Source organism: Massilia aurea, assembly GCF_024753205.1.
Classification (GTDB): Bacteria; Pseudomonadota; Gammaproteobacteria; order Burkholderiales; family Burkholderiaceae_D; genus Telluria; species Telluria aurea.
In genome coordinates this window covers 57,672-110,249 of record NZ_JANUGZ010000008.1, presented here as the reverse complement: position 1 = coordinate 110,249, position 52,578 = coordinate 57,672, and the positions used below count along the sequence as shown (strand labels likewise).

The 52,578-nt window shown below is 54.2% G+C and carries 53 protein-coding genes and 9 pseudogenes (1 of these 62 cut by a window edge); 31 read left to right on the top strand and 31 right to left on the bottom strand.

Annotated elements, in window-relative coordinates:
• Nucleotides 1-11 precede the first annotated feature (11 nt).
• From NX775_RS24235 to NX775_RS23530, 4 genes and pseudogenes are all read left to right on the top strand, one after another.
• Nucleotides 12-194: pseudogene (locus NX775_RS24235) on the top strand (phosphopantetheine-binding protein); the annotation flags it as partial.
• A gap of 84 nt (nt 195-278) precedes the next feature.
• Nucleotides 279-5,084: a non-ribosomal peptide synthetase gene (locus tag NX775_RS23540; protein WP_258838192.1), complete on the top strand. Its 4,806-nt coding sequence runs from the start codon at nt 279-281 to the stop codon at nt 5,082-5,084.
• Between the two features lie 23 nt (nt 5,085-5,107).
• A complete protein-coding gene (locus NX775_RS23535; RefSeq protein ID WP_258838191.1) occupies nt 5,108-6,088 on the top strand; it encodes a TauD/TfdA family dioxygenase in 981 nt (326 codons plus the stop codon).
• A gap of 264 nt (nt 6,089-6,352) precedes the next feature.
• Nucleotides 6,353-7,135: pseudogene (locus NX775_RS23530) on the top strand (IS5 family transposase).
• 65 nt (nt 7,136-7,200) lie between these two features.
• On the opposite strand, the gene NX775_RS23525 reads toward NX775_RS23530, so the two are convergent.
• On the bottom strand, nt 7,201-8,457 hold the full coding sequence (locus NX775_RS23525; protein ID WP_258838190.1) for an aminotransferase-like domain-containing protein: 1,257 nt from the start codon (nt 8,455-8,457) through the stop codon (nt 7,201-7,203).
• A 55-nt stretch (nt 8,458-8,512) separates the two neighbouring features.
• Nucleotides 8,513-9,022 carry a VOC family protein gene (locus NX775_RS23520; RefSeq protein WP_258838189.1) on the bottom strand — a complete coding sequence of 170 codons (510 nt, stop codon included), beginning with the start codon at nt 9,020-9,022 and terminating at the stop codon, nt 8,513-8,515.
• A gap of 510 nt (nt 9,023-9,532) precedes the next feature.
• Here NX775_RS23520 and NX775_RS23515 point away from each other — a divergent pair.
• A pseudogene (locus NX775_RS23515) lies at nt 9,533-10,230 on the top strand (IS6 family transposase).
• 128 nt (nt 10,231-10,358) lie between these two features.
• Here NX775_RS23515 and NX775_RS23510 read toward each other — a convergent pair.
• The 3 genes and pseudogenes from NX775_RS23510 to NX775_RS23500 form a co-directional block, all read right to left on the bottom strand.
• Nucleotides 10,359-10,512, bottom strand: a pseudogene (locus NX775_RS23510) (IS6 family transposase); the annotation flags it as partial.
• A gap of 468 nt (nt 10,513-10,980) precedes the next feature.
• A complete protein-coding gene (locus tag NX775_RS23505; protein ID WP_258838188.1) occupies nt 10,981-11,409 on the bottom strand; it encodes a type II toxin-antitoxin system VapC family toxin in 429 nt (142 codons plus the stop codon).
• Nucleotides 11,406-11,660: a type II toxin-antitoxin system Phd/YefM family antitoxin gene (locus NX775_RS23500; RefSeq protein WP_258838187.1), complete on the bottom strand. Its 255-nt coding sequence runs from the start codon at nt 11,658-11,660 to the stop codon at nt 11,406-11,408. The genes NX775_RS23505 and NX775_RS23500 overlap by 4 nt, the downstream gene beginning before the upstream one ends.
• Before the next feature lie 526 nt (nt 11,661-12,186).
• Here NX775_RS23500 and NX775_RS23495 point away from each other — a divergent pair.
• From NX775_RS23495 to NX775_RS23485, 3 genes are all read left to right on the top strand, one after another.
• A complete protein-coding gene (locus tag NX775_RS23495; protein WP_258838186.1) occupies nt 12,187-12,513 on the top strand; it encodes an H-NS histone family protein in 327 nt (108 codons plus the stop codon).
• Nucleotides 12,514-13,153: 640 nt separating this feature from the next.
• A complete protein-coding gene (locus tag NX775_RS23490) occupies nt 13,154-13,342 on the top strand; it encodes a transposase (RefSeq protein ID WP_258838185.1) in 189 nt (62 codons plus the stop codon).
• Nucleotides 13,329-13,610 carry a DDE-type integrase/transposase/recombinase gene (locus NX775_RS23485; protein ID WP_307732417.1) on the top strand — a complete coding sequence of 94 codons (282 nt, stop codon included), beginning with the start codon at nt 13,329-13,331 and terminating at the stop codon, nt 13,608-13,610. The genes NX775_RS23490 and NX775_RS23485 overlap by 14 nt, the downstream gene beginning before the upstream one ends.
• Before the next feature lie 308 nt (nt 13,611-13,918).
• On the opposite strand, the pseudogene NX775_RS23480 reads toward NX775_RS23485, so the two are convergent.
• From NX775_RS23480 to NX775_RS24260, 4 genes and pseudogenes are all read right to left on the bottom strand, one after another.
• Nucleotides 13,919-14,248, bottom strand: a pseudogene (locus NX775_RS23480) (transposase); the annotation flags it as partial.
• Nucleotides 14,249-14,374: 126 nt separating this feature from the next.
• Nucleotides 14,375-15,577, bottom strand: coding sequence for a hypothetical protein (locus NX775_RS23475; protein ID WP_258838183.1), 1,203 nt, complete (start codon nt 15,575-15,577; stop codon nt 14,375-14,377).
• A gap of 757 nt (nt 15,578-16,334) precedes the next feature.
• Nucleotides 16,335-16,535 carry a hypothetical protein gene (locus tag NX775_RS24265; RefSeq protein WP_258838182.1) on the bottom strand — a complete coding sequence of 67 codons (201 nt, stop codon included), beginning with the start codon at nt 16,533-16,535 and terminating at the stop codon, nt 16,335-16,337.
• A 60-nt stretch (nt 16,536-16,595) separates the two neighbouring features.
• Nucleotides 16,596-16,762 (bottom strand): annotated as a pseudogene (locus NX775_RS24260) (IS6 family transposase); the annotation flags it as partial.
• A gap of 220 nt (nt 16,763-16,982) precedes the next feature.
• Here NX775_RS24260 and NX775_RS23460 point away from each other — a divergent pair.
• A complete protein-coding gene (locus NX775_RS23460) occupies nt 16,983-17,156 on the top strand; it encodes a hypothetical protein (protein ID WP_258838181.1) in 174 nt (57 codons plus the stop codon).
• A gap of 169 nt (nt 17,157-17,325) precedes the next feature.
• On the top strand, nt 17,326-17,553 hold the full coding sequence (locus tag NX775_RS23455; protein WP_258838180.1) for a hypothetical protein: 228 nt from the start codon (nt 17,326-17,328) through the stop codon (nt 17,551-17,553).
• 386 nt (nt 17,554-17,939) lie between these two features.
• Here the strand turns inward: NX775_RS23455 and NX775_RS23450 are convergent, their stop codons facing one another.
• Nucleotides 17,940-18,680, bottom strand: a complete 741-nt coding sequence (locus NX775_RS23450) for a hypothetical protein (protein WP_258838179.1) — start codon at nt 18,678-18,680, stop codon at nt 17,940-17,942.
• Between the two features lie 141 nt (nt 18,681-18,821).
• Here NX775_RS23450 and NX775_RS23445 point away from each other — a divergent pair.
• From NX775_RS23445 to NX775_RS23430, 4 genes and pseudogenes are all read left to right on the top strand, one after another.
• Nucleotides 18,822-19,999 (top strand): annotated as a pseudogene (locus tag NX775_RS23445) (IS3 family transposase).
• 70 nt (nt 20,000-20,069) lie between these two features.
• Entirely contained in the window at nt 20,070-20,273 is a 204-nt protein-coding gene (locus NX775_RS23440) for a hypothetical protein (RefSeq protein ID WP_258838178.1), read from the top strand.
• 257 nt (nt 20,274-20,530) lie between these two features.
• Nucleotides 20,531-20,701: a hypothetical protein gene (locus tag NX775_RS23435; protein WP_258838177.1), complete on the top strand. Its 171-nt coding sequence runs from the start codon at nt 20,531-20,533 to the stop codon at nt 20,699-20,701.
• Nucleotides 20,702-20,912: 211 nt separating this feature from the next.
• Nucleotides 20,913-21,494, top strand: a complete 582-nt coding sequence (locus tag NX775_RS23430) for a ParB/RepB/Spo0J family partition protein (RefSeq protein WP_258838176.1) — start codon at nt 20,913-20,915, stop codon at nt 21,492-21,494.
• Nucleotides 21,495-21,590: 96 nt separating this feature from the next.
• On the opposite strand, the gene NX775_RS24225 is transcribed toward NX775_RS23430, so the two are convergent.
• From NX775_RS24225 to NX775_RS23420, 3 genes and pseudogenes are all read right to left on the bottom strand, one after another.
• Nucleotides 21,591-21,815, bottom strand: a complete 225-nt coding sequence (locus NX775_RS24225; protein WP_370660618.1) for a YcbK family protein — start codon at nt 21,813-21,815, stop codon at nt 21,591-21,593.
• Nucleotides 21,816-21,856: 41 nt separating this feature from the next.
• Complete coding sequence (locus NX775_RS23425) at nt 21,857-22,363, bottom strand: thioredoxin fold domain-containing protein (protein ID WP_258838175.1); 507 nt, start codon at nt 22,361-22,363, stop codon at nt 21,857-21,859.
• Between the two features lie 472 nt (nt 22,364-22,835).
• Nucleotides 22,836-24,116: pseudogene (locus NX775_RS23420) on the bottom strand (DUF1173 family protein).
• Between NX775_RS23420 and NX775_RS23415 the strand changes: the two are divergent.
• Complete coding sequence (locus NX775_RS23415) at nt 24,043-24,777, top strand: TraR/DksA C4-type zinc finger protein (protein ID WP_343829621.1); 735 nt, start codon at nt 24,043-24,045, stop codon at nt 24,775-24,777. The pseudogene NX775_RS23420 and the gene NX775_RS23415 sit on opposite strands and share 74 nt — an antisense overlap.
• Before the next feature lie 170 nt (nt 24,778-24,947).
• Here the strand turns inward: NX775_RS23415 and NX775_RS23410 are convergent, their stop codons facing one another.
• Nucleotides 24,948-26,174: an integrase domain-containing protein gene (locus tag NX775_RS23410; protein WP_258838174.1), complete on the bottom strand. Its 1,227-nt coding sequence runs from the start codon at nt 26,172-26,174 to the stop codon at nt 24,948-24,950.
• 1,039 nt (nt 26,175-27,213) lie between these two features.
• Between NX775_RS23410 and NX775_RS23405 the strand changes: the two genes are divergently transcribed.
• The 4 genes from NX775_RS23405 to NX775_RS23390 all read left to right on the top strand — a co-directional run bounded on the left by NX775_RS23405 (nt 27,214) and on the right by NX775_RS23390 (nt 29,417).
• Entirely contained in the window at nt 27,214-27,582 is a 369-nt protein-coding gene (locus NX775_RS23405) for a DNA ligase-like domain-containing protein (RefSeq protein ID WP_258838173.1), read from the top strand.
• 9 nt (nt 27,583-27,591) lie between these two features.
• Nucleotides 27,592-28,311 (top strand): nucleotide-binding protein, encoded by a 720-nt coding sequence (locus NX775_RS23400; RefSeq protein ID WP_258838172.1) that lies wholly within the window; start codon nt 27,592-27,594, stop codon nt 28,309-28,311.
• A 2-nt stretch (nt 28,312-28,313) separates the two neighbouring features.
• A complete protein-coding gene (locus NX775_RS23395; RefSeq protein WP_258838171.1) occupies nt 28,314-28,925 on the top strand; it encodes a hypothetical protein in 612 nt (203 codons plus the stop codon).
• Nucleotides 28,926-29,000: 75 nt separating this feature from the next.
• Entirely contained in the window at nt 29,001-29,417 is a 417-nt protein-coding gene (locus NX775_RS23390) for a hypothetical protein (protein ID WP_258838170.1), read from the top strand.
• A gap of 63 nt (nt 29,418-29,480) precedes the next feature.
• Here NX775_RS23390 and NX775_RS23385 read toward each other — a convergent pair whose 3' ends face one another.
• The 3 genes from NX775_RS23385 to NX775_RS23375 all read right to left on the bottom strand — a co-directional run bounded on the left by NX775_RS23385 (nt 29,481) and on the right by NX775_RS23375 (nt 30,978).
• Nucleotides 29,481-29,807 carry a lytic transglycosylase domain-containing protein gene (locus NX775_RS23385; RefSeq protein ID WP_370660617.1) on the bottom strand — a complete coding sequence of 109 codons (327 nt, stop codon included), beginning with the start codon at nt 29,805-29,807 and terminating at the stop codon, nt 29,481-29,483.
• Nucleotides 29,753-30,673 (bottom strand): DsbC family protein, encoded by a 921-nt coding sequence (locus tag NX775_RS23380; RefSeq protein WP_441295290.1) that lies wholly within the window; start codon nt 30,671-30,673, stop codon nt 29,753-29,755. The genes NX775_RS23385 and NX775_RS23380 overlap by 55 nt, the downstream gene beginning before the upstream one ends.
• 101 nt (nt 30,674-30,774) lie before the next feature.
• Entirely contained in the window at nt 30,775-30,978 is a 204-nt protein-coding gene (locus NX775_RS23375; RefSeq protein ID WP_258838168.1) for a hypothetical protein, read from the bottom strand.
• Nucleotides 30,979-31,233: 255 nt separating this feature from the next.
• On the opposite strand from NX775_RS23375, the gene NX775_RS23370 reads away from it, so the two are divergent.
• Nucleotides 31,234-32,289 carry a CAP domain-containing protein gene (locus NX775_RS23370; protein ID WP_258838167.1) on the top strand — a complete coding sequence of 352 codons (1,056 nt, stop codon included), beginning with the start codon at nt 31,234-31,236 and terminating at the stop codon, nt 32,287-32,289.
• An 88-nt stretch (nt 32,290-32,377) separates the two neighbouring features.
• Here the strand turns inward: NX775_RS23370 and NX775_RS23365 are convergent.
• The 4 genes and pseudogenes from NX775_RS23365 to NX775_RS23350 all read right to left on the bottom strand — a co-directional run.
• Nucleotides 32,378-32,770: pseudogene (locus tag NX775_RS23365) on the bottom strand (IS5 family transposase); the annotation flags it as partial.
• On the bottom strand, nt 32,676-32,897 hold the full coding sequence (locus NX775_RS23360; RefSeq protein WP_258838194.1) for a hypothetical protein: 222 nt from the start codon (nt 32,895-32,897) through the stop codon (nt 32,676-32,678). The gene NX775_RS23360 and the pseudogene NX775_RS23365, both read right to left, overlap by 95 nt.
• A 38-nt stretch (nt 32,898-32,935) precedes the next feature.
• Nucleotides 32,936-33,259, bottom strand: a complete 324-nt coding sequence (locus NX775_RS23355) for a hypothetical protein (RefSeq protein ID WP_258838166.1) — start codon at nt 33,257-33,259, stop codon at nt 32,936-32,938.
• 57 nt (nt 33,260-33,316) lie between these two features.
• The gene (locus NX775_RS23350) at nt 33,317-34,009 is read right to left on the bottom strand and encodes a hypothetical protein (protein WP_258838165.1); all 693 of its coding nucleotides are present in this window, start codon (nt 34,007-34,009) and stop codon (nt 33,317-33,319) included.
• Nucleotides 34,010-34,160: 151 nt separating this feature from the next.
• On the opposite strand from NX775_RS23350, the gene NX775_RS23345 reads away from it, so the two are divergent.
• The gene (locus NX775_RS23345; protein ID WP_258838164.1) at nt 34,161-34,415 is read left to right on the top strand and encodes a hypothetical protein; all 255 of its coding nucleotides are present in this window, start codon (nt 34,161-34,163) and stop codon (nt 34,413-34,415) included.
• Here NX775_RS23345 and NX775_RS23340 read toward each other — a convergent pair whose 3' ends face one another.
• Both NX775_RS23340 and NX775_RS23335 read right to left on the bottom strand, forming a co-directional pair.
• Nucleotides 34,416-34,685 carry a hypothetical protein gene (locus NX775_RS23340; RefSeq protein ID WP_258838163.1) on the bottom strand — a complete coding sequence of 90 codons (270 nt, stop codon included), beginning with the start codon at nt 34,683-34,685 and terminating at the stop codon, nt 34,416-34,418.
• Nucleotides 34,686-35,157: 472 nt separating this feature from the next.
• Nucleotides 35,158-37,032: a DUF7380 domain-containing protein gene (locus tag NX775_RS23335; protein ID WP_258838162.1), complete on the bottom strand. Its 1,875-nt coding sequence runs from the start codon at nt 37,030-37,032 to the stop codon at nt 35,158-35,160.
• Nucleotides 37,033-37,562: 530 nt separating this feature from the next.
• On the opposite strand from NX775_RS23335, the gene NX775_RS23330 reads away from it, so the two are divergent.
• The 6 genes from NX775_RS23330 to NX775_RS23305 all read left to right on the top strand — a co-directional run bounded on the left by NX775_RS23330 (nt 37,563) and on the right by NX775_RS23305 (nt 43,485).
• On the top strand, nt 37,563-38,567 hold the full coding sequence (locus NX775_RS23330; RefSeq protein ID WP_258838161.1) for a tyrosine-type recombinase/integrase: 1,005 nt from the start codon (nt 37,563-37,565) through the stop codon (nt 38,565-38,567).
• On the top strand, nt 38,564-39,433 hold the full coding sequence (locus NX775_RS23325) for a hypothetical protein (RefSeq protein ID WP_258838160.1): 870 nt from the start codon (nt 38,564-38,566) through the stop codon (nt 39,431-39,433). The genes NX775_RS23330 and NX775_RS23325 overlap by 4 nt, the downstream gene beginning before the upstream one ends.
• Nucleotides 39,434-39,733: 300 nt before the next feature.
• Nucleotides 39,734-40,810 (top strand): ParA family protein, encoded by a 1,077-nt coding sequence (locus tag NX775_RS23320; protein WP_258838159.1) that lies wholly within the window; start codon nt 39,734-39,736, stop codon nt 40,808-40,810.
• A complete protein-coding gene (locus NX775_RS23315; protein ID WP_258838158.1) occupies nt 40,807-41,838 on the top strand; it encodes a ParB/RepB/Spo0J family partition protein in 1,032 nt (343 codons plus the stop codon). Before NX775_RS23320 ends, NX775_RS23315 begins: the two co-directional genes overlap by 4 nt.
• A 5-nt stretch (nt 41,839-41,843) precedes the next feature.
• Nucleotides 41,844-42,197 (top strand): hypothetical protein, encoded by a 354-nt coding sequence (locus tag NX775_RS23310; RefSeq protein ID WP_258838157.1) that lies wholly within the window; start codon nt 41,844-41,846, stop codon nt 42,195-42,197.
• Between the two features lie 355 nt (nt 42,198-42,552).
• Nucleotides 42,553-43,485 carry a hypothetical protein gene (locus tag NX775_RS23305; RefSeq protein WP_258838156.1) on the top strand — a complete coding sequence of 311 codons (933 nt, stop codon included), beginning with the start codon at nt 42,553-42,555 and terminating at the stop codon, nt 43,483-43,485.
• A 397-nt stretch (nt 43,486-43,882) separates the two neighbouring features.
• On the opposite strand, the gene NX775_RS23300 is transcribed toward NX775_RS23305, so the two are convergent.
• From NX775_RS23300 to NX775_RS23265, 8 genes are all read right to left on the bottom strand, one after another.
• Complete coding sequence (locus NX775_RS23300) at nt 43,883-44,326, bottom strand: hypothetical protein (RefSeq protein WP_258838155.1); 444 nt, start codon at nt 44,324-44,326, stop codon at nt 43,883-43,885.
• Nucleotides 44,327-44,338: 12 nt separating this feature from the next.
• Complete coding sequence (parM, locus tag NX775_RS23295) at nt 44,339-45,493, bottom strand: ParM/StbA family protein (RefSeq protein WP_258838154.1); 1,155 nt, start codon at nt 45,491-45,493, stop codon at nt 44,339-44,341.
• 374 nt (nt 45,494-45,867) lie between these two features.
• Nucleotides 45,868-46,503, bottom strand: coding sequence for an ATP-dependent DNA ligase (locus NX775_RS23290; protein ID WP_258838153.1), 636 nt, complete (start codon nt 46,501-46,503; stop codon nt 45,868-45,870).
• Nucleotides 46,484-47,023, bottom strand: coding sequence for a hypothetical protein (locus tag NX775_RS23285; RefSeq protein ID WP_258838152.1), 540 nt, complete (start codon nt 47,021-47,023; stop codon nt 46,484-46,486). The genes NX775_RS23290 and NX775_RS23285 overlap by 20 nt, the downstream gene beginning before the upstream one ends.
• A 155-nt stretch (nt 47,024-47,178) precedes the next feature.
• Entirely contained in the window at nt 47,179-47,469 is a 291-nt protein-coding gene (locus tag NX775_RS23280) for a hypothetical protein (protein ID WP_258838151.1), read from the bottom strand.
• A gap of 152 nt (nt 47,470-47,621) precedes the next feature.
• Nucleotides 47,622-47,969 carry a hypothetical protein gene (locus NX775_RS23275; RefSeq protein ID WP_258838150.1) on the bottom strand — a complete coding sequence of 116 codons (348 nt, stop codon included), beginning with the start codon at nt 47,967-47,969 and terminating at the stop codon, nt 47,622-47,624.
• Nucleotides 47,969-48,127 carry a hypothetical protein gene (locus NX775_RS23270; RefSeq protein ID WP_258838149.1) on the bottom strand — a complete coding sequence of 53 codons (159 nt, stop codon included), beginning with the start codon at nt 48,125-48,127 and terminating at the stop codon, nt 47,969-47,971. The genes NX775_RS23275 and NX775_RS23270 overlap by 1 nt, the downstream gene beginning before the upstream one ends.
• A 140-nt stretch (nt 48,128-48,267) precedes the next feature.
• Nucleotides 48,268-48,831: a hypothetical protein gene (locus NX775_RS23265; RefSeq protein ID WP_258838148.1), complete on the bottom strand. Its 564-nt coding sequence runs from the start codon at nt 48,829-48,831 to the stop codon at nt 48,268-48,270.
• A gap of 329 nt (nt 48,832-49,160) precedes the next feature.
• Here NX775_RS23265 and NX775_RS23260 point away from each other — a divergent pair, with 329 nt between their 5' ends.
• The 4 genes from NX775_RS23260 to NX775_RS23245 form a co-directional block, all read left to right on the top strand.
• On the top strand, nt 49,161-49,727 hold the full coding sequence (locus NX775_RS23260; protein WP_258838147.1) for a plasmid fertility inhibition factor family protein: 567 nt from the start codon (nt 49,161-49,163) through the stop codon (nt 49,725-49,727).
• A gap of 120 nt (nt 49,728-49,847) precedes the next feature.
• Nucleotides 49,848-51,770, top strand: coding sequence for a hypothetical protein (locus NX775_RS23255; protein ID WP_258838146.1), 1,923 nt, complete (start codon nt 49,848-49,850; stop codon nt 51,768-51,770).
• Nucleotides 51,771-52,291: 521 nt separating this feature from the next.
• Complete coding sequence (locus tag NX775_RS23250) at nt 52,292-52,474, top strand: hypothetical protein (protein ID WP_258838145.1); 183 nt, start codon at nt 52,292-52,294, stop codon at nt 52,472-52,474.
• A protein-coding gene (locus NX775_RS23245; RefSeq protein ID WP_258838144.1) for an HNH endonuclease crosses the window boundary here: on the top strand, nt 52,471-52,578 show its 5' portion. The gene runs 930 nt beyond the window's last position; the window shows 108 of its 1,038 coding nt (coding positions 1-108); the start codon lies at nt 52,471-52,473; the stop codon falls past the right edge of the window. The genes NX775_RS23250 and NX775_RS23245 overlap by 4 nt, the downstream gene beginning before the upstream one ends.

The following is a 52,578-nucleotide window of genomic DNA, read 5'->3' as shown; positions in this document are numbered from 1 at the left end:
TGCCGCAGGGAGTGGCCGAGACTGCCATTGCCGCGATCTGGCAGGAACTGCTGGGTCTGAAACGCGTCGGCCGCAACGACCACTTCTTTGAACTCGGTGGACACTCGCTGCTAGCCGTGCAAGTAGTTTCACGGGTGCGTCAGGCCCTGGGCATTGAGATCGCTCTTCGCGACCTGTTCGCCCACCCTGTCCTAAGTGACCTCGTCCTTGCAGCTGAATGGGTGGGCCGTGCTGCGCTCCCGCCTTTACTGCCTGCTAGCCGTAGCACTGAACTTCCCTTGTCGCTGACCCAGCAGCGTCTCTGGGTCCTTGACCAGCTCGACCACAATGCCGCGTCGGCTTACCATATGCCAGCCGCGTTGCGTCTTCAGGGATGCCTGCAAGTGGACGCCCTAAGCGCTGCACTTGACCGTATCGTTGCGCGCCATGAAATCCTCCGGACCTGCTTCGCCGATTGCCAGGGCCATCCCTATCAACAGATTGGCCCGACACACAGCGGTTTCAACTTATGTGTCGAAGACTTGCGCCACCTATATGGACACGAGCAGGAATCGGCGGTTTCCCGACGCGTCATTGACGAGGCGTCTGCACCATTTAATTTATCCACTGGCCCGCTAATTCGCGGTCGCCTATTGTGCCTGAGGGACGACGAGCATGTGCTGCTTGTGACTCAACATCACATTGTCTCGGACGGCTGGTCAGTCGGTTTGCTGATCCAAGAGACTTCCACTCTTTACACTGCTTTCAGCCAAGGGTTGGCCGATCCCCTCCCCCCTCTCGCGATCCAGTATGCAGACTATGCCGTCTGGCAGCGCCAATGGTTACAAGGTAAACTCCTCTGTGAACAGAGCCAATTCTGGCGCAGCCATTTGTCTGGAGCACCGGCCCTGCTTGAGCTACCAACGGACCGTCCTCGCCCACCAGTGCAATCCTATGCCGGTGGCAGTGTCCCCCTGCGTTTATCCTCTGCCATGGTCGAAGGCTTGAGAGGACTGGCACAGCGCCATGGTGCAACGATGTTCGTAACCTTGCTCGCAGGGTGGGCCGCCCTGCTTGCCCGCCTGTCTGGCCAAGACGACATCGTGGTGGGCACGCCAGCAGCCAATCGCAAGCATCGAGAGCTGGAATCACTTATCGGCTGTTTTGTCAATACACTCGCACTACGTGTTCGAGTCGATGCTATGACCAGCGGGGATATCTTGATTGAGCAAGTCAAGGCCACGTCACTGCAAGCATACTCCCACCAAGACCTGCCGTTCGAGGAAGTGGTCGAAGCGGTCAATCCGCCGCGCAGCCTGAGCCACAGCCCACTCTTCCAATCAATGCTAACACTGAACAGCGGACCAACTCGTCAGTTGAACTTACCCGGATTGCAGTTGTCGCTACTCCCCATAAGTGAGCGCAGTGTTCACTTTGACCTGTCGTTACGATTAAATGAGCACGACGATGTGATCGCAGGTGGCCTTGAGTATTCGAGTGAGCTGTTCGATCACACAACCGCCGAGCGTTTCGCAAATTATTTCCAAAATTTGCTGGCGGCAATGGTTACCGACCCCTCCCAGCCAGTGGCGCAACTCACAATTCTCAGTGCGGCGGAACAACAGCAATTGTTAGTCGATTTCAACGGCCCAACTGTAGATTACCGGCGTGAGTGCCTGATTCATCAGCCTTTCGAGGAACAGGCCGCTCGGCAGCCGGAGTCACCCGCTCTCGTCTACCGTAATCAGCGCTTGACCTATGGTGAACTAAACTTGCGGGCAAATCAATTGGCTCACTACCTCATTGCGCAAGGAGTCGTGCCAGAGACGCGGGTTGCTATCTGCCTCGAGCGTGGACTGGACATGATCGTCGGCCTGTTAGCGATCCTCAAGGCTGGCGGCGCCTACGTTCCCCTCGATCCGACCTACCCGCGTGCTCGCCTCACATACATGCTCCACGACAGCGCGCCAGCGGTTGTGCTAACCCAATCTTCACTGCTGGAGATAGTTGAGGGCGGTGAATCACACGTTCTTGTCCTCGATGATTCCACGAGCGCCGACCTCCTTGCTTCCCAGCCCCGGTGTAACCCTGATCCACACCACATGGCGCTTGCCCCGACGAACTTGGCCTACGTGATCTACACCTCAGGCTCTACCGGACGCCCTAAGGGAGTTATGGTGGAGCATCGCTCGGCGGTTAACTTCTGGTTGGTCCTGTCTACCACCATATACACCAACATGCCTCCCAACGCGAATGTCGCGCTTAACTCCCCCTTCTCATTTGACATGTCTCTCAAGGGAATATTGCAGTTGCTATCGGGACACTGCCTGACGATTGTGCCCGAGAGCGTGCGCGCCAGTGGGCTCGAGTTCAAGCATTTCCTTCAAACGTATGAAATCGACGCCTTCGAGTGTACCCCAACCCAATTTGAGGTACTAGAACGCGCTGGAATCATGACAGATACGTCCCACCATCCAAAGTTGGTGCTGCTCGGTGGTGAGGCCGTTAGCCTCCCACTCTGGAGAAAAATAGCAAATGCTCCTACCACCCGCTTTTTCAATATGTACGGTCCGACCGAATGCACGGTTGATGCCACTATTGGATTAATCGACAATACTTCTGAGCGCCCTCATATTGGGACTACGATTTCCAATGCTCATGTTTATCTTCTCGATCCATACGGTCAGCCTGTGCCATTTGGGGTAGCAGGCGAAATTCACATTGGTGGCGTCGGCGTTGCGCGTGGTTATCTCAACCGTCCGGAATTAACAGCAGAGCGTTTTCTGCCCGATCCATTTGCTCGTATACCTGGAGCACGCATGTACAAGACTGGGGACCTAGGCCGTTGGCTGTCTAATGGAAACCTCGAGTACCATGGGCGCAACGATACGCAGGTGAAGATCCGCGGCTTCCGAATCGAACTGCAGGAGATAGAAGCCAAACTGACCAATTGCGACAACATACAGGAAGCCGTGGTTATGGTTCGCGAGGATAATCCAGGTGATACCCGCTTGGTTGCTTACTTGCTGCCCAAAAATGGCACCTCGCCGTCAGTTACTTCGCTACGTGCCGCGCTCGCTGAAACACTGCCCAACTACATGGTGCCCTCCGCCTTTGTCACAATATATGCTTTCCCACTTAACCCAAATGGCAAGCTCGACCGAAAGGCGCTGCCCCCACCCGACTTATCGGCAGTGGCATGCCGGGATTATGAGGCGCCTCAGGGGCTTACCGAAACGATAATTGCCGCGCTCTGGGAAACGCTTTTGGGCATAGACCGTGTCGGCCGCAATGACCATTTCTTCGAGCTTGGTGGACACTCGCTGCTCGCGGTTCATTTGATTTCGCGCGCAAGCCAAGCCGGCCTTTCACTCACGCTCGGCGATCTCATCACCAACCCTGTGTTGTCCAAACTATCGGCGGCAATCAACGACAAAACTAAGCGCGTATCAACGCGCTTAGTCCCGGTGCGCACTAGCGGCACCCACAAGCCTTTGTTCCTGGTCCATGCGGCAGGGGGGACTGTCACTTATGTAAGCGAGCTCGGCCAATTGCTTGATATGGACATGCCAGTGTATGGACTGAGGGCAGCCGGACTAGAAGAAGGTGAGGTTCCACGCACGTCGGTCGAGGCCATGGCGGACGATTATCTGGCAGAAATGCGCCAAGTCCAGCCGGTAGGTCCGTATTTCCTTGGCGGTTATTCATTCGGAGGCTTAGTTGCGTACGAAATCGCTAACCGACTAATTGCTGCTGGCGAAAGCGTGGCGTTTCTCGGTTTAATCGACACTGCCCTACCGGTTCCACTGCATTATGACGAGGAAAAAGGAATTGACGAGTTCTTCAGTATGCTACGCTACTTCGGCAGGCAGAATCCTGAGACACTTGGGCAACTCAGGAAAATGGCAGAAACAAGAGATATTGAACGAATGCTCGACTATTGTTATGAAACTGGCTTGCTTCCTCGTGAAATCGAGAGGTCAACGATACGCCGTCGCTTAGCCACCCTAACGGCAAACCATATTGCCAAGGCAAAATATTGGGCGCCGAAAATCAATACTCATCTAACTCTGTTCAGCGCAGAGGGGGAATCGCGCCAGGACTGCTCTATCGGATGGAGGAAATTCTATAGTGACAATTTGTCGATTCATACGGTGCCAGGTAACCATGCTTCAATGATGGATTGGCCGAATATCGAGCATTTGGGTAACGCCTTGGGAAGGTCTCTTCAAACGGCATTGAACAATGAAGTCTCACATCCCGAGGCTGCATATCGCCCGGCCGTCGTGCTACAGGCAGGCCAAGCTGGTTTTGAGCCGATCATTATTATTCCAGGCGCAGGCGGAAGCGTCACGGCATTTGTCGACTTGGCCCAGCAACTTGATGCTCGCATCCCACTTCTTGGACTTCAACCACGCGGGTTATGTGGACAGCTCGCTCCATACCTGGATGTTGAAGTGGCGGCTACCGCATATCTTGCCGCGATACGCGAACACTACCCGCAAGGCCCCTACAACTTTGCAGGCCACTCTTACGGCGGTTGGATCGCCTTCGAAGTTGCTCGTCAACTTAGCCTCGCTGGAGAACGAGTAAATATGCTGATGTTACTTGACAGCCGTTCACCAAATGCCTCTCATATTGTTCGCGCAGTACGAACCCATGAGGATGTTCTGCTCGAGCTGATTCAATTGTACGAGATGAATTATGAATGCGACCTGAATATAGTCTTGGACGATTTGCGCAAGTGGGATAAGGATGAGCAAGTCGACGTCTTATTGGCTAGACTGGTGAATGCCGGAATTTTTCCTTCGCAGACACGCAGGGATGTTTTGGCCGGTATCATACGGGTATTCGAAACAAATATTAATACCCGATACACACCGAAGACGAAATACACCGGCGAATTGAATTTGGTTTATGCTTTCGAACCGACCCGGCACAATCCAGTGCAAGGGGCGCTTGCAAAGAAAAACACTGTCCGCTGGGACGAATGCAGCTTATCAATCAAAGAAATTCAGGTGGAAGCCAATCATATGACACTTCTTCGATCCCCACAAAACCATAAAGTTGTTAGACATATTCACGAAATTTATTTCACAAAATAAAGTGAGTTAGAAATCGCCGAGTAATGAAAAGCCATTTTTCGAGAAAACAAATTAAAATGAATATAAGACCTTTGTTTCAGCAAGCTCATCACCCTGTCGTGATATCGCCGACAACAGGCGGCACGACGGCCGCATTGTGTTCTCATATCCGGGAAAATCGCGCACAGATCGATGATATGATCCTTAGCCATGCAGGTGTACTATTCCGTGGATTTAACGTAGTCGAACCGGTCGATTTCTTGGGAGTTATTAATAGTTTTGGTCTCGCGCCGACGGCTTACATTGGCGGGAACTCTCCAAGGACACATGTCGGCAATAACATCTACACATCGACCGAATATCCATCGACCGAGAGAATTTCCCTGCATAATGAGATGTCTTACCTGCCCCGCTGGCCTACTCGTCTTTACTTTCATTGTGTAAGTCCCGCAGCGCGAGGCGGGCAGACTACACTTGCTCACGCTGCAGATGTCCTACAACAGATGCCTCAGCCAATTTGCGACGTCTTAGAGGAGAAGAAATTATGCTATGTTCGTCGTCTGCAACGCCACGATTTCTTGGGCAAAGGCTGGCAGTCCACGTATGGAACGAGCGAAAAGGAAGTAGTTGAGCAACGCTTACGTGGTCAGGGCGCATTCCGATGGCTCAACAATGATGTACTGGAAATAAAAACAATTTGCGATGCGATACTGGTTCATCCGATATCGGGACAAAGAGTTTGGTTCAACCAAGCCGAGCAGTGGCATCCGTCATCCTTGGCGTCGGACATGCGTCACATTATCGAGGACGCATTCGGAAAAGACGGCTTCCCACACAACTGCACTTTCGGCGACGGCACATCTATCAGCGACGAATTTATGGCTCAAATTCGTAGCGTGCTCTTATCCAATTCTCTGTTATTTGATTGGGAGCAAGGAGATGTATTATTGATTGATAACTTGCTTGCGATGCACGGTCGAGAACCGTTTGAAGGTACGCGTATAACTCATGTCTACTTGGCTTAGATTTAATGGCTTGGATTTACCAGCGCGCAGTCTTATTCAGGCCTGCTAAAAACATCTACACTGCATTGAATTATCTAGTGCAAGAACGGTCAGTACTAGCGTAGAAGGACCCAGCTACGTAGCATCGCGTTTTGAAGTGGTTAAAGAGCTTTTTTGCACAAACCTGCCTGTGCACCGGTCGGGTGTCAGCCGCGGGGTAACTGACGGCATGAGTCGGCAAAACCGAAGTACCTAACGACCAACTGGAAAGACTACAACACGGCGCTGAAGGCGCGCGGCTCCCTTCTTATCTGGTTGGACAAGGGCTTGTTCAATCTGGCTTTGCGCCAGGCGATGGGTATGGCGCAAAGCCTGCTCAAACTTGCTGGCATGGACTAGCAGGTGCCAGACTTCAGTACCGTCAGCCGGCCCCATAAGCATTTTCGGTGACAATCTGCGCGCAGCCGACAACAATGGGATTGCACCTCATAGTCAATAGCAGCGGCATCAAAATGTTAGGTGAAGGCGAGTGGAAGGCCAAAAAGCATGGGGCCGACTACCGCCAGCGGAGCAAGGTCGACCTTGGCATTGACGCGGCACACTGGAAATCCAGGCTATCGAGGTAACAGACAATGCTAACCGGTGGTGCGCTGGTGCTGCAGTGCCTACTCAACAAGATTCCAGCCGATGCGCTCGTCGCGAGCGCCAGCGACGATGATGCTTATGATACCAAGATTGAAACGAAGCAATTGCCGAACGTGGGACGCAGGGGATTATCCTACTCGCAAGAACGCCAAGCCATGGAAGGACCAGCGCCTTGGTGCCACAGTCTTCAGCGCCATCCTGGTGGCCACGCGCCGGCTTGGCAGGCAAATTTGGGAGAAGTGGAGCGCCTATCACTGGCGCAGCCTTGTTGAGACTAAGATTCGATGCTTCAAACTGCTTGGTGAACGGGTCATGGCGCGGGACATTGACCGCCAAGTCGCCAAACTGCGGGCTCTTGCCGCCATCCTCAATCGGTTCACTAGGTTGGACACAACTGCGACTGTGGCGGTGACGATGCCATAATTCCGGCTAGGGGTTTGGGGAATTACGAATTCCGCTGATTTATGCAACAAAGCCTGGCTAATGCCTTAACTTGACATGCTAGTATTGCGCTCATTAATGAGCCGATAACGAACATAAGCGGCGAAACGAGCAATACCATCAGCGATTTTTTCTTCGGAAGCGTAACTGAATGCAAGTCGCACTCGACGTCGCTGATGCGTTCCAAATGAAAAGAAGCTTAGTGGCATTACTAATACGCCGAACTGTTCGGCACATCGAGCCACTTCATCTCGGCCAAAATCAAATGGCAATTCCACGCAAAGAAAGAAACCACCTGCTGGAGCATTCCATTTTACATGGTCCTCCAAACCGTTAAATGCGTGAACCAAGTTTGCCAGCATGATGTCGCGTTGATGACGATATAATGCAATGCCTTTCCCCACGATCCGGTGCAGGCTGCACCCTTCACGCAGCAACACAGCACCTACAATAGCTTGGGTAATTTGACTTGTGTTAACTGTACCGAAACTTTTAATCTGCGACAGACGATCCAGGAGTGTCACCCCAATACCGCTCTGCCTCGATAATCCATCAGGTACCACCGCATAACCGATGCGCAGCGTCGGACATAGCGTCTTTGAATAGGTGCCAAGGAATATTACCGTACCCAGTCGATCAAGTGCGTACATCGCAGGCACATTCTCGCCCTCATATCGGAACAATCCATATGGATTATCTTCCAAAATGAAAATTCCTTCCTTCGAACAGAACTCGATAACCGCCTCACGCGCTTGGCGTGATAAAACGCTACCGGTAGGATTATCGAAATCGGGAACAAGATAGAGCACACGTGGTCGCTTTCCCGCTAGCCTGGCGCGCTTTACGCTATCGTATAATGCATCAGGCAACTGCTCTACGTCGTCACAAAGAAACGGTACCAAGTCAACGTGATTCAGCTTTGCGGCACCAGTAATGCCGATGTAACACGGGTCACGCACCATAATCACGTCCGTCGGCCCGTCACAAAGGGATGCGACGAGGATATTAATAGCCTCTTGGCAACCCGAAGTGACAATAATTTGAGCTGGCGTACAATTAATCGAATGGTCACACCCGATTTGTTTAGCAATCAATTCATTAATCAAGCCGTTCGTGCGTCCATATTGAGCCAGTAATGCGTATGTCTCGGCGGTAGACCTACCGCTGCGCTCAGCGTGATAAATTACGTATTCAGGCAGTAACGCTAGCCATGACTGGATATCAAATAGTGCCTCAGTTGGGCGCCCTGATGCGAACGAGATGGCGACCGGATAGCGTTCAGCCACCTCGTTAAGAAAGTTCATTACATTTAGTGGTGACGGATGCCTGCCTCCATCCTCTTGTAGTCCTGTTCTAAGCTTAGTAGGCACTAGACTTCTCCAATTGAGAGAACAATTCCTGAATATTCTCTTCAAGAAATTCCTGCTGGCTAGCGTCTCGCTCGATAAATTCAAAACTTAGACCGGAATTGAGGTCCCGCCTCGAAAATATTTGTTTCAGGCCTGGACCGCGAATTACGGTGGTATCGAACTGCAACCCATGCTTTTGTAAGATGTGAGCCGAATCTTCAGCGTTTTCCACAGCCAAAGCGATATGGGCGACTCCTGAGCCATGTTGTTGTATCAACCGTGAAACTTGAGATTCCGGCTCGGTGCCTTGACATAAAACAAACTTAATATTGTTGTGTTCCATCTCTGCAGATACCATGCCGGTAACCGCGCCCCGAATGTCACGACGTCGCACTAGATTAAACCCAAGGCAATTCTGGAAAAATTTAATCGCAGCATCTAGATCCTTCACGGCAATGGCAATATGGTCGATTTTTTGGTAACGAGGTCTTGCGCCGAGATCGTCTACTTTCGTATCCATGATTAATCCTATTTTTGATTATAAAGCGATAAAGATGCCAGTGACGGATCTATGACTGCCGAGGCAACTGCATGTCTACACGCATGGGGCAATATCGGTCGAACCACATACCTCAGAAACCGGAAAAATAAGATGGGCTATATAAGGGTTAAAGGTAGTAAAGGCAGTTATACCCAACCATTGTCGCATACTTCGAATTTTAACAACTGCTTGATTTTTCCGGAAATGCATGCAATAAGCATAAAATCGCAAGGCGCCCAGTTGCCAACAAGGTCATATGCCGCACGCGGTACAGCGGGACATCTCAGCGAATTTTGTGTAAAATAAACATGGCTCACTTCATTTCTTCGTCCTTAGAAATGCAACCGGCAATATAGGAATGACTGTATTTACTGAGCTTGGCCGTTCGCTTCAGTTAGCGGGTTGGCGCGCTGAAAAAGGTTCTGTCGCATTAGCGAACGGGCCGGGCCAGTCGGGTAAACTGTGGTGCCGAATCCAGGATAAATCGACATGCTCAACTTCAAAGGGATGCGCTTTCCGATCGATGTGATCCTAGTCTGCATCCGCTGGTATGCGGCCTATCCGCTGAGCTACCGGCACCTCGAGGAGATCATGCAAGAGCGCGGCGTTTCCGTCGACCATTCATCGATCAACCGGTGGGCGATTCGTTTCCTGCCGCTCATCGAAAAGATGGCCCGAAAACACAAGCGCCCGATCGGCGGCAGCTGGCGCATGGATGAGACGTACATTAAGGTCAAGGGCGTTTGGAAATACCTCTACCGCGCTGTCGACAAGCCAAGCAGGGCAAGACCGTCGACTTCCTGCTGACAACCAAGCGCGACATGGCTGCAGCGAAGCGCTTCTTCGACAAGGCCATGGGAACGAACGGCGATCCGGAAAAGGTCGCGATGGACAAGAGCGGTGCCAACAAGGCCGCGATCGACGCGATCAACGCCGGCCGCAACGTGCCGATCCTTGTGCGCCAAGTTAAATACCTTAACAACATTGTCGAGCAGGACCATCGCGCCATCAAGCGGTTGACTAGGCCGATGCTCAACTTCAAATCGTTCCAGTCCGCTGGCTCCGTGCTCGCTGGCATCGAGCTGGTCCACATGATTCGCAAGGGTCAGTTCGCAATCGACGGCGCTGATGCCATGTCGTTCGCCGACCAATTTTCTGCGCTGGCAGGAATGGTCCGTCCAGTTTGAGCGATACAGTGCCGTTCCGGAAAAATTCCGCTGCTTGATCAGCAACGCGACAGAACCCATGCGCCAGCTGCCGCCGACCGGACGCTTATGTTTACGAGCCATCTTCTCGATGAGCGGCAGGAAAGGAACCGCCCACCGGTTGATCGATGAATGGTCGACCGACACGCCGCGCTCTTCCATGATCTCCTCGAGGTGCCGGTAGCTCAGCGGGTAAGCCGCATACCAGCGGATGCAGACCAGGATCACATCGATAGGAAAGCGCATACCTTTGAAGTTCAGCATCTCGATTCGTCCTCGGTTCGGGCGCCGCAGTTTACCTGATTGGCCCGCCCGCGTTTGCTAATGCGACAGAACCCTTTACCGCGCTCAAGGGCCTCGTTGGAACCTCAGTTTCTCCTCGTCTGCGGTAGTTGCATTGCTAGTTATTAGACGTGGGTAGACGTACGGTATTTCCAGTAAAGCCGTATAACAGACCTCTGGAGATGGCTGAAGATTAACAGCAGAGTAATCTAAGCAGTTTCGACAGTCCGAGTCGGCCGTTGGCGTCAGCTTAGCAGGTTGCCGGGCTAGAAAAGTCATCGACTGTCTCAACCGACGAGGTCGAAATCACCGTTCGAAAAGCGGTAAGGCCATCGGGCCGACTTGTGTCAAACATTTACCATCCCAATTTGGTGCCAATCGTCGCGAGCAAATACGCGTATAGTTTCTGTAATCCCTAAAATTTGGTTTTAACCGTCGAACGTTTTCCCGTCACTGCGATACCTGCCACGGATCGATGAGGGACACCCCCGTTGGCGCAAAATCAGCGGTGTTGCGGGTAACCACCGTCATGCCGTGCACCAGAGCGGTTGCAGCGATGAGCGCATCGCGCTCGCTGCGCTTGTCGGGGACATGCAGCCGGGCGCAGCGTTGCGCCACGGCGGTATCAACAGGCAGCGTGCGTCTAGCGAACTCGGGCAATACGTGCTGTTCGAGCCAAGAACGCAACATGGCCCCTTGGGCGGCATCCTTTCTCTCAATCGACAGAACGCCTAATTCCAGTTCCATGATGGTGATAGCCGACACAAAGAGGTCAGCGGCGTCAACGCTCTCCGCCCATGCCGTTACGTTCGTATTGGCTTTGCCAAGCCGCACCTTGCGGAGTTCGGAAACCACGTTCGTATCGAGAACAAACATCATGAGAAATCAGGCGCCCGTGTTTCGATGGTCACACGCGGAGGCTCAAAATCGATGTCAGCGATACCCGGCATAGCCAGCGCATCAGCAATGTTGCGCCGCTGCTTTGTAAGTCGCTGATAGTCCTCAAAGCTCATCAGTACATGGGCAGGCCGGCCCCGATCTGTAATGAACACCGGCCCATTGGTTGCGGCCCGTTTTGCCTCGCTCGCTCCTTGATTGAACTCGCGGCTGGATATGGTGATAATGGTCATGGCAACCCCTCTTGTGCTTGCTTTATGTAGATATGTTACTACATGGCGCAAGTGAGTGCAAGCGGGAAGGACAAATCCGCAGTGTGGTCACAGAACCCCCGCGCAGGGTTTTCCTTGCCTATTCCATCTGTGCTGAAAGCTGCCGAGCTACCGCTTCATATCCCTCATGCGGGTAGCACGGCCAGCCTACTGGCATGTAGGAGCCCGGCCGCCTGTCGACATCAACAAAATTAGCGTGCCATCCATCACCTTGTCGGAATACCCACCCTCTAAGTCCGGTACTCTGGAACTGGTCGTGGGTCAAATCGATGACGTATCCGACGACCTCGTACCAAGAATGGGCTTTGGCTCGGCTTTAACTGCGGATGACGGTGCATGCGAACATACACACCTTCGTATCCAGCTTTCTCTTTCAAGATACGACCGACAATCTCAAGAATGGTCGGAAACACAGTCTGATTGCAAGCGCATAGTAGAATCGTTTGTAGAATTACTTCCAAGCCACTAAACAAAGAAAGATCAATCTATGACCAAGGTAAATCTGTCGGACTATAACCTCAGCGAGCTCAAGGGACTGCAAGCAGAGATTGAGAAAAATATCAAAGCTCGCCAACAACAGGAAATCACTAAAGCACGTGAGCAGATTATTACTATTGCTCAGACTTTGGGTGTCTCGGTAGAGGAGCTGCTTGCGACTGCTGGAGCAAAAGCGAAAGGAAGCGGCAAAAAGGTTCAAGCGCAGTACCAGAACCCAGCTGACAGTGCGCAGAGATGGACCGGCCGCGGCCGACAGCCAAAGTGGATTGCTGAGGGGTTGGCCGATGGGAAGTCGCTAGACGATTTCAGGATCTAACCCTTTTCGCGCACGCATGCTGCTCAGTAGAAGGCAGCGATATCCACATTTTTCGTGGATAACTGTGCTGATAACGTCGTTAGAACCAGTGTCCATGCGGTTCTTCGGTATTGCCTGATAATTAAGCAAACGCATGAGCGGCAGTTCCTGCAAAGATTCGATGAGGATACCCCTTATCGTCGAAGCAAAGGTGATCGTAACTCTTGCAGTTTCGGTCAGGTCTTCAAGATATACGCCAGGAAGTAGGCGGTTCGCCCGATACCTTGGCGTACTGGGTTTGCAACTAAAGCCTAAAGGTAGTTGAAAACTCACGGCGTGACCACCCTCGCGTCGCGCTAGTAGAATGCCTCAACTGGGTATCTGCATAGCACTATAGGATGACCGAGCGCGGCGACGTAACCTCGGAGCCCTCCCCTTGCCCGTCGCTTGTCGCATTGCAGTGCGGGGGTGGGCCGCACTTGCAGGCAACGGTTTCACGGGCATCTCCCGTGTCCACATGGTGCGTTGGAGAACCGTGGGCATGGCGGCACTTGATGAGACATACATCTTTCGTCACCGGGGATGAGCTAAAGGGTTCTGTTGCATGATGACGGAACCAGACGATCCGATAAGCTGTAGCTCCAACCCTTGATTAACCTACATGCTTAACTTTAAAGCAGCGCTTTCCAACCTACGTGATGATGGATGTGACGTACATCAAGGTCAAAGGCGTCGAGAAAATCTCGACCGCGCTGTCGATAAGCAGGTCAAGACCATCGACTTCCCTCTGACAGCCGAGCGCAACACGGCTGCAGCGAAGCGCTACTTCGGCAGCGATGTTGGCAGCTAACGTTAGCCATAGTAAGGTAGCGATGGATAAGAGCGGCGCTAATGAAGCGGCGATTGACGAGATCGGCGCCGGCCGCGAAGTGCTAATCACTGTTCGCCAAGTCAAGTACCTCAACAATAATGTTGAACAGAACCGTCGGGCGATCAAGCGCGTGACCAGGCCCATAGTCCTTCTCAAATCGTTCCGGTCTGCCAGCATTGAAGTGGGTGGCGTTGAGCTTATAGACATAGTTTGCAAAGCCCAGTCTGCCGTTGATGGCCTTATGTAGTTCGCTGAGCACTTCCATGCGACGGCGTCAACCCAAGTCTGAGCACTTTGCTACTGGCTGGCCCCGTGACTGGACGATCATCGAGGGAGAAGCTCTCCACCATCCACGCCGTGTAAATGTTCAATAACGACCTTTTTTAAACAGTAAGACTGCCGCACAAAAACTGTTCGTAAAATAGAAATTTTACTTTTGAACATGCTCAAATGTAGAATGAACGTTATTGAACGTCTTTTAACTTTGTCGAACAGTAGAGGGATACCAAGATGGCAATTTTCGGATACGGCCGGGTCAGTACTAAGGAACAGACGTTTACCCAACATCTTGATGCCGGTGCTGTCGACCAAGAGGTGCAATCCTATTGTTGTCAGCGGCGCACCGATCGTCACCGAACGATGCTTTTGGCGCCGGCTAACGGTACTGAAGTCGGGCACCTGCCAGTCTAGGCAAGCAAGCTTGAGCAGGCTTTGCGCCATGCCCATTGCCTGGCCCGGGGGCCCGGTTGAACAATCCCTTAATCGTCAAGCAGAGCTGGATCACTACCTCACTGTACTTCGGGCAGCGGCCCCACTTGCCGCTGGCATTGCAGTGCCAGCGGCAAGCCCTTATTCAACCAGATAAGCAGGGAGCCACGCCTTCAGCGCTGTGTATTCTTTCCAGTTGGTCGTTCGGTACTTCGGTTTTGCTGGGCACTCATGCCATTAGTTACCCTAGGCCAGACCAGACTGGTGCACAGCCGGATTTTTGCAACAAGGCCTCTCGAATACCTAATTTATTTCATCTTCCCGGACAATAGTTATACCAGCAGCAACGCATTCGTCAGAGGCTAAGCACCCAGGTACTATGAATGGTGCTATCGTTACGGCTTTATACCATCCATTTTGTCCAACTGTCTCAAATGCTTTAATGCTCCAGTTAATAAAAGGATCGTGCAGTTCCGCTAGATTTTTCAACGGCGGGAAACCATTTGCCATCTTAAAGTACCAACATTGATCCCCAGTTGGACATCCGACCCCGCTTACTCCCACTAATGAGTCTGGATCACCAAAAGAATTTAGAACAAGCTTCCCTGAATAGGCCAAAGCAGCTCCTTTAATTCCATCCAATAAAGAGCGTCCAACCGGCTGACCAGAGGCTACACCACTAGCAAAACTTGCAAATCCGGCTGAGAAAGCAGCATTCCCTGCAGTACCCTCAGCCAGTCCCAAAGCCAGTCCAATCTGACCTCCGCTAATACCCATTGCCACAGCAAATGCTACTCTAACAGCCTGGAAAGCTCCAGGCGTTCTTAAGTCAGAAAAATACCAGCTTGCTACAACTGTTTCGCCATCCGCATTTGAACCAAAGTTACCAAAATGGATATTTATCTGCGCCCAGCCATTTCTATTATTAAATACAATTTCTCCGGTACCACAGGAAGTATATTGCACGGCACACCCATTTACACGGGTAGCACTATTTACGAATTGATGTGCAATGACCCCTTCCCACACACGGGGATCATCATCAAGCCTTTCCATATACCAGGCATAAAAATCGTCATATTGCTCTACAGAATAAAGCGGGTAATTCTTAAAATCTTCCTGTCTGGTGTCATAATCTATTTGGGCTTGTACAGTTGAGATGCCAGCATAGGTTTGCTCTCTATCAATATCGGAACGAGGATCATACCAAGCTGCATATTGGACCTGCCGATTGTTGTCTCTCAATATTACAATTATTGTATCTCTATCTTTAATTGCTTTGCACTTCGCCTTAAATCCGTAACCATTACTGGCAGCGAATAGGAGCACTGTTTTTTTCCATTCATCCCACCGAGAGCCGGTAGCTGCCCCGCATTTCCATTCAGGATCAAGATATGTGCTCCAATCTGATACTTCAGTAGTTGGCAACGGTTGACAAAAAGCGGGAGCAGGCAGAACAATGATTAACAATAGTAGTAAAAATTTTTTTATCTCGGATATTTTCATTTTATATAATCTTTTAATGTTTATGCGGGAAATTGCGGAGTCGATAAGTATCCAAAATTTATCATTTCATTTTCTTGGCCAACTGAATTTAATTTTAAATTGGAGCGCAATAAATTTTCAACAAAATTATTGTTCAAAATATTATATGGTTTTGCAATACGTCGCATGCGGTACCTCCCAAAGAATTTGAATTTTTAGGATAGCAGCTTTTTATGCGCTAATCTCGCGTTTTTTATGCACTCATCATAATATTTGGCTCTTGATAGATAATTTTCGACAACAGCAAACATGTACAATGATATAAGAATGGAATTTTAGTATCCTTATAGAAACATCTATCCAGCTAATTTCTATTGTTGAGCATGCTTGTGTTCTTCCTATTATCCAAGCTCCCAAAGTTCTCACCTCAAGCTGTCAGTTCATCTATGACAAGCATTTTTCCTCTTATTGTCTAAGTTTCTAAAATTTATTGAATTATTAATTTTTTACATTTATATTTGATCTATGCAGCTTGACACATTCCAGTCATAGCCGCGGTACTAATGTATATCTTCAGGTTCTATTTTTCGTTTTTTGTACTTGTTCTCATTTATCATTGTGGAGTATTTAGTAATTTTATAAGTGTCTTTGCTAGAACTAACAAAACAATCTCAAAACGCTTTTACTATTGATAAAAAGCGTTATCAATAGTAGGGTGGATCTTCAGCCCGCATCGATCAAGAGCGCAGATGTAGACGATTTGCAAGTTGCCGATTAGCTAGTCCAGGCCGCGCCGGTGCCACGCGCGTTGACGAGTGCAGCCTTCCATCAGCTGGCCAACATGCCACCGGCGTTGACCTTGTTCGCCAACATCGACAACTGACAGACGCGCCGAGCCTACCAGAATGATTTCGAGGAATTCATGCGCTACGCCGGCATCACTGATCCCCCAGCGTTTCGCGATCTGGCGCTTGCGCACGTGCTGGCCTGGAGCTGCGCGATCTCATCGGTGCCACCATCCGTCGCAAGCTGGCAGCCCTGGCAAGAAGCGGATTGCGGATCTGTTAATCGTCGAATGGTCAACCGACACGCACGTTCTTCCATCATCTCCTTAAGGTGCCGGTAACTCAGCGGATAAGCGGCGTCCCAGCGGATGAAGACCAGAATCACGTCTATCGGAAAGCGCATATCTTTGAACTTGAGCATGTGGGTCGTTGTAGATTGGGGCAGTACAGTTTGCCCGACCGGCCGCCGTGTCCGCTAATGCGACGGAACCCCAGCGCCGCTCGATCCCCTTTTGCTGTCATAGCTAACAAACTTCATCGACTAAGCGAATGTTGACTTGCGAGATGAAATTCACGCTTTATTATAGATAAGTCGGCTAAATGTCGGCAGGCCTATTTTCAACAAACTCGGAAGAATAATAATGGAATTTATAACTGCAATTATGGATTTATCCTTGGCTCAAATCTTCGTCGCAGGCGCTACCCTGCTCATTATCTTTGGCGACAATTCGGCTGTCATCGAAGAAGAAGAAGATGGCAACAGCGATTACGAGAACGCGAGCTGGAACCCATCTAGCGTCAATTACAATGAGTGATCTATGCTTGCTGTTTGATACGTCTAGAATTAATGCTCTCGTGAAGATCAGGCAATGCCCTGCATTCCTGGTCCATAATTATTCGCAAGAGCGAAATTGGAAGCTGCACTAGGATCCATGACCTCGATCGGTCCCATGGCTTAATACTTTATATGGATTGGAGGTAAAAATGTCCCTTATTTCTCGATTGAAACGCATCGGGCGGCTGGCGATCGCGCTTTTTAGAGGATTCTTCACTTGGAAATCGACGATCTGCCCTAGCCCTCGTTTTGATCCTGTGCACACCACTTTGCTGACCCACTTGAAAGAAGTTGCACGCTACGACACAAACCTGTTTTTCGAGCCTTTTACTCTTGCAGTTAAAGAGTTCGAGAAAGAACGAGCGAAACCTTACTAGGAAATGCGCTGTTGACTGCCTAGTGGACAGCGCAAGATAAAGTAATTTTCCAATTGCGGCCCCCAATTGCTTCTGGATTGGGGGCTGTGGTTATATAAAGTTTTTTGGACGGGTGCTTGGCCCGGGTCTTGAAAGAAGCTACTGCATCGCGTAAGATCATCAATGCGTCTTTATGGGGTTTCTAAAATTATTAGAAATTAGACGAACATCTGTACTGAGCGGCAACGATTCTATATAGCCCACTAAACTGTCGACAGCAGTCCGTTTTTCGATAACGACCATTGGTGGTTCTAGTTCCGATCCCCAGTCCGCGAACTGGGCAGGACGTGCGTCCAGTATCACTGTCTTCACCCTTCTAAATCGACGCTTAAGGTCATCTACTACTTCTACCAGACACGTTGCGCCCAACTCTTTTGCCGTACTTCGCGGCGCTCCCACCGCCATACAAAAGCCAAATCACTTTGGTCGATGACTTGAGATGAATCCTCGTGCTCGTCAAGAAAAGATTGGACCTGTAAAACATCATCATCTGCCATCGAATCGGGGGCAAATATCAGGTCGTCTTTGTCTCCTGTCGGTGTTTCCTTGACCCGATCGAAGACATATACCATCCCGCATGCAGCAGCGTCATGCTGGCTAGCGCCTGCCAGAGTCAACTTAGACATCCATTCATACGCTGTCACCGCACACGCAACCTCGTCATATTTAGCGACGCGGATTTCCACTGAATACTCGTAGTAGGTGATCACATGGGTAGGGAGCTGGTGCCCGAACCCACTGTACGACTTCGCTTCTACCAATGAAAACTGCGCGACCTTCGGCGGCCTGATAAAAAACGAGAGCAGCGTTCGATCTGCTAAGGTCCGTGTCATTGTCTCCATAAGCACCATGGACACTTTCTCTACACGGTCTGGGTGCGCCATTGTTTCGCCCCAGGTTTCCCACGATTCAGCGCTTACCTCGGCAAACGCCTGCTCTAAAGAGGGAGGTTCGTGGCGATCAATTGCCACTTCCCGTGCAAGCGGTGCGACTGCCGCAGTACAGAAATCGTTACGAAGCATCGAGGCATTCACTTCTGTGCGACCGTTGACATCAGAGCGTAGCGTTTGGAATTCACTGAACTTCATTTTGAAATCTCTAAGGTCGGGAAGTGAAGGAGTCCGGAGGCCAGTCTGCGCTCCGAGCTAATCACGAGCGGCGACGTTTGTAGTGGTCTAATGTCCCCGGACACCTCGATAGGTGGATAATTCACCTTCGAAGGAGTTTACATGACCAGGCAGCGCCGCAATTTTGACCCCAGCTTCAAGCTCGAGGTCGTCCGTATGATTACAAAACAAGGCCTCAGTATCTCGCACGTCAGCCAGACAATGGATATCGGCGTGACGGCGATCCGTCGCTGGATGTAGCAGTACGAGGCCGAGCAAAAAGGCCAGCCCGGCATCGGCAAACCATTGACGGCTGAGCAGCAAGGCATTCGCCAGCTGGAGCAGGAAAACCAGCAGCTTCGTAGTGATGTGGATGTGTTAAAAAAGGCATCGGCCTTCTTTGCACGCGAGCTCAAGTGAGCTACCGACTCATCGACGAGCTGCAAATGAAGGCCGTTCCTATCGCACAAACCTGTCGCCTGCTCGGCGTAAGCCGGGGCGGATTCTACTAAGCGAAGCACCGTACTGCCAAGCCGGTTCTTTGCAAAGCGAGCGTGCATCTGCGTGCCGCGTTCATGAGCAGTGGTCAGAGCTATGGTAGCCGCCGGCTTGTCACGGCGCTGGCCAGTAGCGGCCTCCAGGTCGGCCGTTACAAAGTGCGCCGCATGATGCAACAGGCCGGCCTGAAGCCAGTATGGAAGCGTAAGTTCGTGCACACGACTAACAGCAAGCATGCACTGCCAATTGCATCGAATGTGCTTGCCCGGCAATTCAACCCGGCGGCGCCGAACGTGGCTTACGCCTTGGATAACACGTACATTCGGACCGGCGCCGGCTGGCTTTACCTGGCTGTCGTGCTCGACCTGTTCTCGCGCAGAGTTGTGGGCTGGGCGATGGCGCCGAGCATGCCGGCCACCCTGGTCTGCGATGCTCTGCGCATGGCAATCCACGCGCGTCGCCCAGCGGCCGGACTGGTCGTCCATTGCGACCGCGGCAGCCAGTACGCGAGCGACCAGTACCAAGCCCTGCTCGACGAACATGGCTTCGTCTGCAGCATGAGCCGCAAGGGCAACTGCTGGGATAACGCTGTTGCTGAGCGCTTCTTCCTGAACCTGAAGATGGAACGTGTCTGGCAACGCAATTACGCGAACCATGCAGAGGCCAAGCTCGACGTGGCCAATTAAATCGCCGGCTTCTACAGCTGCGAGCGCCTGCATTCTGTATTGGGCAATCTGCCGCCCAGCGTCTATGAACGCACAATGGCAGAGAAAGAACCTATCACCGTGTCCGAAATTACTTGACCACTACAGCCTGTAAGATCTTGCACGCCCTTACGAACTACCCGAGGCTACTCCAGCGGCGACTTGCACGATGCGGATCATTTCGGATGAGGCCGACTTACTTTTCGACGCCCTTATCACCGCCGACCGCGCACTGCACAGTCCCATGGCCGAAGTAGCAGAGGAAAACATGGGCCCGTTCCTACGTTCGTTCACCATACTGCGCAAGGAAGTGTTCGGCTTTCAGGGCGACAAGCGCCAGCCCTCGCTAGGCTCGACTGACACCGGCGATTAAGCTGAGTGGAGTCTGGTTGCGTTGCCAATGCTTACTCGAGCGCTGTCAACGATGGACACGGTGTCCATCACTCTAGTCGGCTAAGTTGTTGATTCCATTTAAAACACGTACCCCTGTCAAGCAATTTCGGGGTCGAGTTTTAGCTGCTCCCGCAGTTTCATCGCTTGCCAAACTTCATTGGCGCTGTACCTACTCGTATATCAATCAGGAGCCCCTTCATGCACAACATGGATTAGCTGGAAGCCGACTTCACCGCATTGATCAATCCTGACGTCCTCAAAGACGCCATGAAGGCCGCCGGCGCCGGCTCCAGCGACCTCTGGAAACTACCAGTGGAACAACTGCGGATTATTGAAGGCTTCAATATCCGCGTCCACAATGACGCATACCAAGCCAAGATCGACGAATACGCCGAATCGCTCTTCTAAGAAGGCTGGTTCCCTCACAAACCGATGTCGGGCACCCTCCAGTGGGACGAAGCTTCGGGCAAGACCTAATCTACATTTTCGATGGACATACCCGGCTCCTGGCGATTCCGATCGCAAACGCCCGCAGGGTTGCGGCAGGCCTGCCTCCGATCACTGAAGTAACTGTGATCGTGATCCCATCGAAGAAGGAGAAAGGCAAGAGCCTATTGACATGGAAGACCTGACAGTTGCCATGGTTCAGGGCAATAAGAGCAATCCACACTCAGCCTATGAGTACGCTATCGCGTGCAAACGGCCGGCCGATAAAGGCAGGCCAAATAGTGAGATCGCGCGTCGCTTGGGGTTGTCCGGTGAATGGGGCAAAAGTCTCCTGCTGCTGATGGCGGCCCCAAAGGAGCTGCGCGCTCGGGTGGCCAATGATGCTTTGACAGTCACGCTCGCGGTTCAGCTGTTGAAAGAGCATGGCAGCGAAGAGGCCGCAGAGATGATTGAGGAAGCGGCATCCGAGAAGGAGGCCCAAGGCAAGCCGGTCAAGCTCACCCGCAAGAACATTAAGCCCAACAACCCGTTCACGAAGGCGGTCAAACGTTCGGCGCCGGCGATGTATGACGCGCTTGCGAACGTCAAGAAGGACCCGGCTTTCGCGAAACTGAACGCGGCCACCCGCGAAAAGCTGCTAGAAATCATGGTGACGCTGGAGAAGGCGAAGAACGACGGCGCGGTCGACCATTCGAAGCAGACGACCATCTTCGACGCAGCGGCTGCTCACGACCCAGCAAAAACTGCTGCCTAATTTTTGTTGGGCCCGAAGCGACGGTGGCCCTTACCTATGACAGGTAAGGGCCACTTTGCTTTCTTATCCACAATAATTGTGGATATCTTTTTGTTCTCAGCCTACCCAGCTCCTGATGCGGCCTCGGTCCAGGTAGGTAAAACCTTTTGATGGATAGTACCCCACCCCTCCCCCGGCCAGGTATCGACCGAACCTGCTCAGGGCGGCAGGGCTGACCCCTTCGATCCGTAGGTCCAATGCCGCAGCCTGCATATGGAGACTGTTGCGCTTCCCACCTTCCCTAACGTTCGTCTTTGGACGAACCCTACGGGGCGTTGTCAGCGCATTGCTGACTTAGAAATGCGGCTGGCAATCTCGACGGACTAAAGCATTCCAGTAGAGACGTGCCCATCTTTGTACACAATGCTCGGGGTCGTAGTCAATTCCAAACGCCGCGCCAGCAGCAGATTTTTTTCCAAGGCAGTTCCATCACATTTCGCAAAGCTTGATGGTCTGCCTGCCGCGATTTCCTTCCACTCCTTCACTCGATCGTCCGCACACCGCACGTTCACGGCCAAGCGGCGGCTTGACTCGGTGGTGCCAGGAAGCATGTGCCTGTACACGGTGACGTTGTCGAGCTGATCCAGTTCAGGCTCGATCTGCCGGCAGAATGGGCACTCAGTGCTCAGGAAAACGTGTATAGCTCGCGATCCGTTGCCCAGGGTGGTCTTGAATGTGGCATCGGTCGTGATTGCGCTCATCGCCGACGCATCGAGCTGCGTTTCCGTTGCCGGGCTCAAAAGTAAGTTGACACAGAAGGCTGCGGCAACCAGGACTCCAACACGAGCGGCCAGCTTCTTCACGTTGATCGGTTTGTTGACTTGCGCCATGAAGTTTGAGGGTTACTATAGACATATAGATCGTACTTTACCGAACAGCATTTCTGGAGCACTAAGTGATGGAATTTTTTAACACTCTCATGAATACCAACCCGATCCACATCCTTCTGGCTGTGGGCGTACTCTTCATTATGTGTAACGGCAGTTCGAGCAGTAGCGTTGAAGACGATGAAGCCATCGACGATAGCGATTACCAGAACGCGAGCTGGAACCCAAGCAGCGTTAATTACAATGGCTGATCCGCGTCCTCTGACGGGGACGTCGCGAATACGCACTGGCGCTTTCCTGGTAATCGAAAAAAAGCCCGAGCGAATGTCGGGCTTTTTTCTATGTGTGCACGAGGCCAATAGTTGAAAAGACGGATCATGGGGGTGTATCGCATTCTGGGAGTAACTTGCAAGTAGTCGGGCAAGGAACCGGGCTTCGTTTTCCAGATTTCATTGCAGTTGCTTCCCTGGCGCCGCTATTCAACCTTGTCGCCGTATTTCCCACTTGATCCACGCGCAGGTGGGAATGAGGGCACGCTCGACACGTTGCCGCCATGGGAAGCCGCATCCCAGCTCCACCACCCTGATTTTCCGTATTGTTCGTCGTAGTGCGCGCTCTTCTCTTCTTTGTGCTGGAGGTACCGCGCGTCGTCACGACCAAAGACCTCCATTGGTACTTCCCGAAGCGTATCCGTCAAAATAAAGTCCGGCAGCACCAGGTCGGCGCTGGCCTGGTAGCACAGTGGTTTCATGCATGAGCGGCCCTGCATCACCAGAAAATCGGCCACTGTGCGTTCATAACTCGACTCTACTGGCAAGAACTCGGCCGTAATACTCATGAGCGCCATGTCGATAACGGAGGCATACACGCCCTTTCCGCCCTGTCTCAGTTCTACCTGCGCGATCGCAACTGTTCTACGTCCGCCGCGCCACGCCGCTATTGCGTTCGGGAACCGTCGGACAGTGCTGTCCCACAGGCCATTCTGCATGAACGTCATAGGAATCCCGTGGAAGCCTCCAATCTTCAACTGTCGAGCCATTGCATCAAAGCGCTCCCGCGTGAAACTGGCCAGCGGTGCGATTACAAGCATGCGATGTTTGGCCTGCAACGCCAAAGCAGCGCGCGTGCGATTGCGCTCCGCCTCACGTGCATCCGCACCAAATGCCGGCAACAGCAACTGGTCGACCAGCTTTACCTGCCCTGCCCAGACATTGTCGGCTGCATTGTTGATCCACCAGTAGGACAGCGAGGCCCTTCGCTTTCCCGCGAACGCTGGCTTCCACTAGTTCAGGCCGGCTTCTTCCCACAGATAGTGGAGCAACCCGAGCAGCTTCATTGACGACTGCTTGACCGAAGGAACGCGGTCCGTTGGCGCCCCGGTGGGTCCGGCCGGCCCGGCAGCATCACCGCGCTCGAGCATCCCGATTTCCAGGCGGATCTTGACTGAGCCATCCGGTTGCTGATCGATTACTCCGAAGTTATCCCCGCCTCCGCGACTCTGCGCAAAATTCGCGCTGTACTGGCAATCAGCAGCATGCTGCCCTCCGGTCAGACTGAACCGTGCGAGCGAGAATAGATCACTCCCCTCGTGATATTTCACCGTTAGGCGCCTCGAACCTTTTCCCTTGCATCCGCAGCCCAAATCTGCGCGGTCGTAGGCTGTTTTCAATACGGATTGCCAGCTGGGCGAGGCGCAGAAGCGATGCTTCCACGGATTGCTGGTGGCCCTTGAGGAGTCGCTGCAGTCCAGGGCCAAGTTGTCCGCGGCCGAGATCAGGGGCAGCAACGCGGGTGCGGATCCGATCGATCGTGCAAGCGCCGAGGAAGAGCACCAACTCGCGATTGCTGCCCGGGTTCGTGACGCGGCGCAGCTGCTCGACGTTCGCGCAGCGCTCAAGCGGATCGAGGCTGACGAGTTTGGATGGTGCGCCGAAACAGGCGAGATGATCGGCGTTGGCGGCTACTCATCTGTCCAACGACGACACTCTGCGTCAAAGCGCAAGAGCGCCGTGAGAGCAAGACGACTCGCTATAGGAGCTGATATGTACAAGTTCACTTACGAGGCAGTGCGACCAGACAATCCGCACTATAATCCCACACTACTTCTCGATACCCTAATGCAACTGCTGGGTGCCCGTAACGATCGGCAGCTCGCGACAAGGCTTGATGTCAATCCCTCGCAAATTTGCAAGGTCCAGAAGCGTCGGCTTTCCGTAGCGCCGGCCTTGCTTATCAGTATGCACGAGGAAACTGGCCTGACCCTGCGCCAGTTGCGGGCTGTGATGGGGGACTATCGCGAGCATACCGGCGCCAGTGCCAAGCACCCTGCCGTGCCGCAGCTTCAATATCTCAATGGTGTCCGCGAGCTTCAAGCGGTACAGTTGCAAACAAACGGGACTAGTAGCCTTGCAGCGTAAAGGCCCTACTTAACCCCGGCAAACGAATGCTGACCAACGCGCAAATCAGGCTCGAGGATGCGCGTAGCGCCACGACCGGCTAGCCTCTCGTACCATACCGAGTGGCTGTAGCTGAATCAAGCAAGAAGAAAAAATGCCTGGCCAACCCAGGCATTTTTTTGCTTGAAGCCTTATTGAGCGGTAGCGAAATGATTGGCAGCCGCTTCGAGAGCCGCGATGTTATGAACTCCCGGCACCAGCCAATCCGTGCAATGCCGGCTGCTGTGATGCTCCCACAGCGCTTGCGTCACACTCGGCTCGACAAATGCGCTGGCCGTCATCAGTTCCGCGGTAAGACGAATGCAATCATTCATCCGATCCTGCGGAACGCTTTTCAGCTTCTCCGCAGGAATCAATGGGACGGCAGCCGCGATAGCATCCTTAGTACGGCCTGGAGCGTCAGGACCATTGTCTCGACGGAAAGTGCCGTAATAAGCACCGGTTACGCTCTTTCGGGAGTGTCCGAGCAATTCGCTTACCTGGACTCTTTTGACGTCTAGAACTTCTCTAGGCATCTGTCCGCCCGACCCGCCCAGCGTAGGCGGAATCATATCGGCAATCAGAGCCGCGTTCTCAGCATACTGCGCGCGCATTCCATGGCCTGTGCAATTGCTTGCCTGCTTTGTTATTCCGACTTTGGCCAGCATCTTATTCCATTTCGAAAGTGAATATTCCAGACTGGCTTTACTGCCATCGCATTGCGTGAGCCAACCCATTCGTTCGTTCGGCTTTAGCAAAGCCTTGACATGGTCGAGCACTTTTCGCTGTTCGTTGGTATCGATATAAATATCGCGTGGGCGGCCACCCTTAGTTTTATAAGCCGCAAACTTGCTCACGCGATCTACCTTCCATGGAACGCATTGAACGACTTCCATACGGCGCAGACCAAATGCGACTGTCATCCTAAGCATCATCCCGAATCGCCAATCTATGGCATCGGCCTCGCGCACCTTCTCGGCTACGTCAATTCCATTCGCAGCCCAGCTTTTGCTTTTCTCCGCGATGGTTTTCACACGCAATTCCTCCCGAGGGACATCAGGCAGATAATGCGCCGCATCCTTCACCATTTCGCCTTTTCCGATCCAGCGGCAGAAGATGCGCAGCTGAGACAGGTTCCCTTGGATCGTCTTTGGCTTGTATCCATTCTCGTGCCAAAAATTGCACAGCGCCTGAATGTGCTTGGCACCTAGGTTTTCCGGGTTTTGGAGGCGAAACCCAAGTTTGACCAAGCGGGCGAAACTCGCATGCAATGAATCACGTGCAGCTTCGCTTGTCCGATCGCTGGCGACCGAGCCATTTACGCGCGTGCCAGCATGCTTCGCCAGAATAGCGTCTAGTTGTGTTTTGAGCGAGTCCATTGATATCTCCAGTCTAAGAAAAAGATGCGTTAGGGAAGCTGCATCCCATTGCGCATTTCGCTACGCATAAGGGGATACGGCCTCTTAACAAAGTGCTAACCATTGCTCATTGCCGGGGAGAGGGACCCAAACGTAAGAACCTTGATTTCGCCTTGTCTCCCCTCTTGGCAAAGAGACAATGCGCCGGCACCTTTCGGTCACCGATCGCCTGACTTGCTGCTGCCAGGCCCTGAACTCTCACGTGGTTTCTCACGTAGCGCTTCCCGCCCGTAGGCAGGTCTGTGGTGGCGCTCGCACCCGATGGTCTTACTCACACCCGTAGGTGTCGCGGAGGCTGCATTAGCACGGGCCGCAGGGCCAGCGATTCATGCGTCGGGGAGCATTCCCGATATCCGCCTTTCTTCGTCTCTTGGTATTGATGCGGTCCAGACCCGGACCATGGGCGCAGCTGCTGTCGAGCTGCTGTTGCTAGGACACTGAGAACCCTTGAAATGTGCCTCCCAAGTGAGTGGCAGTTCCAATCTGTGGGAAATCTGTGTTCCTAAATGTCTCGAAACGCTGATGTAGCCTAACTTTCGTCGACACTCTGTGTTCCACCGTATTTCCTGCACTGTGCCAAAAAAAAGTGGCAAGAGAGCCACGGGCGTACAAGGATATGGAGGGATTGCTTTATTAGTGCCAGGCCAAACTTCCCTGGTCAGGAGATGTGCCGCTAAGGCGGCGTACTAATTGGTGCTTTTCGATTCAACAGAACGGAAAAGGGGAGGTTTACAACAATGCCGCATAGCGACGAAAGGAATTCTATAGGTAGCGGCGACGAAAGTGCAAGCTAATCCTTGCAAAAAACATGGCGCTTTCGTCATAAAGTCATATCGTTCGCTGTGTAAAGTAGCAACCAATCCGTATATAGCACTAAGGTAGCAATGCGATAGCGTCGGTATGGCATCTTGGGAGCATTGCGGTAGCATCGAGATAGCATTTTCAATTCTGTGCCCCACAACGTCATCGTTCAAATCAAGCAGCTTAACGGCATCAAATAATGACACGTCTTTCCATTTCTCTAACTAAACCATTGCCGAAGGTGAAATCAAAATCTGCACAAATCACCGATCTGCTCCCGGAGATTGAGGCAGCCCTCTCGGCTGGGCACAGCCATACAGCAATTTTCGAAAACATCAAAAATACGATAGGACTCGACCTTACATTTGGATATTACAAAAATACAATACACCGGATCAGACGGAGACGCGATGTGAAGAATATAACTGTAGAAGTTCCTCTACCGCTCTATAGATCGAAGCAGGTTAAGGATGCCGTAGGGTCCGTCAAAGTAGTACCAACCATCGCCGCACCAATGAGTAAAGCGCAAAAGATTTTACTCGGGCCGATAGACGATTTTTTTTCATAAGGATGAGCAATGAATACTATTCACTTCGTAATGATGGGCAAAGGCGGCGTCGGTAAGTCACTAATCGCCGTGACGTTGGCGCAGTATTTGGCTAAGCTAGAACGTCCTTTGAATTGCGTCGACCTCGATCCGACCAGTCCAACCTTCAAGCAGTTCGGCGCTCTTAATGTCGAGCACATCAGCATTGCCGACAACGAAGCCAATATTGACCCAACTCGTTTCGATGTCTTGATGGAAAATATTTTGAAGTCGGACACGGATTGGGTAATCGACACTGGCGCACCTACGTTTTTGCCGCTGGTGAATTACCTTGCCGCGAACGAAGTCTTCTCATTCCTGGTCGAGTCGGGCCGCCGCGTCGTAATTCACTCGCCACTTGTTGGTGGCGTTGCAATGCATGAGACCGTCAGCGGACTAAAGGCAATCCTGCAAATGAGCGATTGTCCGATCGTGGTTTGGGAAAATGAATTTTTTGGCCCTGTTGCCTTGAACGGGAAGCGCTTCATCCAAACTACCGGGTACGAGCAGTTTAAAAGCCGTGTGCTTGGCGTAGTGTTACTGGAGAAGAAAGATCACAAAACTGCGGAAGCCGATTTGCGTTCGATGCATGCCCGCCGATTGACTTGGAACGAAGCAGATGAGGACGACGGATTTATGACGATGCAACGTAACCGCCTGAAGATCATGCGTCGCGATATCGATGGCCAACTCGACAAGATCGATCTGTAACGATGGGTGATCCCGCGATCCGCAAAGCGATCGTCCTAGAGCTGTTCACAACGACTGGCGAAAGCATTCCAGAAGACGATCCCATCGTCACGGGGGCAATCCTTTTTTCCCACAAGCTTAATGAGGTTGCCCGCCTGTCGGCGGAGGAAATGCAATCGGCTGGTAGGCTCGCAGCTGCCGCAGTGCATGAAGCCGGACGTAATGCCTCGCTGGTTCTCACCCAGGCCGGAGAGCGCTGCGCTTCCGAATCACTTGCGGCCGCTGCGAGAGCGGATGCCGCAGCACGCGCTGCAGCGGTGCAGCTCGAACTCCAAACGGCTGAGCGAGCCCATTTGTTGAAGGCCATCGACGCTCAGGTATCTAAGAGTGTGAAACTCGCGAACGCTAGCATGTCGGGTCCTGCCGTCCTCCGATACGTTCCTGCGTGGTATGCGGTTGTCGGTGCGTTGATTGGAGCGGTGGCGCTGGCGGCAGCGTGGAAGATTGGAATTGATCAGGGAACAGCCCGCTCCGAAGAGGCGGCAGTAGGCCGGGCATTCTCGCGTGTCGTCCCGTCACTTGATCCAAAGCTACGCGAGCATTTGATGGAACATCTGAGGAAGAGAGCTGGATAACCCTGACGGCGCAAACCCGACTTGGGCCGCCACTTTCCGTTGCTACTCTTGGCTTAACCACCGAAGGAGTACAGCATGTTTAACCGGAAGTCCAACAACGCCGACATCCACCAGCATGATTGGGCCCGCCGCGACCGCGCCACCTTGCTCAGTTCCCTACACGCTGGCTGTGCGCCGGAGGCGCCAGCCACTACCTCGAGCGGTTGGGGCGCCGACGCCGCTAAGAAAGACCCACGCTCGGTTCAGGCATACCTTGCTGGTACGGGTGATCTCCGCGCTACCTGGTGGAACCTATACAGCTCGGTCTACATGGCCACAGTGCCGGGCGCTACGCTTGAACTTGCGATGATTTCGTTCCATCGCCTTTACCATGCGCTGACTCTTTCCAGACTCGGTTTTGCGCAGTCGGTAGCGAGAGCAGCTGCAGATATCGAGGAGAAAGGTGTGCTTTTAGCTGCCTATAATTCGGTACTGCGAGAGATGAAACGCTAGAGCGCGTGTAGGAATACAGAAGGGAAAACACGCTGTCTTCCCTTTTTTCGTCGTAGTATTTGCCTACCGGGGAATGATGCACCGCTCAATCCAGAAGTTGATAATGTGCTGGATCTTTGCAGCATAAGCATCACGTTTGCTCGGGGTCTTGCTGTGATAGGTTCCGATCCCCTGCCAGTTATTACCCCGTTCATTGATCCTGTTTCGTAGGTGCCAAGCTCCCAAAAATACAGACTTGCAACCATCGCCCATGTCGCCGGTGCTAACGCCGTACCGAGCAAGGTCTGGCCCGTGCACGCTGTTAATTCCCATCATGCCTTCGTCTACCAACCCGTCTATATTGCGCGGGTGCTTGGCGGCTGGATTGAAATTGGATTCGACTGCAGCAATCGCGCGAAGAATCCACGGGTTGACATTGTGAAATCGGGCTGCGTCGTCGAAACAGTCGGCCGCCGCAGAGATCGGGGCAAAAAGCGCCAGCACCAGGGCGGCACCGGCGGTGAACGTTGGATGTATGTTGCGGTCGGAGAGCATTGCTTCTTCGGGCGGGAGCTTAATGCGTTATTTCTTGACTTGGCCTCGATGACATTGGCCGTGACGTAGCCAGGCGTCTTGCTGTTGTCCGGGAATAAAACGGCCGGTGTGCCAGTAATGCGCTGCTTCTCTTGCAGCGCGGTGTTGCGCTCGAATGGGGTTTCGCAACGCCCTGCCGGCGCTGCCGGTAGCGGCGCCTTACCGGTCATGAAACCAGTGCAAGCAGCAGACTGGTCCTTCGCGCACCAAATCGCAGTGGACTTAACCATCGAATCGGGCTCCAGGATCGGGATCAGGAAAGTGTAGATCGTCACGTTGTCCAGCTTTTCCACCTCGGTCATCTGCTTGCGGCAGAAACCGCAGTTGGGGTCTTCAAACGTGGCGATTACACGCGACCCGTTACCCTTAACCATCTTGATGATGTCTTTGAAAGGCAGGCCCTTAAAAACGAACTTGCTGAATTCCTGTAGTCGCTTTTCGGTTAGGTTGACTTTTGTGGCAGTGTCCACAATTGGACCGAAGCTCACGAACGAAGCCGTTTTGTCGGTATAGACAATGTCTCGGTGCGTAAGCACTTCGTATAGTCCTGCGTGAGCAGAAGGCATGACCTTCTCGACCATCTTGGGTCCAAGAATTGGTTCTAGCTTAGGAGCGAGCTGCTGGGTTAGCGTACCAGGCGCTGCGTGCGCGGGTAAGACCGTAGCTACGCTGCCGATCAACATGGCCACTGCCAACACGCTATACAAAAGGGGCATACGCATACTCGGAATCTCTCAATAAAAAAAGGCCTGCGCGTTTCGGCGCAGGCCTTGGTACAGCTGGATTAACGCACTTCGACGAGGATGTTCACGGAAGTACCGTTCGCATCACTGTAGCTGACGAATTTTTGTGCGCCACCGCCGATGCTGAATTCCGCAATCGTTCCGAGCGTTACCGTCACCGCGGAACCCGCGTCCGTGAACAGGGCGACGCCAGGTTTTTCGTTGACTGTGTTACCGCTGCCACCACCACGCGCGGAGACTGCCAAAGCGGTTGTAACAGCTGCTGCAATGGCAGCTCATCGGGTGGCGGTTGAAATGATGGTACGGCTCATCAGGACACTCCAATCGGAAAGGATATGTTGCACTGTCCCAATATCGAAGGTTTCTCAGTTCATGAAAGCGGCTCAGAAATCGATAGGATTTCCGACTCAATTGTCGGCTTGCATGTATCTGAAGCTGCCATATCATGGTTATAAGTTTCATCAAAGAAACGTACTGAACTTCTCACTAAAGGCAAGACCATGATGAAATTCAAAACTTCCGTTACCGCTGTCGCTATCGCTCTGACCCTCGTTGCGTGCGGCGGCGGCGGTGGAAGCGACGCTCCTGTGACTCCTCCCGTTGCGGTGATCCCTCCTGTGTGGACGCCTGCGCCAGCGCCGGTTCCGACGGTTACGCCTTCGGACATTCAAACCAGTGTCCCGGCTTTTTCCTATGCAGTTGCAAGCGAGGAGTACGTTTTCGTCACCGCGCTCAACAAATTCCGCTCTGATATCGGCCTAGGCTTGTTGGCGCAAAACACGTTGCTGGATACCGCAGCGGCGAAGCACTTGGACTACGTTCTTAAGAATGACATTCTGAACGGCGGCACTGTCAACATGCGTACCAATGACGCAGCAACTGGTCGGTCAATGTTCCACATCGAGCAGGGAGACAAACTGCTGTTCACTGGTATTCAGGAACTCGATCGTGCAAAGTTCGCTGGTTACGCCGGCTCCTATGTTGGCGAGGAACTTGCCTTCGCCGGCGGTAAGGGAGCCCAAGTAGCTTTTGATGGACTCGCTTCGACCGTGTATCATCGCGCAGGACTCATGATGCAAAGCGTCAATGATATCGGCGTCGCTGTTGGTAAAGACCGTTCGCAAACGGTAGTGATGGAAATGGGCACCACTAAGGCGCAGAGGCAAGCGGGCGGTTTCGTCGGCTTGTACCCTGCAGCAAACCAAACTGCCGTCGGACTGCATGTGGGCGTCGAAACTCCGAACCCATTCCCAGAGCTGTCGACGGCCAATGCCGACTTTCCGACCAAAACAGGTTATCCAGTTAGCGTCCTTGGCAAAGAAGGGGCGACTGTTGAAGTCGTCACCTTCACGCTCACGGAGGCTGGCGCGGCCGGGCCAATGGATGCTCGTATCGTGACCAAGGACAACGATCCTAACCGCTATCTGTCGTCAAACGTCGCGTTTTTGATTGCTAAATCGCCGCTGAAAGCAGGCACGGTTTATACCGCCAAATTCTCAGGCCGCGTCAACAACGTGGTAGTGAACAAAGAGTGGAAATTCACGACTCGTTCATGAGTGAATCTTTGCACGACGCGCAAATAGCCAGGTAGAGCGGCAGCAACAAAAGAAAACGCCCGGAGTTATCCGGGCGTTTTTCATTACGAAGGTGGACCTTGCGCCCCTGGCGACGATAGTCGGCCCCATGCTTTTTGGTCTTCCACTCGCCTTCCCCCAGCATCTTGATGCCCGGCTGTCGATCAGGAGGTGCAATCCCGTTGTCGTCGGCTGCACTCCGACCGTCACCGAAAGATACTTCTGGCGCCGGCTAATGGTACTGAAGTCGGGTACCTACCGGTCCAGGCCAGCAAGCTTGAACAGGCTTTGCGCCATGCCCATCGCCTGGCGCAGGGCGAAGTTGAACAAGCCCTTTATCGTCAAGCAGAACTAGGATCGCCGCCTCACTATACTTCGGGCGCCGGCCCCGCTTGCCACTGGCACTGCCGCGCCAGCACATGCCCTTGTCCAACCAGATAAGCAGGGAGCCGCGCGCCTTCAGCGCCGTGTTGCAGTCTTTCCATAAGCAGCGCGACGAGCGCTGCTCCGCCAACGATGTTCTTGAAATACTTTGTGATGGCGCAGAAGAATTCCGTTCCGTCGGCGGCAAATGCCAGTTGTGGCGACATCAGGACCGCGCCGAGTGCGACTCCACGCACGACGGATTTCACATATGACAGCTGGCCGCTTCGTCCTCTGTGACGTCGCCAGCTTTGGGGTAAAGGTCGTGGATTGCGCTGATGAAGTCATCGGCTTCATGGTCCTGAATGTAGATGTCTTCCTGACCTTCGGTCGAGATCGTCACTGCGCTCACGTCACGGTCGAGGTAAACGGCAACGTATTTCATGCGCTGGGCAGCATCTTTGATAACCGTGGACAGGTCAGTGCTGCAGCTCGTCGGACTGGTGCTGCCTGATGGATTGAAGATGTTGGCGAAAGTGCTGGTCAGACCAGGTGCCTGCGCAAATAGGGGTGCGAATGTGCTGCTCATGAATTGCTTTCAGGGTGATGGTTTGCGGGTTGAAGGGCCGGGAGCAGGATGCTCAGCTCAGTTGATGCTCCAGTTGGAGATGTCGAGGTAGTCGGAGATTTTGTCTTCGCATACCTGTGCGTGATGCTCACCTAACATGGTGGACAAGAGGTGCATTAGGCGCTTGAGTTCCTTGCGGAGACTACGGCCTACAATTCGGCGCACGCCGTTTGGGTCGAAGCCCAGCACATCGCAAACCCACTCGATGATGACAAGGCTCCCGTCTGGATTGAGACTGTAGAGCCAGACCAATGCGTCGAGACGATTCAGGTCCGATTGACTCGTTTTATGACTTGCCAACGAACTTTGGCCGAACAGGTCAGGTTCGACGTCTTCGGACTTGCCCTCGACGTCCCACATCATGCGCAGGAACATGCGTTTCGCCAGAATGGTCTCTGGCGTGTCGCTCGCTTCGATCCCTTCCAGATTGACCGAGATCGGCTCATCGGGGTCGACCAGCAACTCTTCGACAACCGGAGCCGGTGTCGCAGGAACGGGCGCGGCGGGCTTGGTCTGAACAACCATTCCAGGCTTGGCGGCCTTGACAGCTTTAGACGACGGCGCGGGAGCGTCGTGGAGTGGCGCGGGGCCGGGCGATCGTGCTTTGCTAGACTTCGATGGAGTGATGGCGATTTCGTCAACGTCATCGAAGAAATTCAACTGCAGGGCCACAGCCGGCTTGACACTAGCGACTGGGTTTGTTGGATACATGAGACCTCTAGTAAATGCCGCAGGGCGGCTATAGAAAGAGGTGTCCTGAGTAGGATCTGCGCTTTCGCAGGGCAGATACGGGGATGGGATGTCGACTTGCGTGACGCGCACCGGCGTCTACAATGGGGACATTATTACTTGAAGGAATTTTATGACGACAGATCTGAACAGCCTGCCAGAGGACGCATACGAGCGATTTTTGCGTGAAGCGGGAGCGCCGAGCGATCCGGACAGTCCATCGGAAGAAAATCTCGTGAACCTGTTCAGCAACACGATGCGCGAAACGGAACCAGAAATGAAGGCGAGAGGTTTCGTCGACGTGGCCAACATGGCGTTGGCAATGGGCGACAAGACCCTGGGTTGCCAGGTTCCTGTCGCCAAATGCTTAATGCTCGACCTGCACTAATCAGTTCAACAAGGCAAGCCTTGCGAAGCTGCGTGCTTGTTGCACGTTACGGAAAACGCGCTCATTCTCGATGCATGGTTCATTTTCGTTTTCGATTTCGCCGATCTCGTCCAGTACTTGCTGGGCGTTGATCGGCGATTTTGCGAGGGCAAACAGCTTCTGCCAAAACTCCAGCTCATGGACGGGAAATTTCGAGTAGCGTTGGCCGTCTTGAGGTTGTTCCAGGATGGACTGGTGTGCTGCTTTGGCTGCTTGGGTTAAGACTTTCATTTTTCACTACTCCTAATAGATTCCGCATAGCGGGTTAAAAAAGGAGTGAGTGACTCGCGTCACTTGTCTATGCAGTGCATAGACAAACGAGCTGTATTCTGGGTACAAAAATGCCGGAGGCCGACAGCGTTAATTTACAGCAACTTATTTGCCGTGTCCAGCATCCTGCGTTCAATTAAACGTCCCCTCGATCGGTTAAATGGATGCCGGGTTTAGCAGATCAAATTGCACAATCGCTTTGTATACAGCGACCTGCAACGGCGCCCCGATGGACACCGTGACCATTGACGGGCTAGCACGATCCTTTCGTTTGCGATGGAGTGGCCGCCGCCACCGGCTGTCGCTGCAGTGTTGAACGCCAGCGTTCGCCAAATCACGCGTTTAGTCAAAGACGGTAAACGCCGAAATGTGTCGCCCTCGGAAACTTAGTATGTCAAGCGTGGCAGCGTCCGCCCGATGTTGGTCATGGTGGCTACGAGGCTGCATCCACGGGCGGTGCGCTCGGCGCACTGGCGCGTATCTGATATTGCCTCACGACCAGTCGCAGCAGGAACCACCAGGTGTACAGGCCAGCAGGGCTTTCGCACTCCTCGGCGCCGGCGTGCCCATGGGCAACAGCGTTGCGCAAGTTGGGACCGCCCTGGACGCACATCAAGCAGCGGATTGCGAACGTCATATCCTCGCCAAACACCTCGCTCATCTGTGATCGCTCCGTTAGTGCTGACAGCGCCACTTCCATGTCGATTCCGTCCTCGTGCGTCGCGGTGATAGTTTGAGCGCCTTTAAGAGCCTGGCGCACGACGTGCTCGAACTGGGGCATTAGGATGTGCAGCGCCTGTTCGAGGTCGTGGCAGTAGCCTGCATACAGGGCCTTGCCAAAGATATCTGCTCGCTCGCGCGGCACAACGCCGCTGCACAGCGCCAGCGTCTGGAAGTCGCCGATCGTGAAGCCGTGGTCGATTTTGATCTGCGCAAGCGCCGGCATGATCATCGCGCGTGCAATTAGTTCGGCACCGCGGACGAAGTCGAGCATTGCCTCTTGAACCACGCGCGGGTCTTCTTCCGAAGCTGTATCAGCCGCCGGCGCCGTAGTGCGTACGACGGCACGGCCGTCGCCGTCAAGGGTGGTAACCCCGAATAAGCGCGCCACGAAACTTTCGCCCAAAGTGGCCTGCGCACGTGCCATATGCTCGGATTTCACAGGGGTGGTGTCGAGTTCACAGAAGGCGTACAACGCCTGCAACGAGTCCTCACGCTGGACATGTTCCGTCGCGGCGCGCACCAGGTCAGTAACATCGAAGGCTGGCATTGGGACAGAAATCATCTCACCTACAGAGTCGCGGCCGGCCTGTTCGTATTTCAAACGTGCTCGCTCGAGTGCAGCAGGTACATCATGTGCGTCTCGAAAGCGGCCAGCGACTCCGCGGTAGGCAACGATGGCATCTTGGTAGAAAGCATGCCGTGTCAGCGGGGCGGGCGTGGCGTCGCCGTGACGTTCCCAGGTTTCTCCCAGCAGCGCCAGCATGGCAGCTGCGCCTGCTTTGTCTCCTACCCTCTTAAACCAGTCGATTGCGGATTGCGAGTAGGCAGCGGCGTGGAACGCGTGGGGTCGGTCTGCTTCTCGACGAGCAAGGAGTGCCAGCTGTGCGGCAATCTGCTGCGCAGCAGACTTTCCTAACCGTTCAGCTTCGAGCGGTCGAAGATAGGCCAGCGCCACAACCCCTTCGTTATCCTTGTGATCGAAAAACGCATTTGTCAGCTCGGTGACCATAGCTTCAAGGCGCTCACTAGCGACGCTACGTAGCGAGACCGCTAGCTGAAGCGCACGGTGCCAGCTAGTGCTGCCATGCGTATGCCAGGTCGAATGATCCAACGGCGCCGCCCGGTAGTCGTCAATGGCGCGTAGTGCGAACCGGTTGCCATGCCGCTTGGCTTTGAGCCAGACAAGATCGCCTAGGCGAGCGCGTAGCGCGCGGTGCGTGATGACATCGGCCACGCTGGCAATGAAATCCAGGTCTTCAGGCTGCAGGTGTTCGGGCCCCATGCTGCCAGTGCCATCGCCCCAGTTGACGAAGGGAGCTAGTGGAGCAGTCTTCACAGATGGCTGCAGCGCCATCGAACAGGTCTCGCTCATCAGCTTAAGAATGGCCGCATGCGGACCACGACTGTCTGCGCTGGCCAGATTGGCGGCAATGTGTAGAGGATGTCGTAGGTCGTTGAGAACCAGGTGCGGATGGGCGTCTAGGATCGCGCTAACGCCGGCAGCATGGAACTGGTCGATGGTCAATGCATTGTGAAGCGTCGTTGGTTCAGACATAGCGGCTGCTGGAGTTAGATGATCGGCCATTTAGACACTCACAAAGCGCCACGGTGTGCTCAATCGTGCGCATCTGTCACTAAAGCCAGCGAGGGCCAATGACTGACGCTGGACCGGATCAGTGTACGAGCACACCAGTTTTCATACAACAGACGTAAGGGCGACGAGTAGATCAATCTCGGTCCACGCCACCTAAATCGCGCCAAAATTTGCCATGGATTTGCTCCATGTCCAGCATCGCGCCCCGTGCATTATTCTTCCCGCCCACATAGCGCGGCAGGCTATCGGTCGCATAGAAAGGTAATTAACCCACCAATAGTAAGATCAAACCTTCCCCTCCAGACACACCTCGGCTGTTCTAAGTCCGAACGCCCCTGGCCGCTCTTACAACCCCAGTGCTAAAAGATCTAAGAGAGAGAAAAGAGGAAAAAGAAAGCAAAGAGAGCCACACCCCTTAACCGGAGTCAGCAGCAGAAAAACACCTTGGGGTATCGGCGCTTATCCGTGGGTTAATTACCTTTCGTGATATACTTGGCGACAACCATACTTTGATTCTCGCCATGAAAAACCTGACTTCGTGGGACAGCGACCCTGTCCAGGCGTTCAAGGAATTCGTCGGCACCGAAGCCTTCGCAAAAACCGCCCAGCGTCTCCCAGCCGACGGCATGCTCCGTTTGGTCTCTGGCGAATCCGCCAGAATCTATATTTCTATGTTCTCCAACGTCTCCGCCTGGATAGCGGAACAGGGTAAAACGTTTTCGACGGTGACCCACGGCGACCTGGTCCGCTTCGTCAACCGCGTCGACGGCGGGAAGGTAGTCCTCAACAGCAAGATCGGTTACCGGTACCTGCGCCTCCTGGAACGCTGCTATCAACACTTGGGCGTCATACCCAATCCAGCGAAGCAGGCGATACTTTCCACCGACCGCACCGACCTGCCTAAAGACGACGCCGGCCGGACACTCTCGCCCGAGCAGCTCCAGCGATTCTTCGACGCCCTGCCGGCGGATCCACCGCGGCGCCGCCGCGTGACGGCGTTCGACGGCTGGAAGCGCCGGCGCGATCGCGCTATGCAAGTCATGATCGCGCTGGCCGGCCTGCGAGTGGCCGAAGCGATCGGTCTTCTGGTGCACGAAGTCGGCCACCAGGTGGCGCTGGACGGTTCGGTCGACCTGACCATCACGCCAGAGGAAAAGCATGACACCAGCTACGAACACATCACTCCCTTGCCCCGCGAAGGCGTGGCCGAGTTGCGACCGTGGCTGGACGAACGGGAAAGAATGGTTAAGGAGTTGGCGCTGCCCGGGCTCTTCGTGTTCCCGGCCAATGTCCTGGGCGGCAAGATGACGAACAAGACCGTCTACAAGCAGATCCGCGCGACGTTTGAGCGAGCCGGCCTGGACATGTCTCGAGCTGGCGGCCGGACATTGCGCAACACGTTCGCAAAAGGACAGTTGGACAACGGCGCCAGTCCAGACCAGTTGAAGGACGTGCTCGGCCTGGCGCTCGAGCGCTCCGCTGCCGATTACAAATTCACGCGCATCAAAGACGATCCGAAAAAATGAAGCTCTCCACAATCCTCGAGACGCTGGCCAGCGCCCGGCTGCCATCAGTCACAAGCGAGCAGCTGCGCCAGCTCGTCGGCACCGCTGACGGAAAGGCCTTTGCCGATGACCTTAGATGGTTCGCTGTCGGCGAGACCAAGCGCCGCCAGCAGCTGGCCGCCGTCGTGCACGCGATCGCCCCAGGAGTGCGCCGCACGGTCGAGCAGCTGGGCTTCCAGTTCGACCTGCCGGCGATCATTGCCGCGGCCAGGCTTGACGGCTGTGCCGGTATTGAAACGATCAAGGCTGCGAACGCGAATCCCGGCAACCGGGCCCGGGCTGTCGCCTACCTCCAGGTCGCTGGACTGCAGGTGGCCGCCCGCGCTGTTGCGGCGACACCGGCACCGGCCGCACCGATTGAAGCGCCCTACTACTCTTTCAAAATTTTCGGCGGCAGCGCCGCGCTGTGCGTGAGCGAAGCGCGCACGCGCTCGAGTAACCAGCACACGATCCAGATCGAAGGTGCTCTGGCGCTGGGCGCCGGCCGCCGTGAGTTCGACTGGCAGAACAAGATCATCGTTCAGCTCACAGTGCAGGAATCTTACACGGCACTGGCGCTTTTCGAAAACCTGATCCCCAGCGTGAAGTTCGATGGCCACGGCCCCGCACACGACAAGTCGTTACTCGTAGATTTCCAGCACTCGCATTACTTCGTCCGTGTGATCCAGCGGGGACGTGCAGCGATCGCGCTGCCCGTGCGCCCCGTGGACACGATCCAGATCATCGCCCTACTCTACCGCCAACTGCTAGCCAATGAACCTCATTTGCAGATCGGTGATATTCGGGCGCTCGTGGCAAGAATGGCTTCGATGGACGACAGCCACTGAGCGCAACAGGTATGGCGTCAGCGCGACAGCCGCAGGCCGTCGCGCTAGTTTTATCCCCGTCGGCGAATAGTCAGCTTTTTTCAATAGTATTTGAACCGTACGCTCATTCGTACAGTGCTACCTTCCTTTTTTCGTTATGAGGTCGCGTCACTTCGGTGCCAGAGGAGCGAAACCATACCTTTCGCGTGGACACTCACCCGTAATGACATTGATAGCCGTAAGGTACATTTAATGTGATTTCCGTTTGCAATGTTACCCCGCCGGCTGTATGATCAGTTGACACAATATTCAGGAGGTTCCATGTCCGCTCGCCCATTCGGCGTGAAGGCTCGTCTGGCACAAGAGTTGTGCGGCTTCACTGGCTCGCCTAAAGCGTTCAGGGAAAAGTACAACGTCGCCGATAAGGGTCAGTACCACCGCATATACACCGCGGAGGACATTCGCCGTATTCGGATGAGTATGCTGTCGCTCTCGGAAGATTCGTCTCGGGAAAAGACTGTTCCGCCGATCCTGAACTTCCGGATGGCCAAGGGTGGTACTGGCAAGACGACCATTTGCGGAAATGTCGCCTCTGCCCTGGCAATGATGGGCCACAAGGTCTTGATGATCGATGGCGATCCGCAGGCATCCTTGACCGGTTTGTTTGGCATCGACTGGGTTTCGGAAAACATCACCCATATCGGTGATTTGATGAATCGGAACGAGAAGAAGGAGAAAGACTTCGTCGACGTACAGGCCGCGATCTGGCCAATCTACGCTGGCGGCATGTTGGATATGATCCCGGCAGACATCACGCTCGCAGACAGCGACTCCTGGTTGATGGGGGCCACGAATCGCGAGTTCGTTTTCTCACGGCTGCTCAAGCGCTACGTCGACGTTTTCGCACATTACGACGTCATCCTGATTGACTCAGCACCTTCGACATCACTGCTCACGAACACCTTGATGACAGCCTGCAAGACACTGCTCGCGGTCGTCGTGCCGGAGGGGCCGAGTACGAAGGCCCTTGAGATCCTCGATTCAAACGTGCACGAGTTGAACTCGGCTTTTGCCGATGCCGGGCTTAATCTCGACTATCACGTGATCGTTAATCGCTATAACCAAACCAAGAAGCCGCACAACGACGCATTGTCCAAGCTGGTTAGCACCTATCCAGACCAGATCAACGACACCATCGTGCGCGACTTCATCGGATTTGTCCGTCAAAACGACGCCTTCGATGAAAAGAATAACGGCCCCGTTCTCGAGAAGGAGCCAAATTCGGTCGGCGCCCGCGACGTGCTGGACCTTACCAAGTCGCTGATCCGTATGTTTGACATCAAGCTGGCCGACGTCAACAGCCTGGCCCCACTTGCAAGCGTGGGGAGGGCGGCATGAGTCGTGCACCCATTAAGGTCAGCGGCCTGGTCGCGTCGGGGAGAATTGCAGCGCGTGAAGGCGACGACCAGCGAAAGCCGTTGGTCGGTGCTCGCACTGTCTCAGCTCCATCAGTGGTCGAACTGCCGAATCGTGCCGAACCTCCACAAACCGGCGAAACCCCGCCGGCTGCCGGCAAAAATGACCATCCCGATAGTCGTAAAGACGCGCGCAAAATTTCGGTTGCGGAAATTATCGACTCTCCGTACCAACCGCGCCTCAAGTATGACCCCGAAGAAATCGACCGCCTGGCTGAAACCATGGATACGGCTGCGCACGCAGACCCTATCAAAGTTCGCATGGTTAACGGCAAGTACGAGCTGATCAGCGGGCACCGCCGCATTCGCGCTGCACGTTCGCTCGGCTGGACCGAGATCGACGCGTACGTGGAAGAGCTGACCGATGGGGAAGCACAGGCCAAAACTTTGCTGCTTGCTGTTGGGAGTGTTGGGCTTACTGACTACGAGTATGCCTTGATGTTTGCTACGGCACTGAGGCAAGGTCTGTGCAAGACCCAACGCGAAGTCGCTAGTTACTTCGGGCAGAGCACCGTAAAAGTAAGTGGATGCTTGGACATGCTGAAACTGCCAGCAAAGATTGTCCGGATGCTGGATTCGAAGCCTGACCTGTTCGGGTATCAGACCGGAGCGGTTATTAAGAAACTGTGTGCCGATTACCCCGACAATCTCTTGGACATCGAGCGTGGCGTGCAACGTTTGATGGAAGGTGCCGCTCAAAACTCTTTGAAGTCGTGGGTGCTTCAAGCGATCAAGGGACAAGCTGAACGTGGCGGATCGGAACCGAACTTGATTACAAACGGGCGTCGCCTCATCTTCACGACGAAAATCAGCGCGGACCAGCGCTCGGTTGTCGTGAACTGCAAAGTACCGGATCTGGATATCGCGGCTTTTGAAAAGCATTTGCAAGCATGGCTTGAGCTCCAGGCCAAAGAGGTTAGCAGCTCAGCACCGGACGAAACCAGCGAATAGACCCCATGACACCAAAGCACCCCTACACCAACTGCCCTGCCCTGCCACTCGCAGCAGTTGGTGGGGTATTTTGGTTTTCGTTTAGTCAATCGTTGCTTGGGGCTACCGGCCCTGTCGGCCGTGGTTTCCAGGCAGTTGCTAAAAAAATTCATAATATGAACGCGTTTAACTCCTCAAAGGAAGCGGGTGTTCATATTATGAATTTTCTTACCGCCGATCAGAAGCAATCTCGCGCAATTCATATTATGAATTTTATCAACTCGCAAGTTGAGCCACCTTCTGTTCGACTGAAACTAAATGGCGCCGGTGTGACCGGAGCGCCTTCAACAAACAAAGGAGCTCGGAATGTAATGAGCTAAATAAAAAACCCCAGCTGAGCTGGGGTTTTCGTTTTCAGTCCCGCGCTAGCGGTGGACTCAGGTGACGACTAGAGAACTTCATCTTAGCCCCCTCCAGCACGGTAGTCAAACACTTTTGCGGTGCCAAGCACCACAGGGGCGGCTGTGCGCTTAAATTTCTATTATCCGGTCCTTTCGGAGGACACTGTATTCCCCGGAGTACTGGTATGTGACCACCTTAGTGGAGGTTTACGTGCTTAACCTCACCTATAACGACATGCTGAGTGCCTATGAGGACTACCCATCCCCGATACGCCCTTACCTACTTCGAGCTGAGACTCATCCCGATATCCGAGCTAAGTTGACGAAGTCCTTCATGAGGGTCTTTATCGACCTGGTGGCTAGAACCCGCATCCGGAAGCCGGCGAAGGAAATCAGCGTCAGCGTCCACAAGGTTGCGTCGCAACTGAGCGTGAGCACAAAAACGGTGACGCGCACGATTTCGCTGTGCTTGGAATGCGGCTGGCTCGATCCAGACCCGCTACATGACGGCCGTAATCGCTGGGGCAAGTTTTCGGCCAGGCGATACCTTGTGGCAGACCCGCTTCGCAAGCTTATTGGCCTGCCAACCATCGATGAGCAAGTTTCGTCATCCGGTCCAGGAAACCCGCCAGCACCAGTCGCGGTAACGGCCAAATCCGCTCCTCAATCAGAGACCGAAATGTCTCACGGCATAGGGGTTAACAACTGCCTTTATAAAAAAGAAGCTTCTTTTAACAACGAGGCTGAAAAACCAAACGGCCTACCAGCCGATCTCCGGCCATTGCAGCGTGAACTTGGCATAGACCTCTTCGGCATCTTTTCGCTAATGGGCTTGGCAAAACAAGTTGGCCAACGTCTCCAAGACGTGTGGATCGTTAAGCGGCACCTCTTGCTTAACTCTGGCATCACTGGTGGACGAGCTGTGAAGTACCTTCGGTCATTGTTGAATTCCGGTGATGACTTTGCGTATGTCGCTCGCAAACTAGCAAACGCTCCTGGATGCTCTGAGACACGCGCTACGCTGTCAGAGCCGCGCAGCCCGAGCGAGCGCCAGCATTCATCGTCGGAAGCGTCTGGCGGCCGCCTAGATGCAATTGCCGAGGCGTGCCGTTACAAGACGTTCCATCATGTCAGCCGCGAAATGGTAGTGCGGTTTTTCGATGGGTTCGCAGAAGTAACTCGTGGCGCAGTCCGTGAAACTTATCCAGCGTGTCACATGGAAGGTCTGTACAAGGGCGTAGCTGCAGGCAATTTGGTGGAGGTTTGAACATGATACGTTCCTGATCGCTTAGATTTCGAACCGGTCTCGCGAAGAGGCACGGGGGGGCGCGAGCCAATTTCGTTTTACCCGGCTGCCGCTGTCGATCGTGGTGGGCGGTGTTGCGACCTAGCATCAGAGCGAAGCCGATCTCGGGAGCATGCCGAAAATTCATAATATGAACGTAGGCAGCCACGACAGCTGCTCGCATGGGGATGCTCCCATCAGTCGTCAAAAGTTCATATTATGAATTTTCTACTGACGCCGGAGGATCCTGTCCTGGCAGAGCACGTCCGCATGACCAAGAATTCATAATATGAATTTCTGGCCGCGGCGATAGGCTAAAAGTTAGCCCCGGCACAAAAACAAAGCGGCCCGTAGGCCGCTTTTGTTGTAAAGGTAAGAGTCAAGGATTCGAGAGTTTTCGCAAATTAGCGCGTAGACCGGTACGAGCGCAGCCTTTCGCATCGGTCAGGGTGGTGGCTTCGCACGCAACGGGCGCGTCAGCTTTGATTGCTGATGCGACCGCTGAATCCGATCCATCGCTGGACGACGTCGAACTCGGTGTTGTTGTAATCTCGGCCTTCGATGCTTTAATTTGCTCCTGGCCGCGTTCGCTGGCAAGGACAGGTTGAACATCCCATACCCGCCCACCGTTTCTCAGAATAGTCCCGTCGAGGATAAAGCCGGCTTGCTCAGCCGCGTAGCCCAGTTCGATCAACCTTCGCAGTTCAGCACTCTTGTCCAGGGCAGGCCTTTGCAGCCGCTTCATAACAAGCAGTCCAACATCCGTGGGCCTGATCAGTACCTTGTACTGTGCTGTTAAAGCTTCCGGATTATCCTTCGCCATTACCTCGTCCTTTTATACAGATTCGACTGCGCTGGCACGCGTGGACTTGGCTGGAGCGCCTTTCGTTGCGGCCGGGGCCTCGATTGTACGCTCTGCATCATCCAGGATGTACATGCCAAACTTCCACATGCCGCGAGCGTTTGCATATTCTGGATCTATTGCGATAAAGCGCTTCCCCCTGTAGATCGATTCGAACGCCGTTGGTCCCAAGATGCTCTGGATCAGCGCGGTGCCGCCGCCGACAAAAAGGACAGCGCCAACGATAGATCCATCGCGAAGTTTGGACACGAAAAAATTCTTCACCCGCTCCAAATATGATTCACACGCCGCCGTGACGATCTGGCTGACGTCCACCTGCTCTCCGAATAGCTCGTATTTCTTGGTGCGGCATGCCTCCTCTACATAGGGCAAAGGAGGATTGTCATTCAGACGGAACTCCGACTTTATGCTTTCTGCGACCTGGTCGAGCAGCTGGAGGACGCCAATGTCCTTCGTTCCACTCTGGTCCTTGTACACCGAGCTGCCGTGTTCAGCGACAACAACTAAGTCCGTCGTCTTGCCGCCCATGTCCATCACAGCAATTGGCCGCCGCGCAATCAGCGCCTCGATCTCGGCATTGAACTCCCCATCGGGCTGGATCAGCGCATCGTAAAACGCGGCGATCGCCTCGCTGATAACGCTCTGCCCGACGATTCGGGCCAACGCCGGGCCTTTACCAACTCGTTGAGCCGGCTTCGCAAGACTTGCGATCTTTTGTCCGATAAGCTCCTGATTAGGTGCGCCGTTCTTGTAATACTGGTCGACTGGCAGGCCGGTGATCAGATGCACTTGAACATCGCCCAAGCCGCAAGCAGCCAACGAGTGATTTACGAGGGTGCGGTTTAGGTCAGATAAAGGGTACCCCTCCATGCGGGTGTCGAGCGCCTGGAGCAGATTCTGCGAGCCCGCTACGGTATAGCGCTTCCCACCGGTCTCGTAAGCGCCACCGGCGCCGCCAGGCCCACCCATCGACATCACCTGCTGGAGGCCTTCAACGGCACGCGATTTGTGGTACCCGTAACGCCAAGTTTGAGTTGCGCTGTCCCAGCCGTGACACAACTTGATCGTATCGTGGCCGTCATCAGCCCCGACCACTACTTGCATTTCTTTCTGCGAATTGGTGCCCATTTGCCCGTCCTATTGTGGAGTTGCCGCGTCAATGCTGCGGAGAATGCTTATCTACTACGCGCAGACTGTACATGAACGGATAGACCTAACCAAGGTCGAATAGGGTCTAACAGGGTCTCACAAGACGCGACTCTAGTTCGGGATTAGGAAACGGGCCGCGATTCGCTCAGGATCTGCAAGCATCTAGGGCACTGCAATATTTGAGCCTGGAAATGCGCCTGAATGTGGTGGGCGTGTAGGGAGAGGGGGAGGGTGCTCAGTCCGGATGGACTGAGCGTTAGGGCAGGGAAAACAAGATACTGCGGGCCATGCGTAGGCCACAACTGCGATCCAGTGCGAAACTTAGTTTCGCACCCGCCACAGCGTTGCTTTGGTTATTCCATTTCCTCGGTTTCGGCCCCGACTTTCGCTTTCAAACGCTTGACTTGCGCAAGGGTGCATTCGTCGCGGTTTTGATCGTCACGAACTCGAAGCAAGACCGGCTGGAATGGTGAACCGTTTTCGTACTTGTATAAGTACTGAATCTCGACCAGGTCGTTTGGCTTCGGGACAGGCTGATTTGGCGGGACGGTAACTTTTCCGACGTTCACCATTTCGCCATCGCTCGACAAGAGGCCAAGCCTGATGCTTCGCTTTCCATCGCTGCTGTCGCCCAAACAGATTGCAGTAGAGCTTTCCTTGAACTTGAACTTGAGCGCCGGCCCGCCGCTATTCGGACGTCCAGGTGCGTAGACCATATCGCGGCGCTTGAACACCACGCCCTCACCATTTCGACTTTCAATATGCTCGAATGCAGCGCGCTTGGCAGCCGTTCCGTAGAACGTTTCAACTGCCTCGATCGTGTCGAACACGCTGCTGGACAGGGCTTTGTTCCGCCTGATCAGCTTGGCGTAGTGCGCTGCGCGGGTTTCGTATGGCAAATGCCGCAGGTCCGCACCATCGATCGCGAAAATATCGAACACATGGTACTTGTCGCCTATCAACTCGCCGTCAGTTTCGATATAGAGCACAGGCCCCACATACTCGACGCTTGTCAGCGACTGGATTGCAGTGACGATCGGCGCCGGAATGCTGCATGCGCGGGCTGACTTGTTGGAGATGCGAAATGTCGGAAGCGCTGATAGCTGTGGCGATGCGCTTACCGTCCATCTTTTCTTCCATCACCCACTCGTCGTCTTCTATCAGCGCCATCGCTGCATCACGATCGATATCGTTCAGCAGCTGCGGTTGATGGAAGGCGCCGGTCGGGTCATTGGAGGCTGCTGGGGCGGCTACCGCAACGTCGCCTTCAAGCACGTAGTAGCTCTCTGCTTTCTTCTCTTTTACGACCCCGTCGTAGATTTTCATCGCAGCCTCCAGCGACACTGGTTGCTTCGTTTTCGTGCGCGGGGTCATCGAACCTCCACGGCGACCACTCTGGGTGTTGACCAGGTATAGGTCGCCGGAACGAACGACCACGCATTCGTAGATCTTGTCGCTGTTACCGGTGTTGTTGTGGAGAGTGACTTGGGCGACCGCTTGATTGTTCATGAAAGTTCCTAAGTAAATGCCGGGAGCCGGCGAGATAAAAAGGGAACCGTACGGGCTTGCCTCAAGAATTGAGGTAAGCAGTAAGCTGCATCCAGGAGGATGCAGCCGGGGAGGGCGCCCAGCCTGAAATGGCTGGACGGATTGATTGGCGAGGACTATTGGAAGTATCGACCTGGCAGGATCGTCGCGAACATTTCAGCCTTGTCGAGCACTCGAGCGAAACTGTGGGTGTGCCACCAGCCAGCCGTATCTGGTGTACGGGATATCGTTTGCGGCATGCAGAATTCGTCAGCGCTGCGCGCTGCGTGCAATTTGGCGATCAGCAGGTTTGTGTCGAGGCGGTCCAGGTTTGGCGAGCGCCGGTAGGTTTCGGCTGCATCCATGTCGAGTGCCACTTCGTGCTGGCGTGCTGCGTTGGATTGATTTGGGTTTGAAATTGCGTGCATTGTGCGCTCCAGTCATTGCCGAGGATCGGCGTTGTAAATGGGGCAGCCGGGGAGGGCTTGCGACATCAGCGATATCGTGAACCGATAGGAAAGGAGTGTGTCAGGGTGACCACGGTTGTGGCCACCCTGATGGCTCAAGTTACTTTGCGAGTTTATTTGTCATCTGGCAGTAGCCCTTCTTCGAAATACCGCAGCAGCAGGTGCGTGGCGACATTTTCGATGAGCTGCATGATAGGGACAGGACCGTCAGGTTCATTATCTGGGACGTAGCCAACATGGGTCTGATACCAAGAATTTAGTCCAGCCCTTCCATCGATTTCGATAGCGCCGACCGGATCGTTGACGCTGCCTTCGAGTAGTACGAAGGTCAGCCGATCGGTCTCTGGCCTATCGGCGATCCTCTTGCTCTCGGCGTCGTATACCAAGGCTATTAAGCCTGGTGCGTCGGGCTCCTTAAAGCGCCAGGCGGTGCTGCCCAAGCAGGTTTTATGGATATCCATCAGGCTGGATCGAAGCGGCGCATCGTCAGACGGTGCGCGATCTCTCGGCCCCAGTCATACGCTTCTTCTTGGCCAGCGCAGTTGCTGGTGAAGTCACGGCGGAACTCTATCATGCCAAGCCAGAAGGCTTTGAGGGTTGCGAAGGTGAATCGTTTCATGGTGTCTCTTTCCAGTATATGCCGAAGTCGGCGTGATAAAAGGAATGAGCGACATGGGCTCGCGGAACTTGTTGAGTTCGGTGAACCGGCAATAGGCAGGGAAGGGCGCTGACTGGGTTACCAGTCAGCGTAAGGTTGCTCTAGACGCGTTTAATCTCGCCGAGCGCCAGGTGAAGGGTTTCAAGGCGTTGCTGGGCCTGATCACGCCCCCAGCGCCGCTTCCAGCCAGCCTCAAGCTGGTCGATCATCTGTTGCGTATGCGACCACGGGTCGCTCAGGATGAGCGAACGCGCCGCATAGTGATCAGGATTGGCCCCAATGTGTTCCTTCAGGTGACTCAAGCCGCGCTCACGTGCGTGGGATGCATAGGTCACGATGACATAGGCCACGCCGGCTGCGGTGCGAACAATGTCATAGCCCCCGCGAGAATCGACGCCGATGGCTTCAAAGGTAACGAAGTTCGCACCTGGTGGCAGGTCGGCGCCATACAGGTGGCCATAACTGGTCGGCCCGATGTCGGCTTTGATCAGATACCCTGCGACTCGGGCATCGGGCGCGAATGGAAACGACGTGACGTACTGGATGCCGAGATGGTCAGCTTGGCTGAGTTCGCTGCTGGACTGCTCGGTGAGCGTTGGATTTTTTGATGCAGCCTGGCTTGGCTGCTGAGCCGATTCGATCAAGGCTCCGTGGATGATGTGCATAGATTCTCCCTGATGTCGAAGGTCGACGATGTAAGGTGGGGAGTCGGTAGGCGACTCGCTGGAGCAGGCGCTCGGACGAGTAGATAGGTGTTTGGAGATGCGGTTGAAGGCGCGCAGCAATGAGCGGGACCAGCCTTGCAGGAATTTTGGGAAAAACAGTGCCGCATGGCAACAGCGAAGTATGGCATTTTTATTGTGAATGGGCAAGAAATTGACCTCTCGGCCTGCGTAGCGAGGCTACGTTGTTGCGCACGCGCATGTCGCGAATACAATCAGTGGGGAAGGGTACAAGCCCCGCTCACCACTTGACAGCAGATTGATGAATTCTAATGCAGACCCTATTTGAAAAACGTGAAATCTACTTTACCGAATGCGCAGTGTTCCGTATCCCCACTCAAACGCTCGGAGATGTGTTCATGCGGGCCGAGCGGCCCAACTATGACGCCGATCGAAAAGCGGTCGTGGAAGTCGACGCGGTGCGTTTTTTAAACCTCTGGCGCCAGCCGCATAGCTCGCACCGCGAAATTGCCCTTGGCGATCCTGGAACGTGGTCGAGCGATTACAAATACCGTTGGGCGGATGATGGGTTTTCCAAAGGCGCCGAGAATCCAGTACCACTGGCGGAAGTGAATTGCGGCCATGCTGAACACGACCTTACCGAGGTTCGCCGCCGCTTCTTTCTATTCACGGAAGAGGTCGTGATCGCGCCGCGCGGTCTTCCCTGGCTGTCCTTCACAAACGGGATTACCCGCACAATATGGCTGTTGGCAAACGGTGCGCCGGTGTTCCCGGTCGAGTGTTCACTTGATCACGCGCAGGAATTGCAGCGATTAGCTGGTGTTGAAGGCGGACGGCCGGTGGCTCTTTCGGACCTCATTCCAGAGCGCGTACGCTAGCGCCAGCACGCACGATCCCCAACTCGACATTAGAAGATATATTGTCGAGTTAATAGCTGATCGAGAGGCGCCTGTCGTTCGGACGCTACAATAGCTTTTTTCTGTCGACCGCAGCCGTCTATGTCACTTCTTACTGAGTTGGATCGCCTTGACTGGCGCGAATTTGAACAACTCTGCCTAATACTTTTCGAGCGCTACTTTGATGCCCCGGACGCGAATTTCTACGGAGCGAATACTTTCGGCCAAGACGGCATCGACATCCGCCTGACCACGACCAAGGGCGAAGCGCCGGCCCGGGTGGTCATCCAGTGCAAGGCGATGCAGTCGCTCGATTGGTCTCATTTTTCACGTGATTTCCGGCGCGCGCTCGGCACCTTCGCGCGCAAGACGATTGGGGAGGGGCGAGCGTTCACGTTCATCGTGGCCACGACCGCTGAAATCGAAAATACGAAAAAATTCGACGCCAAGAGGGACGAATTGATCCAGGAGTTGGACCTGGGCGATATCGGGGATCGAATCCATTTCCATGTCTACACTGCCCCACGCTTGCAAACGATGGCCCAGCATAATGCCGAATTGCGAGAGCTCTTCTACCGCTCTGAACGGCCCGCCGACAAGCACATGACCCAAGAGCTCATCCGGTTGAATGTGCGCCTGACACGGCATGCCGATCGCAACGAACTCGCCAGTGCACAGCGTGACGTGGGAGCCTACCTGCATGCGGCAAAGCCCTCCGAGCCCGAGAAATACAACTGGGTGCCAACCGTCCTGTTCGACCAGATCGCATACCTGACCTTGGCAGCGGGCGACTTCGAGCGGGCCAACAAATTGCTCAACGCCGCGCTCGGCGCCGACCCGCTCTACGCGCGATACCAGCTCGGCTTCCTACGGGCACGGCGCGTACTACATGCGGCACCCTGTCACAATCTTTCGCGTGCCCATGTGTTCGAGCAGCCGGTGGCCATACCCTCTCCCGAGGAGGACGTCGAAGACATGGCCCCGCAGATGCTGGCCGCACTAGGTCAAACCGACGAGCAGCTGACGCTGGCACTTTGGGTGATCAGTTACGCAGGGAGGCAGGACTTGGCCGAGCAGGGACTCAACAGGGCGCTTGGCCTCGTAGCGCAGGCCTGGCCGAGCAACCTGGAACGTCTAAACAAGGACGCGCGCTACGTGCTCAGCGAGGAAGGCTACCTGGATCGGCTGTCGGCATCGCGCGCAAAAAAACGGCTACCGGCTTCCAGCGAACACCTGCGAGCGTGTGCGCTTGCGGTGGGCTACAGCTATATCCGGAGCGTGCACGTCGCGCGCTTCGGCTTCGAGTCTGTACGGCGCGTAGAAGACGCACACGAAGGCTGGGCGGAAGCGATTGAGGGAATTTCCCGAGACAACGCCACCACATTCTTTTCGGGGCTTCAGCCTTTGTGTCAGCGCGCGATGCGTACCTATTTCCCGTCGCTGCTGGCCGAGGGCGGTGGTAGGGAATTTGGGCGGGACCATGGCGACCGAATCACGCAGACAGTGCCGTCAAGGCTGGAGAGCCGCATGTATGCGGCCACACCCCAGTTCCTGCTGCGCGACTGCGAAGACCGGCTGGTGGGGCGCCGTGTCGACGAATTAGCGCACGGGGGCTTTATGGGCACGGGTGCCACCATCCTGATCAGCCACCTAGGGCTTGAACGCCTTATACAGGTCCAGCTCGGTGAACGCCTCGGTCTGAATGAGGGCCGCATACATCAGCAGGCAACCGCCATAGTTGAAGGTATCGCTGACATCCTTGGCCGCCTCAGGCGATGTGAGCCAGGGGGAGACCAACGCTTTGATGGCCAAAAGCGCCCGTTCGAATCGCGTCCTTGTTATTCCAACTTCGCGGCCGCCGAACGCGTCAATAGCGGCTTCGCTAGCATCGAGCTTGCCCGGAGCGTGCGCCTGCCATTCCTCGCCAGCTCGGCGAGCGAATGGCACCTAGCCGGGACGGAGCTGCCGAAAGCAGAAAAAAACCTGCTTTACTGGAAGCCGGTGTCGTTTCCCGCATGGACGTAGCGCAGCAGCAGGCGCCGATTCGCCGCAGGTCGACAGAAAGCTGGATTTCGGCAAGACAACAACCAGCCCTTCGGAGTGTTTCGACGGGTGTGGCTTCAGCAGGCGCAACGCCTGGCGTTCGGCGAAGTAAATGTGGTCAATTAAACGAAGTAAATTTGAAACTCCGCGGATGAGAGACAGTAAATTTGAAACAGGTAGAAAAAAGCACTGAAGAATCAGTGCCTTGCATATTTCATGAGCGACCACATTTACTTCACTGTACGACTGGAGACATGATAGCTGCGAGCTACGCTGGGCTCCAGCGCCTGGCGACAGGCGCGAGCGCCGGCTTGACGGCGGTGGCGTGGCAGGTTTCTGTTGCAAGCGCTAGGAACAAATTCGTGCAACAAGGCTGTTCCACGGCAAAAAACGCAGGGTCGGTTTAGATTCTTACTTAATATGTGCTAAGTAAGAATCTACACATTTACAGGTCTTTTTATACCTGTTAATGTACCTGTCATCTCATCCATATACTTGCCGCCATGTTCGTCCTTTTCCTCACCTTGCTCCTGCATTCCAGTCCCAGTCCCGTCCTCACCTCGAGCTCGACCGAGTTCACCAGCGAACAGTCGTGCAACGCGGCCGCGGCCAGGCTGGCCAAGGAATTGAAGTCTGCCTACGCTGAACACCTGCCGCGCGTGACCACGGTGTGCGTGCCCAAATGATGGTCGACCTCGGCTACACGGCACCGGCCCGGATCTGGTTCGTCAATACCGACATGCAGAGCTTTCACGAATTTCAGCGTGCGCCCGGCGACGTTTCTCCATTT

Coding starts and splice junctions, on each gene's coding strand:
- NX775_RS23535 (WP_258838191.1), top strand. CDS start 5,108: ATGAAAAGCCATTTTTCGAGAAAACAAATTAAAATGAATATAAGACCT.
- NX775_RS23525 (WP_258838190.1), bottom strand. CDS start 8,457: ATGAACTTTCTTAACGAGGTGGCTGAACGCTATCCGGTCGCCATCTCG.
- NX775_RS23520 (WP_258838189.1), bottom strand. CDS start 9,022: ATGGATACGAAAGTAGACGATCTCGGCGCAAGACCTCGTTACCAAAAA.
- NX775_RS23505 (WP_258838188.1), bottom strand. CDS start 11,409: ATGATGTTTGTTCTCGATACGAACGTGGTTTCCGAACTCCGCAAGGTG.
- NX775_RS23500 (WP_258838187.1), bottom strand. CDS start 11,660: ATGACCATTATCACCATATCCAGCCGCGAGTTCAATCAAGGAGCGAGC.
- NX775_RS23495 (WP_258838186.1), top strand. CDS start 12,187: ATGACCAAGGTAAATCTGTCGGACTATAACCTCAGCGAGCTCAAGGGA.
- NX775_RS23490 (WP_258838185.1), top strand. CDS start 13,154: ATGCTTAACTTTAAAGCAGCGCTTTCCAACCTACGTGATGATGGATGT.
- NX775_RS23485 (WP_307732417.1), top strand. CDS start 13,329: ATGTTGGCAGCTAACGTTAGCCATAGTAAGGTAGCGATGGATAAGAGC.
- NX775_RS23475 (WP_258838183.1), bottom strand. CDS start 15,577: ATGAAAATATCCGAGATAAAAAAATTTTTACTACTATTGTTAATCATT.
- NX775_RS23460 (WP_258838181.1), top strand. CDS start 16,983: ATGGAATTTATAACTGCAATTATGGATTTATCCTTGGCTCAAATCTTC.
- NX775_RS23455 (WP_258838180.1), top strand. CDS start 17,326: ATGTCCCTTATTTCTCGATTGAAACGCATCGGGCGGCTGGCGATCGCG.
- NX775_RS23450 (WP_258838179.1), bottom strand. CDS start 18,680: ATGAAGTTCAGTGAATTCCAAACGCTACGCTCTGATGTCAACGGTCGC.
- NX775_RS23440 (WP_258838178.1), top strand. CDS start 20,070: ATGCGGATCATTTCGGATGAGGCCGACTTACTTTTCGACGCCCTTATC.
- NX775_RS23430 (WP_258838176.1), top strand. CDS start 20,913: ATGGAAGACCTGACAGTTGCCATGGTTCAGGGCAATAAGAGCAATCCA.
- NX775_RS23425 (WP_258838175.1), bottom strand. CDS start 22,363: ATGGCGCAAGTCAACAAACCGATCAACGTGAAGAAGCTGGCCGCTCGT.
- NX775_RS23410 (WP_258838174.1), bottom strand. CDS start 26,174: ATGGACTCGCTCAAAACACAACTAGACGCTATTCTGGCGAAGCATGCT.
- NX775_RS23405 (WP_258838173.1), top strand. CDS start 27,214: ATGACACGTCTTTCCATTTCTCTAACTAAACCATTGCCGAAGGTGAAA.
- NX775_RS23400 (WP_258838172.1), top strand. CDS start 27,592: ATGAATACTATTCACTTCGTAATGATGGGCAAAGGCGGCGTCGGTAAG.
- NX775_RS23395 (WP_258838171.1), top strand. CDS start 28,314: ATGGGTGATCCCGCGATCCGCAAAGCGATCGTCCTAGAGCTGTTCACA.
- NX775_RS23390 (WP_258838170.1), top strand. CDS start 29,001: ATGTTTAACCGGAAGTCCAACAACGCCGACATCCACCAGCATGATTGG.
- NX775_RS23380 (WP_441295290.1), bottom strand. CDS start 30,673: ATGTTGATCGGCAGCGTAGCTACGGTCTTACCCGCGCACGCAGCGCCT.
- NX775_RS23370 (WP_258838167.1), top strand. CDS start 31,234: ATGATGAAATTCAAAACTTCCGTTACCGCTGTCGCTATCGCTCTGACC.
- NX775_RS23360 (WP_258838194.1), bottom strand. CDS start 32,897: ATGTCGCCACAACTGGCATTTGCCGCCGACGGAACGGAATTCTTCTGC.
- NX775_RS23355 (WP_258838166.1), bottom strand. CDS start 33,259: ATGAGCAGCACATTCGCACCCCTATTTGCGCAGGCACCTGGTCTGACC.
- NX775_RS23350 (WP_258838165.1), bottom strand. CDS start 34,009: ATGTATCCAACAAACCCAGTCGCTAGTGTCAAGCCGGCTGTGGCCCTG.
- NX775_RS23345 (WP_258838164.1), top strand. CDS start 34,161: ATGACGACAGATCTGAACAGCCTGCCAGAGGACGCATACGAGCGATTT.
- NX775_RS23340 (WP_258838163.1), bottom strand. CDS start 34,685: ATGAAAGTCTTAACCCAAGCAGCCAAAGCAGCACACCAGTCCATCCTG.
- NX775_RS23335 (WP_258838162.1), bottom strand. CDS start 37,032: ATGGCCGATCATCTAACTCCAGCAGCCGCTATGTCTGAACCAACGACG.
- NX775_RS23330 (WP_258838161.1), top strand. CDS start 37,563: ATGAAAAACCTGACTTCGTGGGACAGCGACCCTGTCCAGGCGTTCAAG.
- NX775_RS23325 (WP_258838160.1), top strand. CDS start 38,564: ATGAAGCTCTCCACAATCCTCGAGACGCTGGCCAGCGCCCGGCTGCCA.
- NX775_RS23320 (WP_258838159.1), top strand. CDS start 39,734: ATGTCCGCTCGCCCATTCGGCGTGAAGGCTCGTCTGGCACAAGAGTTG.
- NX775_RS23315 (WP_258838158.1), top strand. CDS start 40,807: ATGAGTCGTGCACCCATTAAGGTCAGCGGCCTGGTCGCGTCGGGGAGA.
- NX775_RS23310 (WP_258838157.1), top strand. CDS start 41,844: ATGACACCAAAGCACCCCTACACCAACTGCCCTGCCCTGCCACTCGCA.
- NX775_RS23305 (WP_258838156.1), top strand. CDS start 42,553: ATGAGGGTCTTTATCGACCTGGTGGCTAGAACCCGCATCCGGAAGCCG.
- NX775_RS23300 (WP_258838155.1), bottom strand. CDS start 44,326: ATGGCGAAGGATAATCCGGAAGCTTTAACAGCACAGTACAAGGTACTG.
- parM (WP_258838154.1), bottom strand. CDS start 45,493: ATGGGCACCAATTCGCAGAAAGAAATGCAAGTAGTGGTCGGGGCTGAT.
- NX775_RS23285 (WP_258838152.1), bottom strand. CDS start 47,023: ATGAACAATCAAGCGGTCGCCCAAGTCACTCTCCACAACAACACCGGT.
- NX775_RS23280 (WP_258838151.1), bottom strand. CDS start 47,469: ATGCACGCAATTTCAAACCCAAATCAATCCAACGCAGCACGCCAGCAC.
- NX775_RS23275 (WP_258838150.1), bottom strand. CDS start 47,969: ATGGATATCCATAAAACCTGCTTGGGCAGCACCGCCTGGCGCTTTAAG.
- NX775_RS23270 (WP_258838149.1), bottom strand. CDS start 48,127: ATGAAACGATTCACCTTCGCAACCCTCAAAGCCTTCTGGCTTGGCATG.
- NX775_RS23265 (WP_258838148.1), bottom strand. CDS start 48,831: ATGCACATCATCCACGGAGCCTTGATCGAATCGGCTCAGCAGCCAAGC.
- NX775_RS23260 (WP_258838147.1), top strand. CDS start 49,161: ATGCAGACCCTATTTGAAAAACGTGAAATCTACTTTACCGAATGCGCA.
- NX775_RS23255 (WP_258838146.1), top strand. CDS start 49,848: ATGTCACTTCTTACTGAGTTGGATCGCCTTGACTGGCGCGAATTTGAA.
- NX775_RS23250 (WP_258838145.1), top strand. CDS start 52,292: ATGTTCGTCCTTTTCCTCACCTTGCTCCTGCATTCCAGTCCCAGTCCC.